General features: G+C 64.1%; 57 protein-coding genes and 1 pseudogene (1 of these 58 running past the window's edge). 32 read left to right on the top strand and 26 right to left on the bottom strand.

The genetic code is table 11. The features are described 5' to 3' along the window. Nucleotides 1–476 carry the 3' portion of a DUF1178 family protein gene (locus A3AS_RS0126420; RefSeq protein ID WP_018320547.1) on the top strand. 7 nt of this gene lie to the left of the window's left edge, so only the last 476 of its 483 coding nucleotides appear in the window; its start codon lies beyond the left edge, outside the window; its stop codon occupies nt 474–476. Here A3AS_RS0126420 and A3AS_RS0126415 read toward each other — a convergent pair. From A3AS_RS0126415 to A3AS_RS0126400, 4 genes are all read right to left on the bottom strand, one after another. Beyond that, complete coding sequence (locus tag A3AS_RS0126415; RefSeq protein ID WP_018320546.1) at nt 473–1,372, bottom strand: EamA family transporter; 900 nt, start codon at nt 1,370–1,372, stop codon at nt 473–475. The two genes, A3AS_RS0126420 and A3AS_RS0126415, sit on opposite strands and share 4 nt — an antisense overlap. Before the next feature lie 461 nt (nt 1,373–1,833). Beyond that, nucleotides 1,834–2,115 (bottom strand): GIY-YIG nuclease family protein, encoded by a 282-nt coding sequence (locus A3AS_RS0126410; protein ID WP_018320545.1) that lies wholly within the window; start codon nt 2,113–2,115, stop codon nt 1,834–1,836. A gap of 100 nt (nt 2,116–2,215) precedes the next feature. Continuing rightward, on the bottom strand, nt 2,216–2,989 hold the full coding sequence (gene ubiG, locus A3AS_RS0126405; protein WP_018320544.1) for a bifunctional 2-polyprenyl-6-hydroxyphenol methylase/3-demethylubiquinol 3-O-methyltransferase UbiG: 774 nt from the start codon (nt 2,987–2,989) through the stop codon (nt 2,216–2,218). Nucleotides 2,990–3,003: 14 nt separating this feature from the next. Beyond that, nucleotides 3,004–3,471 (bottom strand): PH domain-containing protein, encoded by a 468-nt coding sequence (locus tag A3AS_RS0126400; protein ID WP_018320543.1) that lies wholly within the window; start codon nt 3,469–3,471, stop codon nt 3,004–3,006. Between the two features lie 149 nt (nt 3,472–3,620). Here A3AS_RS0126400 and A3AS_RS0126395 point away from each other — a divergent pair, with 149 nt between their 5' ends. From A3AS_RS0126395 to prfA, 3 genes are all read left to right on the top strand, one after another. Further along, nucleotides 3,621–4,877 carry an aspartate kinase gene (locus tag A3AS_RS0126395; protein WP_018320542.1) on the top strand — a complete coding sequence of 419 codons (1,257 nt, stop codon included), beginning with the start codon at nt 3,621–3,623 and terminating at the stop codon, nt 4,875–4,877. Between the two features lie 374 nt (nt 4,878–5,251). Then, nucleotides 5,252–7,519, top strand: a complete 2,268-nt coding sequence (gene ptsP / locus A3AS_RS0126390) for a phosphoenolpyruvate--protein phosphotransferase (RefSeq protein WP_018320541.1) — start codon at nt 5,252–5,254, stop codon at nt 7,517–7,519. Nucleotides 7,520–7,576: 57 nt separating this feature from the next. Then, nucleotides 7,577–8,662, top strand: coding sequence for a peptide chain release factor 1 (gene prfA / locus A3AS_RS0126385; RefSeq protein WP_018320540.1), 1,086 nt, complete (start codon nt 7,577–7,579; stop codon nt 8,660–8,662). Nucleotides 8,663–8,670: 8 nt separating this feature from the next. Here the strand turns inward: prfA and A3AS_RS0126380 are convergent, their stop codons facing one another. After that, a complete protein-coding gene (locus A3AS_RS0126380) occupies nt 8,671–9,141 on the bottom strand; it encodes a MarR family winged helix-turn-helix transcriptional regulator (protein ID WP_018320539.1) in 471 nt (156 codons plus the stop codon). A 122-nt stretch (nt 9,142–9,263) separates the two neighbouring features. Continuing rightward, nucleotides 9,264–9,743, bottom strand: coding sequence for a hypothetical protein (locus tag A3AS_RS0126375; RefSeq protein ID WP_049814993.1), 480 nt, complete (start codon nt 9,741–9,743; stop codon nt 9,264–9,266). A gap of 390 nt (nt 9,744–10,133) precedes the next feature. Between A3AS_RS0126375 and A3AS_RS0126370 the strand changes: the two genes are divergently transcribed. From A3AS_RS0126370 to A3AS_RS0126355, 4 genes are all read left to right on the top strand, one after another. Next, entirely contained in the window at nt 10,134–11,468 is a 1,335-nt protein-coding gene (locus A3AS_RS0126370) for a substrate-binding protein (protein WP_018320537.1), read from the top strand. 104 nt (nt 11,469–11,572) lie between these two features. Further along, nucleotides 11,573–12,448: a branched-chain amino acid ABC transporter permease gene (locus A3AS_RS0126365; RefSeq protein ID WP_026202378.1), complete on the top strand. Its 876-nt coding sequence runs from the start codon at nt 11,573–11,575 to the stop codon at nt 12,446–12,448. Between the two features lie 11 nt (nt 12,449–12,459). Continuing rightward, nucleotides 12,460–14,298 carry an ATP-binding cassette domain-containing protein gene (locus A3AS_RS0126360; RefSeq protein WP_018320535.1) on the top strand — a complete coding sequence of 613 codons (1,839 nt, stop codon included), beginning with the start codon at nt 12,460–12,462 and terminating at the stop codon, nt 14,296–14,298. After that, a complete protein-coding gene (locus A3AS_RS0126355; RefSeq protein WP_018320534.1) occupies nt 14,295–14,993 on the top strand; it encodes an ABC transporter ATP-binding protein in 699 nt (232 codons plus the stop codon). The genes A3AS_RS0126360 and A3AS_RS0126355 overlap by 4 nt, the downstream gene beginning before the upstream one ends. Before the next feature lie 26 nt (nt 14,994–15,019). On the opposite strand, the gene A3AS_RS0126350 is transcribed toward A3AS_RS0126355, so the two are convergent. Next, on the bottom strand, nt 15,020–15,445 hold the full coding sequence (locus A3AS_RS0126350) for an HIT domain-containing protein (RefSeq protein WP_018320533.1): 426 nt from the start codon (nt 15,443–15,445) through the stop codon (nt 15,020–15,022). 90 nt (nt 15,446–15,535) lie between these two features. Between A3AS_RS0126350 and prmC the strand changes: the two genes are divergently transcribed. Both prmC and A3AS_RS0126340 read left to right on the top strand, forming a co-directional pair. Then, nucleotides 15,536–16,432 carry a peptide chain release factor N(5)-glutamine methyltransferase gene (gene prmC / locus A3AS_RS0126345; RefSeq protein ID WP_026202377.1) on the top strand — a complete coding sequence of 299 codons (897 nt, stop codon included), beginning with the start codon at nt 15,536–15,538 and terminating at the stop codon, nt 16,430–16,432. A gap of 462 nt (nt 16,433–16,894) precedes the next feature. After that, on the top strand, nt 16,895–17,683 hold the full coding sequence (locus A3AS_RS0126340; RefSeq protein ID WP_018320531.1) for a DUF4167 domain-containing protein: 789 nt from the start codon (nt 16,895–16,897) through the stop codon (nt 17,681–17,683). A 90-nt stretch (nt 17,684–17,773) separates the two neighbouring features. Here A3AS_RS0126340 and A3AS_RS0126335 read toward each other — a convergent pair whose 3' ends face one another. Then, nucleotides 17,774–18,520 carry a methyltransferase domain-containing protein gene (locus A3AS_RS0126335; RefSeq protein ID WP_018320530.1) on the bottom strand — a complete coding sequence of 249 codons (747 nt, stop codon included), beginning with the start codon at nt 18,518–18,520 and terminating at the stop codon, nt 17,774–17,776. 108 nt (nt 18,521–18,628) lie between these two features. Between A3AS_RS0126335 and gloB the strand changes: the two genes are divergently transcribed. Then, nucleotides 18,629–19,396: a hydroxyacylglutathione hydrolase gene (gloB, locus tag A3AS_RS0126330; protein ID WP_018320529.1), complete on the top strand. Its 768-nt coding sequence runs from the start codon at nt 18,629–18,631 to the stop codon at nt 19,394–19,396. A gap of 51 nt (nt 19,397–19,447) precedes the next feature. Beyond that, on the top strand, nt 19,448–19,870 hold the full coding sequence (locus A3AS_RS0126325) for a cupin domain-containing protein (RefSeq protein WP_018320528.1): 423 nt from the start codon (nt 19,448–19,450) through the stop codon (nt 19,868–19,870). A 48-nt stretch (nt 19,871–19,918) separates the two neighbouring features. Here the strand turns inward: A3AS_RS0126325 and A3AS_RS0126320 are convergent, their stop codons facing one another. From A3AS_RS0126320 to A3AS_RS0126310, 3 genes are all read right to left on the bottom strand, one after another. Then, on the bottom strand, nt 19,919–20,788 hold the full coding sequence (locus A3AS_RS0126320) for a DMT family transporter (RefSeq protein WP_018320527.1): 870 nt from the start codon (nt 20,786–20,788) through the stop codon (nt 19,919–19,921). 114 nt (nt 20,789–20,902) lie between these two features. After that, on the bottom strand, nt 20,903–21,628 hold the full coding sequence (gene phbB, locus A3AS_RS0126315; RefSeq protein WP_018320526.1) for an acetoacetyl-CoA reductase: 726 nt from the start codon (nt 21,626–21,628) through the stop codon (nt 20,903–20,905). Nucleotides 21,629–21,881: 253 nt separating this feature from the next. Beyond that, nucleotides 21,882–23,060, bottom strand: coding sequence for an acetyl-CoA C-acetyltransferase (locus tag A3AS_RS0126310; RefSeq protein WP_026202376.1), 1,179 nt, complete (start codon nt 23,058–23,060; stop codon nt 21,882–21,884). 320 nt (nt 23,061–23,380) lie between these two features. Here A3AS_RS0126310 and phaR point away from each other — a divergent pair, with 320 nt between their 5' ends. Then, a complete protein-coding gene (gene phaR / locus A3AS_RS0126305; RefSeq protein ID WP_018320524.1) occupies nt 23,381–23,977 on the top strand; it encodes a polyhydroxyalkanoate synthesis repressor PhaR in 597 nt (198 codons plus the stop codon). Between the two features lie 188 nt (nt 23,978–24,165). Continuing rightward, nucleotides 24,166–24,783: a trans-aconitate 2-methyltransferase gene (locus tag A3AS_RS0126300; RefSeq protein ID WP_018320523.1), complete on the top strand. Its 618-nt coding sequence runs from the start codon at nt 24,166–24,168 to the stop codon at nt 24,781–24,783. A 127-nt stretch (nt 24,784–24,910) separates the two neighbouring features. Here A3AS_RS0126300 and A3AS_RS0126295 read toward each other — a convergent pair whose 3' ends face one another. Continuing rightward, complete coding sequence (locus A3AS_RS0126295) at nt 24,911–25,798, bottom strand: branched-chain amino acid aminotransferase (protein ID WP_018320522.1); 888 nt, start codon at nt 25,796–25,798, stop codon at nt 24,911–24,913. Between the two features lie 219 nt (nt 25,799–26,017). Here A3AS_RS0126295 and A3AS_RS0126290 point away from each other — a divergent pair, with 219 nt between their 5' ends. After that, nucleotides 26,018–26,953, top strand: a complete 936-nt coding sequence (locus tag A3AS_RS0126290; RefSeq protein WP_018320521.1) for an alpha/beta hydrolase — start codon at nt 26,018–26,020, stop codon at nt 26,951–26,953. A gap of 9 nt (nt 26,954–26,962) precedes the next feature. On the opposite strand, the gene A3AS_RS0126285 is transcribed toward A3AS_RS0126290, so the two are convergent. Next, nucleotides 26,963–27,208, bottom strand: a complete 246-nt coding sequence (locus tag A3AS_RS0126285; protein ID WP_018320520.1) for a hypothetical protein — start codon at nt 27,206–27,208, stop codon at nt 26,963–26,965. Between the two features lie 213 nt (nt 27,209–27,421). On the opposite strand from A3AS_RS0126285, the gene A3AS_RS0126280 reads away from it, so the two are divergent. Then, entirely contained in the window at nt 27,422–28,294 is an 873-nt protein-coding gene (locus tag A3AS_RS0126280; protein ID WP_018320519.1) for a hypothetical protein, read from the top strand. Between the two features lie 233 nt (nt 28,295–28,527). Beyond that, the gene (locus A3AS_RS0126275; RefSeq protein ID WP_049814992.1) at nt 28,528–30,111 is read left to right on the top strand and encodes a sensor domain-containing diguanylate cyclase; all 1,584 of its coding nucleotides are present in this window, start codon (nt 28,528–28,530) and stop codon (nt 30,109–30,111) included. Between the two features lie 16 nt (nt 30,112–30,127). Here the strand turns inward: A3AS_RS0126275 and A3AS_RS0126270 are convergent, their stop codons facing one another. The 3 genes from A3AS_RS0126270 to A3AS_RS0126260 all read right to left on the bottom strand — a co-directional run bounded on the left by A3AS_RS0126270 (nt 30,128) and on the right by A3AS_RS0126260 (nt 32,466). Further along, the gene (locus A3AS_RS0126270; protein WP_018320517.1) at nt 30,128–30,688 is read right to left on the bottom strand and encodes a carboxymuconolactone decarboxylase family protein; all 561 of its coding nucleotides are present in this window, start codon (nt 30,686–30,688) and stop codon (nt 30,128–30,130) included. A gap of 106 nt (nt 30,689–30,794) precedes the next feature. Beyond that, nucleotides 30,795–31,958: a PLP-dependent cysteine synthase family protein gene (locus A3AS_RS0126265; protein ID WP_018320516.1), complete on the bottom strand. Its 1,164-nt coding sequence runs from the start codon at nt 31,956–31,958 to the stop codon at nt 30,795–30,797. Nucleotides 31,959–32,001: 43 nt separating this feature from the next. Beyond that, on the bottom strand, nt 32,002–32,466 hold the full coding sequence (locus A3AS_RS0126260; protein WP_026202375.1) for an Lrp/AsnC family transcriptional regulator: 465 nt from the start codon (nt 32,464–32,466) through the stop codon (nt 32,002–32,004). A gap of 158 nt (nt 32,467–32,624) precedes the next feature. On the opposite strand from A3AS_RS0126260, the gene A3AS_RS0126255 reads away from it, so the two are divergent. Continuing rightward, nucleotides 32,625–33,641, top strand: coding sequence for a 1-aminocyclopropane-1-carboxylate deaminase (locus A3AS_RS0126255; protein ID WP_018320514.1), 1,017 nt, complete (start codon nt 32,625–32,627; stop codon nt 33,639–33,641). Between the two features lie 126 nt (nt 33,642–33,767). On the opposite strand, the gene recQ is transcribed toward A3AS_RS0126255, so the two are convergent. The 6 genes from recQ to A3AS_RS0126225 form a co-directional block, all read right to left on the bottom strand. After that, entirely contained in the window at nt 33,768–35,633 is a 1,866-nt protein-coding gene (gene recQ, locus A3AS_RS0126250) for a DNA helicase RecQ (protein ID WP_018320513.1), read from the bottom strand. 118 nt (nt 35,634–35,751) lie between these two features. Continuing rightward, the gene (locus tag A3AS_RS0126245; protein WP_018320512.1) at nt 35,752–36,495 is read right to left on the bottom strand and encodes a polysaccharide deacetylase family protein; all 744 of its coding nucleotides are present in this window, start codon (nt 36,493–36,495) and stop codon (nt 35,752–35,754) included. Nucleotides 36,496–36,597: 102 nt separating this feature from the next. After that, entirely contained in the window at nt 36,598–37,596 is a 999-nt protein-coding gene (locus A3AS_RS0126240) for a homoserine O-succinyltransferase (RefSeq protein ID WP_018320511.1), read from the bottom strand. 12 nt (nt 37,597–37,608) lie between these two features. Further along, nucleotides 37,609–38,910 (bottom strand): O-acetylhomoserine aminocarboxypropyltransferase/cysteine synthase family protein, encoded by a 1,302-nt coding sequence (locus A3AS_RS0126235; protein WP_018320510.1) that lies wholly within the window; start codon nt 38,908–38,910, stop codon nt 37,609–37,611. 369 nt (nt 38,911–39,279) lie between these two features. Continuing rightward, the gene (locus tag A3AS_RS0126230; protein WP_018320509.1) at nt 39,280–40,842 is read right to left on the bottom strand and encodes an amidase family protein; all 1,563 of its coding nucleotides are present in this window, start codon (nt 40,840–40,842) and stop codon (nt 39,280–39,282) included. Nucleotides 40,843–40,962: 120 nt separating this feature from the next. Beyond that, nucleotides 40,963–42,144 (bottom strand): MFS transporter, encoded by a 1,182-nt coding sequence (locus A3AS_RS0126225; RefSeq protein ID WP_026202374.1) that lies wholly within the window; start codon nt 42,142–42,144, stop codon nt 40,963–40,965. Nucleotides 42,145–42,242: 98 nt separating this feature from the next. Between A3AS_RS0126225 and A3AS_RS0126220 the strand changes: the two genes are divergently transcribed. From A3AS_RS0126220 to A3AS_RS0126190, 7 genes are all read left to right on the top strand, one after another. Then, on the top strand, nt 42,243–43,196 hold the full coding sequence (locus A3AS_RS0126220; RefSeq protein WP_018320507.1) for a LysR family transcriptional regulator: 954 nt from the start codon (nt 42,243–42,245) through the stop codon (nt 43,194–43,196). Nucleotides 43,197–43,352: 156 nt separating this feature from the next. Then, entirely contained in the window at nt 43,353–44,030 is a 678-nt protein-coding gene (locus tag A3AS_RS0126215) for a nitroreductase (RefSeq protein WP_018320506.1), read from the top strand. A 45-nt stretch (nt 44,031–44,075) separates the two neighbouring features. Then, entirely contained in the window at nt 44,076–45,179 is a 1,104-nt protein-coding gene (locus A3AS_RS0126210) for a murein L,D-transpeptidase family protein (protein ID WP_018320505.1), read from the top strand. Nucleotides 45,180–46,041: 862 nt separating this feature from the next. Continuing rightward, nucleotides 46,042–46,494: an Hsp20 family protein gene (locus A3AS_RS0126205; protein WP_018320504.1), complete on the top strand. Its 453-nt coding sequence runs from the start codon at nt 46,042–46,044 to the stop codon at nt 46,492–46,494. An 84-nt stretch (nt 46,495–46,578) separates the two neighbouring features. Then, nucleotides 46,579–46,908, top strand: coding sequence for a hypothetical protein (locus A3AS_RS0126200; RefSeq protein WP_018320503.1), 330 nt, complete (start codon nt 46,579–46,581; stop codon nt 46,906–46,908). 22 nt (nt 46,909–46,930) lie between these two features. Beyond that, nucleotides 46,931–47,374 carry a Lar family restriction alleviation protein gene (locus A3AS_RS50130; RefSeq protein ID WP_371260718.1) on the top strand — a complete coding sequence of 148 codons (444 nt, stop codon included), beginning with the start codon at nt 46,931–46,933 and terminating at the stop codon, nt 47,372–47,374. A gap of 731 nt (nt 47,375–48,105) precedes the next feature. After that, nucleotides 48,106–48,336 carry a hypothetical protein gene (locus tag A3AS_RS0126190; protein ID WP_018320501.1) on the top strand — a complete coding sequence of 77 codons (231 nt, stop codon included), beginning with the start codon at nt 48,106–48,108 and terminating at the stop codon, nt 48,334–48,336. Nucleotides 48,337–48,686: 350 nt separating this feature from the next. On the opposite strand, the gene A3AS_RS0126185 is transcribed toward A3AS_RS0126190, so the two are convergent. Next, nucleotides 48,687–48,836: a hypothetical protein gene (locus tag A3AS_RS0126185; RefSeq protein WP_020508742.1), complete on the bottom strand. Its 150-nt coding sequence runs from the start codon at nt 48,834–48,836 to the stop codon at nt 48,687–48,689. A gap of 372 nt (nt 48,837–49,208) precedes the next feature. Here A3AS_RS0126185 and A3AS_RS47620 point away from each other — a divergent pair, with 372 nt between their 5' ends. Further along, a complete protein-coding gene (locus A3AS_RS47620) occupies nt 49,209–49,430 on the top strand; it encodes a hypothetical protein (RefSeq protein ID WP_157644389.1) in 222 nt (73 codons plus the stop codon). Between the two features lie 365 nt (nt 49,431–49,795). Further along, nucleotides 49,796–49,933 (top strand): hypothetical protein, encoded by a 138-nt coding sequence (locus A3AS_RS47615; RefSeq protein ID WP_018320497.1) that lies wholly within the window; start codon nt 49,796–49,798, stop codon nt 49,931–49,933. A gap of 291 nt (nt 49,934–50,224) precedes the next feature. On the opposite strand, the gene A3AS_RS0126165 is transcribed toward A3AS_RS47615, so the two are convergent. The 3 genes from A3AS_RS0126165 to A3AS_RS43840 form a co-directional block, all read right to left on the bottom strand. Further along, entirely contained in the window at nt 50,225–50,503 is a 279-nt protein-coding gene (locus A3AS_RS0126165; RefSeq protein WP_026202373.1) for a DUF1488 family protein, read from the bottom strand. Nucleotides 50,504–50,693: 190 nt separating this feature from the next. Then, nucleotides 50,694–50,990, bottom strand: coding sequence for a hypothetical protein (locus tag A3AS_RS0126160; protein WP_018320495.1), 297 nt, complete (start codon nt 50,988–50,990; stop codon nt 50,694–50,696). Further along, nucleotides 50,990–51,247, bottom strand: a complete 258-nt coding sequence (locus A3AS_RS43840) for a hypothetical protein (RefSeq protein WP_049814991.1) — start codon at nt 51,245–51,247, stop codon at nt 50,990–50,992. Before A3AS_RS43840 ends, A3AS_RS0126160 begins: the two co-directional genes overlap by 1 nt. Before the next feature lie 346 nt (nt 51,248–51,593). Here A3AS_RS43840 and A3AS_RS0126145 point away from each other — a divergent pair, with 346 nt between their 5' ends. The 5 genes and pseudogenes from A3AS_RS0126145 to A3AS_RS43830 form a co-directional block, all read left to right on the top strand. Next, nucleotides 51,594–51,860 carry a hypothetical protein gene (locus A3AS_RS0126145; protein ID WP_245283288.1) on the top strand — a complete coding sequence of 89 codons (267 nt, stop codon included), beginning with the start codon at nt 51,594–51,596 and terminating at the stop codon, nt 51,858–51,860. A 964-nt stretch (nt 51,861–52,824) separates the two neighbouring features. After that, nucleotides 52,825–53,079, top strand: a complete 255-nt coding sequence (locus tag A3AS_RS43835) for a hypothetical protein (RefSeq protein WP_157644388.1) — start codon at nt 52,825–52,827, stop codon at nt 53,077–53,079. A gap of 53 nt (nt 53,080–53,132) precedes the next feature. Continuing rightward, a complete protein-coding gene (locus tag A3AS_RS0126135; protein ID WP_018320492.1) occupies nt 53,133–53,318 on the top strand; it encodes a hypothetical protein in 186 nt (61 codons plus the stop codon). Between the two features lie 2 nt (nt 53,319–53,320). Then, entirely contained in the window at nt 53,321–53,557 is a 237-nt protein-coding gene (locus tag A3AS_RS0126130; RefSeq protein WP_018320491.1) for a hypothetical protein, read from the top strand. Between the two features lie 144 nt (nt 53,558–53,701). Beyond that, nucleotides 53,702–53,966 (top strand): annotated as a pseudogene (locus A3AS_RS43830) (integrase core domain-containing protein); the annotation flags it as partial.

Genomic DNA, 53,966 nt, shown 5'->3' with positions numbered 1-53,966 from the left:
GCTACGCGCTCCATTGCGATCGAAACCACGCGTTCGAGAGCTGGTTCCAGAGCTCGTCGGCCTATGATTCGCAAGTGAAGCGCAAGCTCGTGACCTGCCCGATCTGCGGATCCGCCAAGGTCGACAAGGCGATCATGGCCCCGCGCATCGTCGGCAAGAAGGGCCGCGGGCGCGCGACGCCGCCGCCGGAGGCGACCACTACTCCCACGCCCGAGGCCGCGCCATCAGGTCCGACCTCGCTGTTGATGGCGCAGGAGAAAGAGCTGCGCACCAAGTTGAAGGAGCTGCGCGATCACATCGTGAAGAACGCCGACAATGTCGGCGAGCGCTTCGCCAACGAAGCCCGCGCGATGCATTACGGCGACAAGGAGCACCGTCCGATCTACGGCGAGGCCTCGCCGGAGGAGGCGAAGTCGCTGATCGACGAGGGCATCGAGGTGTCGCCGCTGCCGACATTGCCGGAAGACCGGAACTAGGCCCCCACCAGCACCGCCACACCGATGATGATCAGCGCGATACCTGCAAGCTCGCGTGGTGCGATCGGCTGCTTGAACGAATAATACGCCACCGCTTGCGCGAACAGCACCTCGATCAGAGCGAGCGTGCGGACATTGGCGGCGGCCGTCAGTGCGAACGCCAGGAACCAGAATTGTGAGGCGAAGGCGCCCATGAAGCCGGCCAGCATCGACGGCTTCCACAGGCCGAGGATCGCCTGCAGCACCTTTGGCGCGCGCCAGAGCAGATAGATCGTCAGCACCAGCGTCTGCACGAACAGGCCGAGCACCAGCGTGAACGAGGCCGAGGTCACGAAGGAGACGCCGGGCACGTTGATGATCGCGCCGCGAAAGCCAACCGCAGACAGCGCGAACGCGGCAGCCGCAACGAGGCCGGTGATGGTCGGCTTCAATTCGGCAAAACTCTTCTCGCCGCCGGGCCTCAGCGCGGTGATGACGACGCCGACGGTCGCGATCACGATCGCCAGCACCTTCAGCCAGGTCAGGTGATCGCCAAGGAAGACGAAACCGAAGATCGCGGTCTGGATCGCCTCGGTCTTCAGATACGCCGTCGTCACCACGAAGGAGCGGTCGTTCATGGCAAGCAGCATCAGGCCGGTGGCGACGATCTGGCTGAGCGCGCCGAGCAGGAGCCACGGCCAGAACACGGTCGGCGGCATGCCCAGATGATCGCCGGTGGCGACCAGCACCACGCCGAGGAACAGCACCGAAAACGGGAAGCCGAACAGGAAGCGGATATTGGTCGCGCCCCAGGTCCCCAGCGGCTTCGTCAACGACCGCTGCATCGCATTGCGCGCGACTTGGCCGAGCGCAGCAACGAGGGTGAAGGGAATCCAGAGGCTGGCGATGGTGAGCATGGGGTGGGGCGGGCATTAGCGGGAAATAACTGCGGCCAACCTGCAAGTTGAGGCCAGCGCGGTCAACCGCACGGACGTCATGGGAGCGATGCTCTCGCCACAAACTCGGTGTCGTCCCTGCGCACGCAGGGACCCATAACCCCAGGGAGAAGTCCTGCGACGACTGCCAGCCCGCGCATCTCGCACCGTCCGCCACCGATAGATTCCTCGGTATGGGTCCCTGCGTTCGCAGGGACGACAGCGTTCGCTTGGCGGCGTCACACGGTCAAACCAAGAGATCGCTGAGGTCACGTCACAAACTCCGCCGTCGTCCCTGCGCACGCAGGGACCCATAACCCCAGGGAGAAGTTTTGTGAGAGCTGCTAACCCGCCCACCCAACACCGCTCGCTACCGATAGATCACGCGGTATGGGTCCCTGCGTTCGCAGGGACGACAGCATTTTCTAGGCCGCGTCACACCGTCAAACCAACAGATCACTTAGATCCCGCCACTCGGGGTTCTCCCGCTCGATCAGCTCGATCTTCCAGTCGCGCTTCCAGCGCTTGAGCTGTTTTTCGCGGGCAATCGCTTCTTCCGCTCGCTCGAAGGATTCGGTGTAGACGAGGCGGTGCACGCCGTAGCGCTTGACGAACTCCGAGCCCTTGCCGGCGCGGTGCTGCTCCAGGCGTTTCTGGAGAGAGTTGGTTACGCCGATGTAGAGCGTCCCATGATGGCGGCTGGCGAGGATGTAGACGTAGTACATGCTCGGGGCGCCTGATTGGGCTAACTAGACGGGCCTGTGGCTATGGGTCCCTGCTTTCGCAGGGACGACACCGGCAGAGGACTCGCAACTCGCATCTCACTCACACCATCCCTTCCGCCACCACCATGTAGTTCACGTCCATGTCCGACGAGAGCGTCCATTTGTCGGCGAAGGGTGAGTAGACCACGCCGGTCTGCTCGGTGATGACGAGGCGGTTGTCGAGCAGGTATTTTGTCAGCTCGTCGGGGGTGACGAACTTATTCCATTCGTGGGTGCCGCGCGGCAGCCAGCGCAGGACGTATTCGGCGCCGACAATGGCGAGCGCGAAGCTCTTCCAGTTGCGGTTCAGCGTCGAGACCACCATGAGGCCGTTCGGCTTCAGCATCGCGGCGCAACGCTTCAGGAAGACGCCGACATCGACGACGTGCTCGACCACTTCCATCGCCAGCACGATGTCGAAGCGCTCGCGCGGGTCGATCTCCTCCACCGTGGTGCAGCGGTAGTCGATCGCAAGATGGCCCTTGTCGGCGTGCAGCTTGGCCGCGGCGATGTTGCTCTGGGAAGGATCGACGCCGATGACCTGCGCTCCGAGCCGCGACAGCGGCTCGCACAACAGGCCGGCGCCGCAGCCGATGTCGAGCACGCGAAGCCCGCCGAGGCAGTTGAGGCTGCGCACGTTGCGCTCGAATTTACGGCAGGCGGCGTCGCGGATGTAGCCGAGCCGCAGCGGGTTGATCCGGTGCAGCGGCGCCATCTTGCCGTTGGGGTCCCACCACTCCGCCGAGAGTTTCGAGAACTTTGCGATCTCGGCGGCGTCGACGGTCGAGCCCGGCTGCGGGCTGACGGAGAGGGAAGTATTTTGCTGCATGCTCATCGTTACGCGCGGTCCTACCGCGTGGTGATCGAACTACGGAAGGCGAGCGGCGAGGCGATGGTCCGGATGGTTTCGCGACCTTCGCCGACGCCGTTGATGGTCACGTCGCCGTAGTTGAGAATACGTCCAAGAATCGTCTGATTGACATCGACGCTCTCGACCTTGTCCAGCGCCATCTCGAAGGTGCGGCGCTTGATGAAGCCGGTCTTGTGCACAATCCTGAGATTGGTGACGTCGGTCTCGGTGGTGAAGCGATGGAACCAGCCCTTCACGGTCCAGAACAGGGCCGCCAGAGCCACCACGCCCGAGGCGATGAGACAGAGAATCAGGAGCCCGTTGACCGTGGTCTGCCCCGACAGGACGAACAGGGCGAAAGCCGCGATCCAGGCCAGGATGGCCGGAAAATAGAAAATCCAGTGCGCATTGGTCGAATACAGCACCCGCTCGCCGGGCTGCAGGATTTCGTCAATATAGCGCGCCATAACCTCTGATAACCCATTGCCCGGATTGGCCGCAGCAGGAACCCGCTTGCCCCCGGCCCCGCCCCTCTGTATACGCGCGGTCGGGTGCCCGCAGCATCGTCTCGCGCGGGCCACCATACTGATCCCTTTGAAGGAATGCACGCGTCGTCATGAGCCGCCTCGTGATGAAATTCGGCGGCACATCCGTCGCCAACATCGAACGTATCCGCAACGTCGCACGCCATGTGAAGCGTGAGGTCGACGCGGGCCACGAAGTGGCCGTGGTCGTCTCGGCGATGTCCGGGAAAACCAACGAGCTGGTGGCCTGGTGCACCGAGGCCTCGCCGATGCACGACGCGCGCGAATACGACGCCGTCGTCGCCTCCGGCGAACAGGTCACATCCGGCCTGCTTGCCATCGCGCTCCAGGGCATGGGCATCCAGGCCCGCTCCTGGCAAGGCTGGCAGATCCCGATCAAGACCAGCGATGCTCACGCCTCGGCCCGGATCGAGGACATCGACGGCAGCGAGATCATCAGCCGTTTCAAGGATCGCAAGGAAGTCGCGGTCATCGCCGGCTTCCAGGGCATCAATCCGGAGACGGGTCGCATCACCACGCTCGGCCGCGGCGGCTCGGACACCTCGGCCGTGGCGATCGCCGCCGCCGTCAAGGCCGACCGCTGCGACATCTACACCGATGTCGATGGCGTCTACACAACCGACCCGCGAATCGTGCCGAAGGCCAAGAGGCTCGACAAGATCGCATTCGAAGACATGCTGGAACTGGCCTCCCAGGGCGCAAAAGTGCTCCAGGTCCGCTCGGTGGAACTCGGCATGGTCCACAACATGCCGATCTTCGTCCGCTCGAGCTTCGACAAGCCCGAGGATATCGACCCGCATGCCAACCAGCCGCCCGGCACGCTGATCTGCAGCGAGGAGGAGATCATGGAAAGCCACGTCGTCACTGGTATCGCCTTCTCCAAGGACGAGGCCCAGATCTCGGTGCGCCAGATCGAGGACAAGCCGGGCGTTGCGGCGTCGATCTTCGGCCCGCTGGCGGATGCCAACATCAATGTCGACATGATCGTGCAGAACGTCTCCGAGGACGGCAAGACCACCGACCTCACCTTCACGGTGCCGGCGGCCGACTATACCCGCGCCAAGGACACGATTACCGCCGCCAAGGGCAAGATCGGCTATGCGCGGCTCGATACCGCCACCGATGTCGCCAAGATCTCGGTGATCGGCAGCGGCATGCGCAGCCATGCCGGCGTCGCTGCCCAGGCGTTCTCAGCCCTCGCCGGACGGAATATCAACATCCGGGCCATTACAACCTCCGAGATCAAATTCTCGGTTTTGATCGACACCGCCTATACCGAGCTTGCGGTGCGCACCCTGCACACGCTCTACGGTCTCGATCAGGCCTGAAACGCGACCATCGTCGCGCTTCAGGCTGTTGTTTGAGCATGGTCTTTCCGGAAAACAGCTTCGCACTTTCCGGACCATGCCCGGACCAATTTTCTCTTAGCGGTCGCAGCAAACGCGAAGGTGTACACACCTTCGCGTTTGGCAGGCGTTTTGCTTGGCAAAACAAGCCTCAATTCGCTATACGGCGAACAGGGTGGGCTGCCGCAGACTGTGTCCCAGTTCGGGGCGGCGCTGATTCGGTGCAGGCGCTAAATCTCAAGGGGATTTTGGGCTTGTGCCGGCGCCGGACAAACAATTTGGTTGTTTTTCTGGAATTTTAGGCCAGCCGCCGGCCGATACCGCCGGGCCGGGCAGACGGAGGAGATTGACGGGACATGCGGAGCGCGTCGGGAGGTCCCCGCGTCTTGTTGAGACGGCTCCGCGAAACCATGGCGGAGCAGGTCTCGGCCCAGGAGCGGCTGGACAAGATCGTGGTGCTGATCGCCGCCAACATGGTGGCCGAGGTGTGCTCGGTCTACGTGCTGCGCATTGACAACACGCTGGAGCTCTACGCCACCGAAGGCCTCAACCGCGAGGCGGTGCACCACACCGTGCTGAGCGCCCATGAGGGCCTGGTCGGCCTCGTCGCCAGCGAGGCGACGCCGCTCAATTTGAGCGATGCGCAGAGCCACCCGGCCTTCTCGTTCCGCCCGGAGACCGGCGAGGAAATCTACCACTCCTTCCTCGGTGTGCCGATCCTGCGAGCCGGCAACACGCTCGGCGTGCTGGTGGTGCAGAACCGCGCCAAGCGCAATTATGTCGAGGAAGAGCTCGAGGCGCTGCAGACCACCGCCATGGTGCTGGCCGAGCTGATCGCCTCCGGCGAGCTCTCCGCGCTGGCCCAGCCGGGCCAGGAGCCCGCGGCGCGCCATTCCGCGCAGAAGGTCGGCGCCATCCTGTCGGAGGGCATCGCGCTCGGCCATGTCGTGCTGCATGAGCCGCGCGTCGTCATCAAGGACTACATCGCCGAGGACCTGCCCAAGGAAATCAAGCGGCTCGACACCGCGCTGGCCAAGCTCCGGGCCGATCTCGACCGCATGCTGGAGCGCGGCGACGTCGCCGAGGGCGGCGAGCATCGCGAGGTGCTGGAAGCCTATCGCATGTTCGCCAACGACCAGGGCTGGTCGCACAAGCTGCATGAGGCGGTCGCCACCGGCCTTACCGCGGAAGCCGCCGTCGAGCGCGTGCAGTCCGACACCCGCGCGCGCATGCTGCGCTCGACCGACCCCTACTTGCGCGACCGGCTGCACGACCTCGAGGATCTCGGCTACCGCCTGATGCGGCAGCTGGTCGGCCAGGACCACGCGCCCTCGCGCGAGCAGCTGCCCGACAACGCGATCGTCATCGCGCGCGCGATGGGCCCGGCGGCGCTGCTCGACTATGACCGCAAGCGCCTGCGCGGCATCGTGCTGGAGGAAGGCACCGCCAACTCCCACGTCTCGATCGTGGCGCGCGCGCTCGGCATTCCTGCCGTTGGCGAGGTGCCGAACGCGCCCGGCATCGCCGATCCCGGCGACGCCATCATCGTCGACGGCACCTCCGGTTCGATCTATGTGCGTCCCTCGCAGGAAGTCGAGGCGGCCTTCGCCGAGCGCGTGCGCTTCCGCGCCCGCCGCCAGGCGCAATATCTGGCGCTGCGCGACCTGCCCTGCGTCACCAGGGACGGCCAGAAGGTCGAGCTGATGATCAACGCAGGTCTTGCCATCGACCTGCCGCATATCGAGGACACCGGCAGCGCCGGCATCGGCCTGTTCCGCACCGAGCTGCAATTCATGGTCGGCCAGAGCCTGCCGCGCACCAGCGACCAGCTGGCGCTGTATCGTACCGTGCTCGATGCGGCCGGCACCAAGCCCGTCACCTTCCGCACCCTCGACATCGGTGGCGACAAGGCGCTGCCCTATATGGAAGCGGTGATCGAGGAAAATCCCGCGCTCGGCTGGCGCGCGATCCGGCTCGGGCTCGATCGTCCCGGCCTGCTGCGCGGCCAGATCCGTGCGCTGCTGCGCGCCGGTGGCGGCCGCGCGCTGCGCATCATGTTCCCGATGATCTCGGAGGTCGCCGAATTCGATTCGGCGAAGGCGCTGGTCGAACGCGAGCTCACCTATCTGCGCCAGCACGGCCATACGCTGCCGGAGCGTATCGACATCGGCACCATGGTCGAGGTGCCCGCTTTGCTCTACCAGCTCGACGAGCTCCTGAAGAAGGTCGACTTCATCTCGGTCGGCTCCAACGATCTGTTCCAGTTCCTGTTCGCGGTCGACCGCGGCAATGCAAAAGTCTCCGAGCGCTTCGACACCATGTCGGCGCCGATCCTGCGCGCGCTGCGCGAGATCGCACGCAAGTCACAGGCGGCGAAGAAGTCGCTCTCGCTCTGCGGCGAGATGGCGTCCAAGCCGCTTGGCGCACTGGCACTGATTGCGCTGGGCTACCGCTCGCTGTCGCTGTCGGCAACCGCACTCGGCCCCGTCAAGGCCATGGTCATCGACCTCGATGCCAAGAAGGCCGAAGCCGTGCTCGGCCCGCTCCTGGACGCGCCGGCGGGCAGCGTCTCGATCCGGCAGAAACTGACGGAATTTGCCGAGGCCGAAGGCCTGGCATTGTAGCGGGCCTGTCGCCGCTCCCTGCCGCCTCGCCTCCTTCCGCCATTTGAGACTGAACCGATGTCGTCACTCCCCGAAGCCAAACTGGACGTCCTCCTTGCACATCATGCCTCTCTTGAGGCCGAATCGCTGGGGCAGCTCGCCTCCGAGCGCTATGTGCAGATCACGCGCGAGCTCGCCGAGATCACCCCGCTGATCGAGGCGGTGAAGGCCTATCGTGCCGCGGTCAAGGAGCTCGCCGACACCGAGGCGCTGATCGCCGATCCCGCGACCGATGCCGAGATGCGCAGCATGGCGGAAGCCGAACGCGACGAGCTGACGCCGAAAATCGAGGAGCTGGTCCAGAAGATCCGGGTCGCTCTGCTGCCCAAGGACGCCATGGACGACCGCAACGTGGTGCTGGAAATCCGCGCCGGCACCGGCGGCGACGAGGCCTCGCTGTTTGCTGGCGACCTGTTCCGGATGTACGAGCGCTTCGCTGCCTTGCAGGGCTGGAAGGTCGAGGTGATCTCGGCCAGCGAAGGCACCGTCGGCGGCTACAAGGAAATCATCGCGGAGGTGCAGGGCCGCGGCGCGTTCTCGAAGCTGAAGTTCGAATCCGGCGTGCATCGCGTGCAGCGCGTGCCGGACACCGAGACGCAGGGGCGCATCCACACTTCGGCCGCGACGGTGGCCGTGCTGCCGGAGGTCGAGGACGTCGACGTCGACATCAAGAACGACGATTTGCGCATCGAGACCATGCGCGCGCAAGGAGCCGGCGGTCAGCACGTCAACAAGACCGAATCGGCGATCCGCATCACCCACATTCCGACCGGCATCGTGGTGATGATGCAGGACAGCCGCTCGCAGCACAAGAATCGTGCCTCGGCCATGAACATCCTGCGCTCGCGCATCTACGACGCCGAACGCCAGCGCGTCGATGCGGCACGGTCGGCCGAGCGCAAGGAGAAGGTCGGCTCAGGCGACCGCTCCGAGCGCATCCGCACCTACAATTTTCCGCAAGGGCGCGTCACCGACCATCGCATCAACCTGACGCTCTACAAGCTGCCGCAGGTGATCGCAGGCGAAGCGCTCGGCGAGTTGACCGACGCGCTGACCACCGAGCACCAGGCCGCGCAGCTCGCCGCACAGGGCGCGGCGGCCTGATCCCTGCCTCAGCGCACCTTTGCCAGGAACGATCGCAGGATCTTGCCCAACGCGGGTGCAGCGGCGCTCAGCTCGTCCAGGTGAATGCGCGAAAGCGAGCGCAGCTTCTGCTCGCCCTTGGCCGTCAGCTTGACCAGGACGCGCCTTGCATCCTCGGGATCGGCCTCCCGAGCGATCAGCTTCAGCTTCGCCATGCGGTCCACCAGCTCCACCGCTGTATGGTGCCGGATCAGGAGGAAGCCGGCGATGTCGCCGACGCTGGCGCCGTTGGGGTCGGCCAGCCCCTTGATCGCCAGCAGTGCCTGGTGCTGCTGCGGCGTCAACCCGGCGTTCTGGGCCGCCGCTTCGCTGAAGGCGAGGAAGGTGCGCAGCTGGTAGCGGAATTGGGCGAGCGCCGCATAGTCAGCCTCGCGCATCGCGCCGCCCCTCGAGGGCGCAGCGCGCGCCGTGCGTCCAGTCTTCCGCTTCGCGTCAGCCATTCCGTGCCTTTCGAACTCCGCCCGCCGGCGGAGCGGGCGCTGCCGAGACTAGCAAGGAAGGCCGGGCGGAACCACCGACGGGCCTGGCAGATGCACAAGTATAGGAGGGGCTTGCAGCCCTTCTATTCGAAGTGGGAGAGCAGGATCTTCACCAGGATGACCTGAAATGCGATCGGAATACGAACGCTCTTCCGCCTGATCGAGCGCTGGAGCGCACTGACGATCTCGGCGCTGGTCAAGGCGCCTTCGGATGCATTCGTGATCAACTCGCCCCACATCTGCGACAGCGAGCCGCCGGGCGGGATCACCGGCTTGATGGTCACGCCGCAACCCTGCGCCCAGTCGACGATCTCCCGCATGGTGTGAGGACCGCAATTGCGCGTCGTCGCAAGCCGCTCCGCCGTCAGCGCGAGCAGCAACTCGCGCGAGGGCGACCAGGTCCCCTTGCGCGGCTGCTCGCCGGTGAGCTCGACCGCGAGCTCCTTCAGGACATTCTGGGCCCGCACGCTCAGTCTCTGCATCGGCACCGGCGTGCGCTTGGCCTGAACGGAGCCGACGGCCGGCCCTCGCTGACCGGCGGACCGGCCACGCGGCTCCGGCATGCGCGAGGCATCGCCGGACTGCGGCGATGCGCGCTGGTCGCTCCCCTCCCCGGCAGGCCACGCCGCCTCCTGCAGCTCCGCCTCTTGCGGCCAGGATCGTCGCTTCCGGGTACCCGCTACTGTCGTCTGCCGCGGCATCTCTCTCGCCGAACCCGCCAATCTCGTACTCACAAAGACTAATATATATCGTGATCCGATATGTTTTCACGCGATAATTTTCATCGTTCGACCAAAGGCGAAATTGACAGAAGGTGTTCACGAGCAATGTTTACGTCCAGGAGCTACACGCGGATGTGACGTGCCCGGTGCAGGCAGGCCCTTCGAGGCCGGTTGCCGCCGGACAGGTCGTCTTTTGCCTGCAAACAAGAACGATATCCGGAGGAAACGATCATGACGGACCATCTCATTCGCCGTGGCCTCTCGCGCCGCGGCCTGCTCCAGACCACGGCAGGCCTCATCGGCGGCTCGGTGCTGCCTGCGATGCCGGCCTTCGCCGAGGACAAGCCGGCGATCGGCTCCTATCCCGCGGGCGTTTCGGGTTCCACCGCCTTCATCGGCATCTCGGTGCCGCGCACCGGCACCTATGCCGTGCAGGGCGAGGACGAGCTCAAGGGCTATCAACTCGCGATCGAGCACATCAACGGCGGTCACGACCTGATCAAGAAGATCTCGCCGAAGACCAGCAAGGGCGTGCTCGGCAAGGAGCTGAAATTCGGCGTCGCGGATTCCGCGGCCAAGCCCAACGAGGCGGTGCAGGCGCAGCAGCGCTTCATCAGCGAGAACAAGGCGATCATGATCACCGGCGGCACCTCGAGCGCCGTTGCGGTCGCGCTGAACAAGCTCGCCCAGCGCGAGAAGGTGATCTTCGTCTGCGGCATCTCCGGCTCGAACGACACCACCGGCAAGGACTGCGTCCGCTACGGCTTCCGCCAGAACTTCTTCGGCCAGACCGCCGCGGCGGCGATCGGCCCCGTCATGGTCAAGGAGTTCGGCAAGGGCAAGAAGGCTGCGTATCTCACGCCTGATTACACCTACGGTCACACCGTCACCAAGTCGATGCAGGACTTTCTTGCGACCGCCGGCTGGACCACCGTCACCAACCAGGTCGCGCCGCTCGGCGCGCCCGATTATTCCTCCTACCTGCTGAACGTCGCGAATTCCGGCGCCGACGTGCTGATCAACGTCAACTGGGGCCACGACGCGGTGCTGTCGACGCAGCAGGCCAAGCAGTTCGGCGTGCTCGACAAGATGAAGCTGGTCGTCCCCTACCAGGTACCCTTCATCGCGCGCGAGACCGGCGGGTTGATGCAGGGCGTCTACGCCGCCACCGACTATTGGTGGACGCTCGAGGACAAATTCCCGCTCGCCAAGATGTTCAACGAGGCCTTCGAGAAGAAGTACGGCTACAAGCCGGAATGGGGCGCGGAGAACGCCTATGTCAGCTTCGCGCACTGGGCCCGCATGTGCGAGCAGGCCGGCAGCTTCAGCCCGCCCGACGTGATCAAGGCCTATGAGAAGGGCGAGACGCTGCCGTCCCTGGTCGGCGACGTGCATTACCGCCCCGAGGACCATCAGTGCGTCCGCCCGGTGATCATCGTCAAGGGCAAGCAGCAGAAGGACATGAAGACGAAGGAAGATTGGTACGATGTGGTCGAGGTCGTCCCGGGCGAAGGCTTGATGCAGAAGCCGGACGCCTTCGGCTGCCATCCCGGCGACTACAGCTGAGCTCGCGCTAACCCCCTGTGACGCCGTAGGTCGCTTCCGGCTCCTGCGGCGTCACCCATTTTTTGCGCATCGCCGGAACGCGCCGCCACAACCGTGATCCCTGCATGATTAGTTGGCCCAACCTCGTCTCGCAGCTCTTCAACGGGCTCGCGCTTGGCGCGCTGCTCGCGCTGATCAGCTCCGGCCTGACCATTATCTACGGCACGCTCGGCGTGCTCAACCTCGCGCATGGCGCGATGTTCATGATCGGCGGCTATGCCGGATTCGTCGCCTACCAGTACACGGAATCGTTCATCCTCGCCGTGATCGCCGGCTCGCTGTTCGTGATGCTGCTCGGCGTAGCGATGGAACGCGTCATCATCCGCCATTTCTATCATCGGCCGCACGAGGATCAGTTGCTCGTGACTTTCGGGCTCGGCATCTGCTTCGTCGAGATCATCCGGCTGATCTTCTCCAGCCAGTCGCAGCTGGTCCCGCCGCCGGCGATATTCCAGGGCATCACCAATCTCGGCTTCATGTTCTATCCGACCTACCGCCTCGCGGTGGTCGGCATCGTCGCGATCGCGCTCGGCGCGCTGTTCATCATCCTCTACCGGACAAGGCTCGGCATGATCGTGCGGGCCGGCATCGAGGACTCCGTGATGGTGGATTCGCTCGGCATCAATGTCTACCGGGTCTTCATGGTGGTGTTCGGCATCGGCGCGATGGCCGCCGGCTTTGCCGGCATCGTCAACGCGCCGGTAGTGTCGCTGACACCGGGCATCGGTGACGACATCCTGGTCCAGACCTTCGTGGTGGTGGTGATCGGCGGCGTCGGCTCGTTCCCAGGCGCCATCCTGGGCGGCCTGATCGCCGGCGAGATCATCAGCGTCACCTCCATGTTCAACCCCGGCTACGCCTATGTGATGCTGTTTGCGGCAATGACGCTCGTGCTCGTGGTGCGACCGCATGGCCTGCTCGGCGTCCAGGGCCGCGAGTAAGTGATCTCCTGATGCTCAAGCAACGCCCCTTCCTGATCGAAACACTGACGGCGATCGGCCTGATCGTGGCTCCCTTCGTGCTGCCCCATCTCGGCTTCGCGCCCAACACCGTGAACCGGATCCTGGTCTGGGGCCTGTTCGGTCTCGGCTTCGACATCCTGTTCGGCTTCACCGGCCTGCTGTCGTTCGGCCAGTCCGCTTTCTACGGCACCGGCGGCTTCGTCGCGGCGTACCTCCTGACCCGCGCCGGCTTCGGCAATGTGCTGGGCGCGCTGATCATCGGCATGATCGCGGCGGCCGCGACCGGCTATCTGATCGGCCTGATCGCGCTCCGCCGCACCGGCATCTACTTCGCCATGATCACGGTCGCGATCGCGGAAGTGTTTTTCTTCGTCGAGTTCAATCCGCTCTCCGACTTCACCGGCGGCGAGAACGGTCTGCCGGGCGTGCCAACGCCGAGCTTCAATCTCGGCTTCACCACCCTCCACTTCACCAATGGCTGGTCACTCTATCAATTCATCGCGCTGTGCTACTTCGTCGGCGTCATCATTGCGCTGAGGATCGTGCGCTCCCCGGTCGGCGCCATTTTCAGCGCGATCCGCGACAATCCGCTGCGCGCCACCGCGGTCGGCCACAACATCCATGGCTACAAGCTAACTGCTTTCGTGATCGCAGCGGCCTATGCGGGGTTTGCCGGCGGCCTGCTCGGCGTGCTCCAGGCCTTCATGCCACCCGACGCCTTCACCTTCGACACGTCCGGCCAGCTCGTGATGCAGACCGCCATTGGCGGCCGAGGCACATTGTTCGGGCCTCTGGTTGGCGCGACCGTCTGGCTGTTCCTCCAGGATTTCCTGCAATCCGCGCTGGGCTTGGGTGCCGCCTGGAAGCTGGTGCTTGGCGTCGTGTTCGTGCTGCTGGTCTGCTTCCTGCGCGGCGGCATCATCGGCGGTCTTGCGGACCTTTATCGCCTCCTCTCCGGCAGGCGTAAGCGGAGCGATCCCGAGGCCGAGCCGGACACTGACACGACACTGCACCTAGCGCCCGCGCCGATGCAGGCCAAGGAGGTCGCGCACCCCGCTTATTCCGGGCCGATCCTGAAAGCCACCGGCCTCACCAAGCGCTATGGCGGCCTCGTCGCCAACAGCGACATCGATTTCAGCGTCAATCAAGGCGAGCTGCGCGGCATCATCGGCCCCAACGGCGCCGGCAAATCGACCTTCTTCAAGATGCTGACCTGCGAGATCGCGCCGACCTCCGGCCAGATCGTATTCGAGGGACGCGACATCACGGGGTTGAAGGTCGCCGAGGTTTGCCAGCTCGGGCTCACCAAGAGCTATCAGGTCAATCAGCTCTTCACCGGGCTGACGGTGCGGCAGAACCTGACGATCGCCGCGCTCGCCGAGCTGCGCGGCAAGTTCCGACTCGATCTCTTCCGCAAGCTCTCCGGCGTCAAGGGCCTGACCGAGCAGGTGGAGCATACGCTGGCGCTGGTCAACCTGACCCGCCGCGCCGACACGCCGGTCTCCGAGCTCGCCTATGGCGAGAAGCGCAGGCTCGAGATCGGGCTTGCGCTCGCGACCTCGCCGCGCCTGCTGCTGCTCGACGAGCCGCTCGCAGGCATGAGCCCGCGCGAGCGGGTCGAGACCGTCAAGCTGCTCAAATCGATCGCGCGCGGCCGCACCATGATCATCATCGACCACGACATGGATTCGCTGTTCGAGCTGGTCGAGCGCGTCACGGTGCTTCAGGAGGGCAAGGTGCTGCTCGACGGCACGCCGGAGGAAATCCGGACCAACGCCGCGGTGCAGGAAGCCTATCTCGGCGGCGTGAATGGGGAGATCGCCGCATGAGCCTGATCGAGGTCAACGGCCTGAACAGCTATTACGGGGATTCCCACATCCTGTTCGACGTCGCCATGCACGTCGAACGTCACGAGGTGGTGGCGCTGCTCGGCCGCAACGGCGCCGGCAAGAGCACGACTCTGAAGAGCCTGATGGGCGTCGTGACGCCGCACAGCGGCAGCGTGAAATTCGACGGTATCGATATCGCCGGACGCAGGAGCCACAGAATCGCGCAGGCGGGCATGCAGCTCGTGCACGAGGAGCGGCGCATCTTCGGCAGCCTGTCGGTGGAGGAAAATATCGTCCTTGCCGGGTTCACCGCGCCGAAACGCTGGCCGCTCGACCGCATCTACGAGATGTTTCCGCGGCTGAAGGAGCGACGCAACAACCGCGGCACCGAGCTCTCCGGCGGCGAGCAGCAGATGCTCGCGATTGCGCGGGCGCTGGTGCGCGATCCCAAGATCGTGCTGCTGGACGAGCCGTTCGAGGGGCTCGCGCCCGTCATCGTCCACGATCTCGTCAAGGCCTGCCGGGAGCTGGCGGCGGCCGGCCAGACCATCGTGCTGGTCGAGCAGAATTTGGCGGCGACGCTGGCGCTGGCGAGCCGGATCTACATCATCAACAACGGCCACATCGTGCACGAAGGTCCGGCGCAGGAGCTCAAGGCCCAGCCGGAGCTGCTGCAGCGCTACCTCGGCGTTTAGTCGGCCGCCGAGCTCGGCTGTCGGGTTCAGCCGCCGAGCGCTGCGATCATCCGTTTGGCATGATCGGCGAGCACAGCCATATCTTCCTTGCGCGTCTGCGCCGGCAAGAGGTCGACGCCGGCCCTGACAGGCATGACGTGCATGTGCAGGTGAAGCACCACCTGCCCGCTGGCCGGCTCGCTGAACTGCTGGAGGATGATACCCTCCGCGTCAAACGCCTTCATCGCCGCAATCGCGATTCGCTTGGCCGTCCGGGCGACGGCGGCAAGATCGTCCTCCGCAATATCCAGGATGCCGCGCGCCGGCGCCCGCGGAATCACCAGCGTGTGCCCGGGCGCGCGCGGCATGATGTCGAGGAAGGCCAGGCTGCGCTCGTCCCTGAAAACCTCGAAGCAGGGAATCTCGCCGCGCAGGACCTTTGCGAAGACGTTCTGATCGTCATAGGCCGTCATAGACCCCTCCACGCTTGCGAGGCGCGATCAAACGCGCTCCTTTCCGTTGACGCAAGCGAGCCGGCCGATCTATCCACGATGCCAGGCAGGATGGCTCCATTGGCGACAAATAACGTTCCCGGACATAATGTCGAGAGTGCGCGGCGCGCGCTCGCGGCACGGCTGCAAGCGGCCGGCATCGAGGAGGCGGCCCTCGATGCGCGCCTGCTCGTCGGGGCCGCGCTGGAGCTCGATTTGACCGGCATGGTGACGCAGGCATCGCGACAACTCACGCCTGAGGAGACCACGCAGCTCGAACGATACGCGCAACGCCGGCTCGCGCATGAGCCGGTCGCCCGCATTCTCGGCGTGCGAGACTTCTGGGGCATGCCGTTGCGGTTGTCCGAGGCGACGCTGGTACCGCGGCCGGATACCGAGACCGTCGTCGAACTGGCGCTCGAGATCTTCCGCGAGCTGGCGATATCGGGCCGTCGCCCGCGAATCGCCGATATCGGCGTCGGATCGGGCGCCATTCTGCTCGCATTGCTGTGGGAGATTCCCGACGCGTTCGGCGTCGGTACCGATGTCAGCCCGACGGCGCTCGATACGGCGCGCGACAATGCGGCCGCCCTCGGCCTCGCCGGCCGCGCCGGCTTCGTCGCCTGCTCCTATCTGACGGCGCTGCGCGGCCCGTTTGACCTCATCGTCTCGAACCCGCCCTACATTCCCTCCGCCGAAATTCCGAGACTGAGCATCGAGGTGCGCGACCACGATCCGCATCTGGCGCTCGACGGCGGCAATGACGGATATGACGCCTATCGCGCTCTCATCCCGCAGGCGGCCGAGCGTCTCGCCCCCGGTGGAGCGCTGATCGTCGAGGCCGGACAGGGGCAGGCCAGAAATATTGAAACCTTGATGATAGCTGGCGCGTTAACGGTGGACAGGCCACCCAAGGCCGACCTGGCGGGCATTCCGCGGGCCGTTTCGGCCCGAAAAATGCCCCCATAAAAGCCGGATTGGCTTGCAAAAAGCTCTTGGAATATCCCTTGGGAACGACTACGTTCCGATCAACACATCGGTGCCGGCCCCGTAGACCTACGGGCGAAAGCCGGGCTCTCGGGCGAGAGCTTTACTGATAAAGGTTCCAAGCCGCAGGTCCTGTGAAGCGCGATAGCCAGTGGAGCTGCGCTGCTCTCCGACCGCAAAAGTGAACGAAAGCCTGATATTGCGCTTGAAGACTTACGCAACACAGCTGGGCTTGTTTCGGCAGGCAAAATGAATGGGTTCGCTGGCGATCAGTGCTGGCGGGTGGGGAACGCGTCCTTGTTGAACGCGACGGTCGACGAACATCGGCAGGGTTCGATCCGCTCTTGCGCGCGGTGCGCGCGAGCGATGTGAACCGCTGTCACCAGGTCACTCCTGGCAATGAGTAATGCGTGCAACGTTTAGGGCTGGAATTAAAGGCAGGACATGAGAAACGGTCAGAACAAGCAGCGGATGCGCAACCGCAACAATAACAATAACAACAACAACCGGCGCAGCCAGAACCCGATGACCCGGGTCTACGAGTCCAACGGACCCGACATCAAGATCCGCGGCACCGCCTCGCACATCGCTGAAAAGTATCTCCAGCTCGCACGCGACGCGCGCTCCTCCGGCGACCCCGTTGCAGCCGAGAACTACTACCAGCACGCCGAGCATTATTTCCGCCTGATCGCCGCGGCCCAGGAACAGTTCCGCCAGAACCAGCAGCCGCGCGGTGACGAGCCGATCAGCAGCAATAGCGACGACGGCGACGACGACGGCGAGAATTTCTCGAATTTCGGCCAGGAGCCGGGCTTCGTCCCGCAGCCGCAACAGCAGCAGCCCTTCGCGCGCGACCGCGACGGCCAGCGCGATCATCATCAGCGTGATCATCAGCAGCGCGACAACCAGCCCTATCAGCGCGATCAGCAGCAGCCGCGCGAGCATCGCGAGCGCGACCATCGCCCGCAGCCGCAATATCAGCCCCAGCCGCAACCGCAGAATCAGCCGCAGCCCGTCGTCACCGACGCCGGCAGCGTCGATCGCCTGCCCTCCTTCATCACCGGCGCGCAGCCGCAGGTGAACGGCGGCGCGAATGGCGGCCAGGCCGGTTTCGAGGGCGGAGCCGGCGGTGGCGAACGCTATCCGCGCCGGCGGCGCCGGCCGCATGGCCCGCGTCCCGAGCGCGAAGCAGCTCCGGCCGCATCCGGCGATGACCTTGCGCCCAGCGAGTAAGTCTCTTCTGATCGACTGATCTGGAATCGTCCCGGCCTCGCCGGGACGATTTTGTTTTTAACGACCACCGGTCGCGGCAACGCTTGTGACCTAACTGCGCGTCGCCGTCGTCGAAGACGGGACCAGCACGGGCTTCGCGAGCGACGGAATCAGCCGTGCCCGCTCGCGCTTGGCGGGGATCGCGCGGTAGACCTGCTTGGTCGCCTCCACGATATGGACGCCGGCAAAGGGCAGCGACAATGCCGCACCGGCGCGCTCCCACATCTGCGCCGATTTCAGCACCCAGCCGCCGGCATAGGGCGGCATGAACAGCGCCTCGCCCCAGGCGGTCGGCGTGAACCAGGTCTGGCGCAGCAGGTCGGTGATCTGCGAGCGCGAATACGGCCGGCCGTGACCGAACGGCGTGCTGTCGGTGCGGGTCCACACCCCGCGCCGGTTCGGGATCACCGCGATCACGCGCCCGGACGGCGACAGCACGCGCCATACCTCGCGCAGCAGCGCGGCCGGATCGTCCGACATCTCCAGAGCGTGGACCAGCAGGATGCGGTCGACCGCGGCGTCGGGGAGCGGCAGCGAGAATTCGTCGACCAGCGAGGCCAGCGCCGGCCGTCCCGTCGGCCATTTCAGGACGCCCTGGGCCGCCGGCATGAAGGCGAGGCAGCGCTCGGCGTCTTCGCGGAACAGCCCCAGATAGGGCGTGGGATAGCCGAGGCCGAGCACGCGCTGGCCTTCCGCCCTCGGCCAGCGTTCCCTGATGCCGCGATTGATCATTTGCCGCGCCACGATCCCGAGGCGGCGGGAATAGAACTCGCGGAGGTCGACGACGTCGATGGTCATGACGGCAATGTAACATGCGCGAGACCGCCGCCGCGCGCGGAATATTGCATTGCCTGCGCAACGTTAACGCCATATTTGTCTGGCGGGGCTGAGCCCGATGGAGATGACATGGCCGCCGAAATTCGTACTTTCACCTGTTTAAACGACAATTTCGGCTATCTGATCCACGATGTGGAAACCAAGGCGACGGCGTCGATCGACGCGCCTGAGGCCGGCCCCATCCTGGCGGCGCTGGAGCGCGAGGGCTGGCAGCTCACCGACATCCTGATCACCCATCATCACGGCGATCATGTCGGCGGGGTCGCCGAACTCAAGCAGAAATACAACTGCCGCGTCGTCGCGCCTCACGACAAGACCACCAAAATTGCGGACGTCGATCTGCGTGTCGCCAATGCCGACGTGGTCAAGATCGGCAATTTGCTGGCGCGCGTGCTGGAGACGCCGGGTCACACGCTCGACCACATCTCCTACGTGTTCGACACCGAGAAGACGGTGTTCGCCGCCGACACGCTGTTCTCGATCGGCTGCGGCCGCGTGTTCGAGGGCACCTATCCGATGATGTGGGATTCGCTTCTGAAGCTGCGTGCCCTGCCCGACGACTTCAAGCTCTATTGCGGCCACGAATACACGGCCTCCAACGTCAAGTTTGCGCTCACCGTCGATCCCGACAATGCAGCGCTCCAGGCGCGCGCGGCGGAGGTGACGAGGCTCCGGGCCGAGAACAAGCCGACCATTCCCACGCTGCTTGGCGACGAGAAGCGGGCCAACGTGTTCCTGCGTGCCGATGAGCCACAGGTCGCGGCGAGGCTGCACATGAAGGGCGCGGATGCCGCCGCGGTGTTCGGCGAGCTGCGCGAGCGCAAGAACAAGTCCTGAAGAGCAAATCCTGAAGACCAAGTCCTGCAGAAGAAAGTCCTGACTGGATCGATGCCGACTGCAGCCGAGATCATCGCGCGCCTCGAACTCCGTCCGCATCCCGAGGGCGGCCATTATCGCGAGACATTTCGCGACCAGACCACGGATGCCAACGGGCGTTCGCGCTCGACCCTGATTTACTTCCTGCTGGCACGCGGCGAGCGTTCGCACTGGCATCGCGTCGATGCGGTCGAGACGTGGCACTATTACGCCGGCAGCCCCTTGATGCTGCGCATCGCCCATGACGGCTGCTCGCAGCACCAGGTGCGGCTCGGCACTGACCTTGCGAATGGAGACCGGCCGCAGGCGATCGTGCCGGCACAGGCCTGGCAATCCGCGGAGACGACGGGCGAGTGGACGCTGGTCGGCTGCACCGTGGCCCCGGCATTCGAATTCGCAGGCTTCGAGCTCGCACCACAGGGCTGGGAGCCGTAGGCCCGCACCGTCATTCCGGGTTCGCGCTTCGCACGCCCGGAATGACAATCATCGCTTCCGCAGCACCATATCCTTCGCCGCGATCAAGCCGCCGCCGGCGATCAGGATCGCAGCAATCGCGATGTTGGCGCTGGCCTTGGCAAAACCGGCGGCGATGAGGAAGCCGGTCGAGAGCAGCGGCGTCGCGTAGGAGGCAGCGCCGAGCACGCGGATGTCACCGCGCTTCATGCCGATATCCCAGGCGTAGAACGCGGCACCGACGGGACCGATGCCGAGCGCGATCACCGAGAGCCATTGCAGCGTGGTCTCCGGCCAGACGGTGGTCTCGAGCAGGCCGTGCATCAGCGCGGCAAGCACGGCGGTGGCCAGGCAGAATCCAGCGACCGCATCGGTCGGAACGGCCTTGAGCCGGCGCGACAGCACCGAATAGGCCGCCCAGACGAACGCAGCGATGAAGGCCGCGGCCAATCCCGGCACCTGCCCGGCCGCGAAGCCGGAGGTGTTGCCGGCGAACAGCAGCACGGTGCCGACGAGGCCGAGCATCGCGCCAACGATGTGATGGAGGGCGAGCCGCTCGCCCGGCAGGAAGGACGAGAACAGCACGATCAGCAGCGGCCACAGATAATTCAGCAGGCCGGCTTCGGCCGGCGGCGCGAAGCGCAGCGCGAGAAAATACAGTGCGTGATAGCCGAACAGGCCGCCGACGCCGACGGCCCAGACGACCAGCGGCTGACGCAGGCTCTTCGCCGCCTCGCCGCGGCCGATCCAGGTGAGCAGACCGACCAGGCCGCCGATCGCGAAGGTCATCGCGGCGAGCTGGAACGCCGGGATCGTTCCGGTGGCCACCGTCATTACCGACAGCAGCGACCACATCAGGATCGCGGTCAATCCGATCAGCGTGGCTGTGCGCGAGGTCATTGACGAAGGCTCTGAGGACAACGATGCCCGGCACGAGGCCGGGCATTGTCGTCTTCACTATCGCCTTGTCGCGCCTGAAGCTACAGGCTTTTGACCTGAAGATGTGGCGCCCTATCAGGCCTGATACTGGCCGCCATTGATGGTCATCGTCGAGCCCGTGATGAAACCGGCCTCGTCAGCCGCCAGGAACACGACCGCGCGGGCAATCTCTTCGGGCTCGCCGAGCCGGCTGACCGGGATCTGCGGGATCACGTTCTTCTCCAGGACGTCCTTCGGCACCGCCTGCACCATTTCGGTGTTGATGTAGCCGGGGCAGATCGCATTGACGGTGATGCCGCCCTTGGCATTCTCCAGCGCGAGCGCCTTGGTGAAGCCGATGTCGCCGGCCTTCGCCGCGGAATAATTGACCTGACCGAACTGCCCCTTCTGGCCGTTGATCGACGAGATCGAGATGATGCGGCCGAACTTGCGCGAACGCATGCCCTCGATGACCTGGCGCGTCATGTTGAAGAGCGAGCCAAGATTGGTGTTGATGACCGCGTTCCACTGCTCCAGCGTCATCTTGTGGAAGGCGGTGTCGCGGGTGATGCCGGCATTGTTGACGAGCACCTCGATCGGCCCGAGATCGGCCTCGACCTTCTTCACGCCCTCGGCGCAGGCATCGAAACTACTGACGTCCCATTTGTAGACGGCGATGCCGGTATCGGCCTTGAACTTCTCCGCCGCCGTATCGTTGCCGGCATAGCTCGCCGCAACCTTGTATCCCGCCGCCTTCAGTGCCTTGCTGATCGCAGCACCGATGCCCCGCGTACCACCCGTGACCAATGCAACACGTGCCATGTCGTATTCCTTCCCTTGGACTCTTCGGACGTTTCTGAAGCGATTGTTTTTTAACGTTGGATTATGCGGTTGGTTTGACGGACATCAAGAACAAAACGCCCGGCGTTGAGCCGGGCGTTTGTATTTAGTCGAGGCATGCAAGATTGCGAAGAATATTTGATTTGCAACCGCTGCCTTTTTAGTCGCGTGCAACGCACTCACTGACGTGTGCAGCGCACGCGCAAACCGCGCGTAAGCTACGCGTCAGCTATCTTCAGTCGCGCGCGATGCACATTGCGATGCCCATGCCGCCGCCGATGCACAGCGTGGCGAGGCCCTTCTTCGAATCGCGCTTTTGCATCTCGTGCAGCAGCGTCACCAGCACGCGTGCGCCGGACGCGCCGACCGGATGACCGATCGCGATCGCGCCGCCGTTGACGTTGACCTTGGAGGTGTCCCAGCCGAGATCCTTGTTGACGGCGCAGGCTTGCGCCGCGAAGGCCTCGTTGGCCTCGATCAGGTCGAGATCGCCGACATTCCAGCCGGCCTTCTTCAGCGCGGCGCGCGAGGCCGGGATCGGGCCGGAGCCCATGATCTTCGGATCGACGCCGGCCTGCGCCCAGGACACGATCCGCGCGAGCGGCTTCTTGCCTTCCTTGGCGGCCTGTTTGGCGGTCATCAGCACCACGGCGGCGGCGCCGTCATTGATGCCGGATGCCGAGCCCGCGGTGACCGTGCCGTCCTTCTCGAAGGCGGGCTTGAGCTTGGCCATGCCGTCGAGCGTGGCGCCATGACGCGGATATTCGTCGGCGCTGACGACGATGTCGCCCTTGCGGGTCTTGATGGTGACGGGGACGATCTCGTCGTTGAACTTGCCGGCCTTCTGCGCCGCTTCGGCCTTCTGCTGCGAGGCGACCGCGAACTCGTCCTGCTGGGCGCGGGTGATCTGCCACTGCCGTGCGACGTTCTCGGCGGTGTTGCCCATGTGGTAGCCGTTGAAGGCATCCCACAGGCCGTCCTTGATCATGGTGTCGACGAACTCGACGGCACCCATCTTGACGCCGCCACGCAGATACTGGGCGTGCGGGGCCATGCTCATGGATTCCTGGCCACCGGCGACGACGATTTCGGAATCGCCGTTGAGCAGCGCCTGGTAACCGAGCGCGACCGTGCGCAGGCCCGAGCCGCAAAGCTGGTTGACGCCCCAGGCCGGGCTCTCCACCGGAATACCGGCGGCGATGGAGGCCTGGCGGGCCGGGTTCTGGCCCTGGGCGGCGGTCAGGATCTGCCCCATGATGACTTCCGAGACCCGGCCGGGCTCGATGCCACCGCGCTCCAGCGCGGCCTTGATGGCGACGGCGCCGAGATCGTGGGCGGGAAGGGTCGCGAACGCTCCGTTGAAGCTTCCGACCGGGGTGCGGGCGGCGCTGACGATGACGACATCGTCTGACATGGGCATCTCCTGAGGCTTGAGGTTTCTTGAAAGGGGGCAGGCGGGGCTTTGAGAAAACGGCTCGCCAGTCTCGTCAGCCATCCTGTTAACGTCGTTGAGGCATGTCAATCGGCCGGCGACCGAATTCATGCCGCAGCGCATTCAAAATAGCGTTCTTGGCGCTTTCGCAAGCAAGATTTTGCTCCGCGATTAACCGTGCCGCACAAAACGGTAGCGTGAGCCCTTTGAAAATGCTTATTTTGTTGCGTTGCGTACTCTTCCCGCCCTGCGGCATAGCCCGCCGGGTTCCCGTTCTCCGCGTTCCTTGCAAGTGAGAGCCCATGGCGAAATCAGACCAACCCACAACCATCAAGAAATACGCGAACCGCCGGCTCTATAACACCGGGACGAGTACCTACGTCACGCTGGAAGACCTTGCCGCGATGGTCAAGGATGGCGAAGATTTCCTGGTCTATGACGCGAAGACCGGCGACGACATCACCCGCTCCGTGCTCGCCCAGATCATCTTCGAGCAGGAGAACAAGGCCGGCCAGAACCTGCTCCCGACCACCTTCCTGCGCCAGCTGATCCGCTTCTACGGCGACAGCATGCAGATGGTGGTGCCGAAATATCTGGAGCAGTCGATCGCGACCCTGACCCAGGAGCAAGAGAAGTTCCGCAAGCAGATCGCCAACACCCTGTCCGGCACTCCTTTTGCTCCTCTGGAAGAACAAGTCCGCCGTAACATGGAGCTGTTCCAGCAGACCTTCTCGATGTTCAAGCCGTTTGCTCCCAATGCGGGCCGTCCGGCGACCAGCCCGGAGCCGGAGCCCGACGCGAACGCCGAGGCGCCGAAGGACACCAACATCGACGATTTGCGCCAGCAGATGAAGGACATGCAGGAGCGTCTCGAGCGCATGTCGAAGAAGGACGAGTAGGACCTTTCGCGCCGACCAGCGCGTCCGCAGCGACGGACGCGCGATTGGCAATTTCGCGCGCGCCTACCATTTCTTCCTCATCGGCTTTAGCCCAGTCATCCCCGCGCAACGGCGAAGCCGTTGTCGCTGGAGGCCGCCGCTCCGCTCCGGCGCCTCAGGGTGACGGCTTGACACGCACGGAGCGCGCCATGTCCGATCGCACCATGCATTGGGACAACGTCTACGCCACCAAGGGCGAGACCGAGGTCAGCTGGTTTCAGGACAGCCCGACGATCTCGCACGACATGATCCGCGCGGCCAATCCGGATCACGACGCGGCGATTATCGATATCGGCGGGGGCGCTTCGCGGCTGGTCGACGCTCTTCTTCAAGACGGATATCGCGATCTCACCGTACTGGACCTCTCCGCCAAAGCGCTCGACGCGGTGAAGACGCGAATCGGTCAGGCCTCTTCCGCGGTCGACTGGATCATCGCCGATGCCACGGCTTGGCGGCCGGCCAGGATTTACGATGTGTGGCACGACCGCGCGGCCTTTCACTTCCTGACCGAGCCCCGCGACAGGGCGGCTTATGTCGAGCGGCTGCGATCCGCGATTGCGCCCGGCGGCCAGATCATCATTGCGACCTTTGCGCCCGATGGTCCGGAGAGATGCAGCGGCTTGCCGGTGCAACGCCATGACAGCGCCAGCCTTGCTGCAGAGCTCGGGCCGGAGTTCGAGCTGGTCGAGACGCGACGCGAGACGCATCACACGCCGTGGAATTCGGCGCAGGCGTTTCAGTTCAGCCGGTTTAAGCGAAGCCTTTAGAAACGGGTGTCATGCCCCGGCTTGACCGGGGCATCCAGTACGTCGCGGCTTATCGAGAAATCACAACTGGCTCTGGCGTACTGGATCNCCCGATCAAGTCGGGCGATGACAGCGGAGTCAATGGCAGCTACGCCGCCAGCTTCACCGCATGCGCGAAATCCCAATAGAGTTTCCGCGCTTTGGCGTAGAACGGGCCCGGCTTCAGCTCGCGCTCGTCGATGCGGATCACCGGGGCGACCTTGGCGAAATTGCCGGTCGAGAAGATCTCGTCGGCAGCCACGAAGTCGGCATAGCGCAGCGTCTTCTCGACCACGGTGACGCCGTCGCCGCGAAGCAGGGTGATGACGCGCTGGCGCGTGATGCCGTTGAGGAACGTGCCGTTCGGCACCGGCGTATAGACCACGCCGTCCTTGGCCATGAACACGTTGGAATTGCCGAACTCGGCGACGTTGCCGAGCATGTCGAGCATCAGCGCGTTCTGGAAGCCGCGGGACGCAGCTTCCGCGAGCGCGCGCGAATTGTTCGGGTAGAGGCAGGCCGCCTTCGCCTCGACCGGCGCACATTCGGCGGTGGGCCTGCGGAACGGCGACAGGGTGATGGCGTTGCCGACGGGTTTGGGCATCGGCGCCTCGTAGATGCACAGGCACCAATTGGTGGTCTCGGGGTCGAACAGCACGCCGCCGCCCGAGCCGTTCTCCGCCCAATACATCGGACGGACGTAGAGCTCGGCATTGGCCGCAAAGCGCGCAATGCCCTCATTCGCAAGCGTGAGCCAGGTGCCGGTGTCGACCACCGGCTTCAGGCCAAAATTGATCGCGGATTGATTGGCACGGGCGACATGACGGTCGAGATCGGGCGCAACACCCTCGAACGCGCGTGCACCGTCGAACACGATCGAGCCGAGCCAGGCTGCATGCGTGCGCGGGCCCATGATCGGCACATTGCCGTCGTGCCATTTGCCCTCGAAGAAGGTCCAGCTCGGCGAATATTCGATCGGCTTCCTGATCTCGGCCATATCAGGCCTCCCCTTGCATATCCCCGCACTATTGTCCCAATTCCTAAACGATTTGCTGCGGGGATGAGGTGAGTTACCCTCTCCCCTTGTGGGAGAGGGTGGCTCGCCGCGTAGCGGCGAGACGGGTGAGGGGTATCTATCCGCGATCTCATCTGCGGAGAAAACCCCTCATCCGGCGCTACGCGCCACCTTCTCCCACAAGGGGAGAAGGGAAGATCCATGTCGCTCGATCCGCTCGCAAAGCGCTTGTTGACCATGATGGCTGCGGCCGGGCCGCGGGCGGGGGCCCGGCCGAGCGTGGAGGCGCGGCGGCAATCGCTGGCGAAGCTGATGCAGTTCGCACGCACCGATGCGCCGGATGTGACGACGCGCGACGGCATGCTGCCCGGCCGCGCCAGCGAACTGCCCTATCGGCTCTACACGCCTGCAAATGCCGATGAGCGCGCGCCGGGCTTCGTGTTCTTCCATGGCGGCGGCCTCGTCGCCGGCGGCATTGCCACGCATGATCGCATCGCGGCGGCGCTGGCGCATGCCACCGGCTGCCGCCTCGTCTCGGTCGACTACCGGCTTGCGCCGGAGCACAAATTCCCTGCCGCCGTCGACGACGCGATTGCCGCCACCGAATGGGTTGCGCGCGAGGCCACATCGCTCGGCATCGATGCGGACCGTCTGGTGGTGGGCGGCGATTCCGCCGGTGCAACGCTCGCTGCGATCGTATGCCAGGAGGCGGCGCAGACCGCCGGCCTCGCCATCGCCGCGCAATGCCTGATCTGCCCGGTGCTGGATTTCGAGGAAACCTCGCCCTCACGCGAGGCCTTTGCCGAGGGCCATCTGATCGACCGCGTCACGATCGAGGCCGATCTTGCCGACTATCTGCCTGACGGCATCGACACCGCCGATCCCCGCGTGTCTCCCTTGCGGGCAACACGGCTGACGGGTCTGCCGACCGCGATCATCCACACGGCCGAGTACGACCCGATGCGCGATGAAGGCAATGCCTATGCCCGCAAGCTGCTCGCCGCGGGCGTCGCTGTCGAGCATGTCTGCCACGACGGCATGGTTCACAATTTCCACGCCATGGGCGCGATCCTGCCGCAGGCGCAGCTGGTGCTGTCGCAGATCGGCGAGCAGGTGCGGCGCGCGGTTGCGAGATAAGAGCGCGGATCAGGCGCGCGCATCGATAACGGCCCTGGCTGCCACAACATAGTCAGGCCAATGGGCGTCCGCATAACGTTCGGCCTGCCGGGCGCAGGTGACGTCGGGCGCATGCGCCGCGGCGATCATGCGCGCGAAGCGCTCTTCGGCAACCGTCGTGTCATCGGGCACTGGCGAAGATGCGGCCGCGACAGCGGTCGGAGCGACGGCGAGCCCCGCCATTCCGGCGAGCAGGATGCGGCGTGACGTGGTCATGGCTGTCGTCCTCCATTGTCCGGCCTCCTCCGGCCGCCGAGCGAGTCGGTGCAATCGCGACAAGGTAACCGCGCCTATCGATGCAGTCCATGGTTTGCGGATAGCGCTTGACCATTGGAACGATCACGTTCCATCTAGCGCACGATTTCGCCATACAGTCCCCGCGCGCCGGATTGTCACGTGTCCCATCGCAGCCCATCGTATCGCCCGACCTTGCGCGCTGTCGCGATGGGACTGGCCTGCCTGATGGTTTCGGCCAGCGCCGTCTTCGCCGCCGAAGATGAAGAGGACGGGCCGGCGAAGCCAGCGGTCCCGAACCTTTATCTGGATCTGCGCACGACCTATGCGTCGATCCCGGCAGGCACGCTCGGGCTCGGCTTCGGCACCACGTCATTGTCGGCTGCGCTCGAAGCCCTGGCGGTGCGCAGCGGCGCAACGCTGCCGAACGGCCTGCCGGCCACCAAATCGATGGCTGTCGATCTGCCGCTGACCGTCGACGTCAACGACCGCGTCTCGCTTTATGGCGGCGTGTCGGGCTCGACGACCGACATTGGCGGCGGCTGGTCGACGTTCGACGTCACGAGCTGGAACATCGGCGTGCAGGCCGACCTCTATCAGCAGAATGGCGGAACGATCCCGACCATCACGCTGCAATCGACCCTGACGCAGTCGGTGCCGAACGATCAGGGCATGACGAATTCATTGAACAACATCCTGGAATTCGACTACGCGCTCGACGAGGACGAGACGCGGGGCTGGCTCGCCGGCATGCAATACACTTACACCACCATCGCCAGCCCGTTCGCCAGCATCCGGCCCAACACGATCCTCTATGCCGGCGGCTATTACCAATGGCCGAGCAATTGGAAGTTCACCGGACGCCTCGGCATGCAATCGTTCGGAGGCGCGCAGCTCGCGGGCCGGACGCTGGCGGAGCCCTTCACGCAACCGTTCCTGCGGCTCGACCTCGATCGCATGGACGACAACGACAACCGCCTGTTCGGCATCACCGCGCAGATCGCCTGGACGCCGAAGCCGTCCTATCAGGTGACGTTGCGAACGCCGCTCTATGCGGTCCGGAACTGACTGGGATCATGGTGGATAGGAGGTAAACCGAATCTCCCGTTTTCCCGACATCGGTACAGCGGTCGCAATAGCCCGGCATTGACGATGAAGGACTTTCGCATTCGCCGCGGGGCCGCCCGCGGTCCTCCCGGGCCATGGGCTACACGTCGGTCCTCTCGTCAGAGTGCCCATCCAGTTACCTCTCGGCAATATGCTTGCGACAGACTGGGCCGGAGTCACGCGGGAGGCTGCGAGTGTCCCATTTGGTCCCGGAACGGACGTTGCTTGCTGGAAAGATCTTCTTCAATTTCGGCCAGTCGTCGATCGATTGCGTCGTGCGCCGGCTGACCGAGGAGGCGGCGACGCTCGAAATGGAGAGCGGCCTCGGGGTGCCCGAGCGCTTCCAGCTCAGGCTCGCGGGGCGCGAGATCCTGACCTGCCGCGTGATCTGGCGATCGGACCGTAAGGTCGGCGTCGCCTTCGAGCAATCGGGCAGCGTCGAGCGCATCGCCGGCGAGGAGCGCGGGCGCTCGTCCGATGCGCTGATGCGCAGCCAGATGCTGGCGCTGCGTGCCGCGCTCGATCATGTGCCGACCGGCATCGTGTTGCTGGATTCCAGCCTCAGGGCGCGCCTCATCAACCGGTCGTTTCGCCAGATGTGGCGCCTGCCTGACGAGGTCGCCGACAGCAATCCATCCATCCTCACGCTGCTCCATCACGGTCGTGACACCGGCGCCTATGAGGTGCCCGACCCCGAGCTTGATGCCCTGGTGGCGGAACGCGTCCGTGTGATCGAGGCGGGCGATCCAACGCCGATCGATCTGCGCCGGACCAATGGCGATGTCGTGCGCGTCCAGGTCACGCCCCTGCCCGATGGCGGACGCATGCTGACCTATACCCCCGTCACCGACATCGTTCGCGCTTCGGACGAACTGAAGCTGCTGCGGGACGCGCTGGAGAATGTTCAGGACGGGGTGCTGCTTCTCGACCCCGAACTGCACGCCACCTTCATGAACCGGCGCATGCGGCGCTTCTGGGAGGTCAGTGAAGCCGAGGCGACGGACCGGCCGGCCTATTCGTCGCTCGTGCGACGCCTGCACCGTGCCAGCGCGCCCAATCTTCCGACCAACGAGCTCGCGAGATTTCCAGCGCGGCGCGTCGCAGAGGTCATGGCCGGCGACCATGTGCGCGATTTGCAGACGCCGGACGGAAGGCGCATCAGGGCCCATTGCACCACGATGTCGAACGGCGGCCGCATGCTGACCTATGTCGACATCACCGACCTGACGGAAAAGGCTGCGATGCTGGAGACGCTCGCGACCACCGACCCGCTCACCGGCCTCTACAACCGCCGCCACTTCCTCGAGAATCTCGATGCGGAATGGAGTCGGTTTCAGCGCTATTATCGCTCCGTCTCGGTGTTGATGCTCGACATCGACCACTTCAAGTCGGTCAACGATCGCTACGGCCATGCCGTAGGCGACGCCGCGATCAGGGCTGTCGCGGCGGCGTGCCTCGACGGCAAGCGCAAGTCGGACATCGTCGGCCGCCTCGGCGGTGAAGAGTTTGCCGTTCTGCTGCCCGAGACCAGCCTGTCGCGCGCGAGGACTGTCGCCGATCGCATCCGCAAGCGCGTGATGAGCGCGCAGATCGTCGCCGGCCAGATTCAGTTCGGTCTCACCGTGAGCGTCGGCATCGCGGAGGCGACCGTCAGCATGTCCGGCATCGACGCGCTGATGGGCGCGGCCGATCAGGCGCTCTACCAGGCCAAGGCCGACGGCCGCAACCGCTGCATCGCCTTCGCGCCTCCGCCGCCCGCAAGCAAGGCGGCGGAATGATCGAAGGACGCAGCTTTTAGTCCGGCACCGGCACGTCGAAGGTGTTGAGCGTGACCGAGACCATGCAATAGACGCCGACGAGATAGGACAGCTCGGCCGCGCCGTGCTCGCCGAACTCCTTCACCGCGGCGCGCCAGGTCAATTCCGGCAGCACGCCACCCCCGACCAGCGCGGACGCCACGTCATATGCGATGGCCTCCTGTCTGGTGAGATCCACCGGCCGCTGGCCGGCGACGATGGTCGCGAGCTTTTCGTCGGACAGGCCGCGCTGCTCGGCGACCAGCACATGGGCATAGAGCTCGTAGCCGGAGCGGAAATGCGAGCCGGTGACGAGGATGGCGACCTCGCGCACCGGTGCCGGCAGCAGCGGGTTCGACGCGATCGCCTTGACCAGCTCCCACACCGGCTTGCCGAAGCGCGGCTCGCGGATCCAGGGATTCCAGGGCCCGAGCAGCGCGCCGTCGTCGCGCATGTTCACAAAACCCTTGAAGTGGTCCTTGATGCCCGCTCGCATGTCGTCATAGAGCAGCTTCTGCTCGTCTGTCAGATCTTTGAGATCGAGAATGGGAAGGCGCACGGGAGATCTCCTCGTTGAGAAGGGGTGAGGCTTGCCCGCAGGTGCGCGCAACGCAAGTGAAGTTGCCGTGACATCGCACGCCGAGCGGGCGTTCCGGCAAATTCGACTATGTCGCCTCGGGGCTTCGGGCGCTCTGGGGATTTGCGAAATCGTCGACGGCGAGCGTCAGCGGCTCACCTGTCTCGAGAAACGACGACAAACTGGCCTCGAACGGCGCCGGATCGAGCCCGCGCGCCTTCAGCCAAGCGGGCTCGTAATAGGTCTGGCGATAGCGCTCGCCGGAATCGCAGATCAGCGTCACTAGCGACCCTGTCGCGTTCGCCTGCCGCATCTCCGAGGCGAGCCGGCACAGCGCCAGGAAATTGGTGCCGGTGGACCCGCCCACCGGGCGGCGCAGCCGACGCGACAGCACGTTCATCGCCGCGATCGTGGCCGCATCCGGGATCTTCATCATCCGGTCGACCACACCCGGCACGAAGGAGGGCTCGCAACGCGGACGGCCGACGCCCTCGATCAGCGACGGGCGATCGCACACACGGGAGCGGTCCTGCGAACGGAAGCAATCGAAGAAGGCGGAATGCTCGACATCGGCGACGCAGAGCCGCGTCGGATACTGTCGGTAGCGCAGATAGCGTCCGATGGTGGCCGAGGTGCCGCCGGTGCCCGCGCCCATCACGATCCAGTCCGGCAACGGCCGCGGCTCGCCCTGCAATTGCGTGAAGATCGATTCGGCGATGTTGTTGTTGCCGCGCCAGTCCGTTGCACGCTCGGCGAAGGTGAACTGATCCATGTAGTGGCCGTTCAGGCGCGCGGCGAGCGCGGCGGCCTCCGCATAGAGCGCGCGGCCGTCGTCGATCAGATGGCAATTGCCGCCATAATGCTCGATCGCGGCGATCTTCTCGGCCGAGGTCGTGCGCGGCATCACGGCGTAGAAAGGCACGCCGATCATCTGCGCGAAATAGGCCTCCGAGACCGCGGTCGATCCCGACGACGCCTCGACGACCGGCGTGCCTTCGCGGATGTGGCCATTGCAGAGCGCGTAGAGGAACAGCGAGCGCGCCAGCCGGTGCTTCAGGCTGCCGGTCGGATGGGTGGATTCATCCTTGAGATAGATGTCGATGCCCGATAGCGCCGGCACGATCAGCCGGATCAGATGCGTGTCGGCGGTGCGGCACTGGTCGGCCTCGATCGCGGCTATGGCCTCATCGACCCAGCCGCGCCGATAGGCCGGCCCGGCCGGATTGTGCTGGCGGAAGGGAAATGTCTGCATCGAGCGAATCTCTCACGACACGCATTGCGCATCAAGGGCGCGCTCAAAATTCCAGCGGCGCGTTGTCGACCACTTCCTTCATCACGAAGAAGGTGCGGGTCTGGCGCACGCCGGGCAGCGCGATCAGCTGCTCGCCATGGATGCGGTTGAAATCCTCCATGTCGCCGACGCGGATCTTGAGGAAATAGTCGAAGTCGCCGGCGACGAGGTGGCAATCGAGCACGAATTTCAGCCTGGCGATCGCCTGCTCGAAGATCGCAAAGCTCTCGGGCGTCGAGCGGTCGAGCACGACGCCGACCATCACCAGGGTGCCCTTGGCCACCTTCTTCGGCGCGACCATGGCGCGCACCGTGGCAATGAAGCCGTCCTCGAACAGGCGCTGGGTGCGGCGATGGCATGTGGCAGGGCTGATCGCGACGGTTTCTGCCAGCTCTGCGTTGCTGAGCCGACCGTTATTCTGCAGTAATCTCAATATCTTAAGGTCGGTGCGGTCGAGCCTGGCAGCCATGAAAGGAGCTTCCATTAACGGATGATATTCTGGAAGAATTCTTAGCACTTGGCCCTCTTTCCGCAAGAAGTCGCGCAATATTGGCGCAATATTCGAGAGCACATTTTTCCGGCGCGATGCTAGGGAGCTGCCGACGCCAACGCCAATCGGGATGACCCATGAAGCTGGACAAATTTCCGCGCTATCCTTTGACCTTCGGCCCGACGCCCATCGAGAAGCTGGAGCGGCTGTCCAAACATCTCGGCGGCAATGTCGAGGTCTATGCCAAGCGCGAGGACTGCAATTCCGGCCTTGCCTATGGTGGCAACAAGCTGCGCAAGCTCGAATACATCATCCCCGATGCGATCGCCTCCAACGCCGACACACTGGTCTCGATCGGCGGCGTGCAGTCGAACCACACCCGCATGATCGCCGCCGTCGCCGCCAAGATCGGCATGAAGTGCCGCCTGGTGCAGGAAGCCTGGGTGCCGCACGAGGACGCCGTCTATGACCGCGTCGGCAACATCATGCTCTCGCGCATCATGGGCGCCGACGTACGCCTGGTCGACGACGGTTTCGACATCGGCATCCGCAAGAGCTGGGAACAGGCGATCGAGGAAGTGAAGGCGGCGGGCGGCAAGCCTTACGCGATTCCGGCCGGCGCCTCCGTGCACAAGTTCGGCGGCCTTGGCTATGTCGGCTTCGCCGAAGAGGTGCGCAAGCAGGAGAAGGAGCTCGGCTTCACGTTCGACTACATCGTCGTCTGCACCGTCACCGGATCCACCCATGCCGGCATGCTGGTCGGCTTCGCCGCCGATGGCCGCGCCCGCAAGGTGATCGGCATCGATGCCTCGTTCACGCCGGCGCAGACGAAAGCGCAGGTGCTCGAGATCGCGCAGAACACCGCAAAACTCGTCGAGCTCGGCCAGGAGCTCGTCGCTGACGACGTCGTGCTGATCGAGGACTACGCCTATCCCGCCTACGGCGTGCCGTCGGAAGAGACCAAGGAAGCGATCCGCCTGACCGCGCGTCTCGAAGGCATGATCACCGACCCCGTTTACGAGGGCAAGTCGATGCAGGGCCTGATCGACCTCGCGCAGAAGGGCTATTTCGAGAAGGGCGCGAAGATTCTGTACGCCCATCTCGGCGGCGCGCCGGCGCTGAACGGATACGCTTACGCGTTCAGGAACGGGTGAGTGAGGACATAGCTCTCGCCCGCTATCTTCGTAGCCCGGATGGAGCGCAGCGTAATCCGGGACTCGCGAATGCGGAAAGACTGCCCCGGATTGCGCTACGCTCCATCCGGGCTACGTCATCTATTCCTACCGCGTCCTGACGATCTGCAGCAGCTCGTCGCCGTAATGCTCGAGCTTCTTGTCGCCGATGCCGGGCACGTTGCGGAGCTCGTCGAGTGTCGTCGGCCAGGCCCGGACGATGCCGTCGATGGTGGCATCGTGCAGCACCACATAGGCCGGCACGCCGCGCTCGCGCGCGACCTCCGAGCGCCATGAGCGCAGCCGCGCGCGCAGTTCAGGATCGACATCACCTTCCGGGGCGCCGGTCGCAGGCGCAAGGTCGCCGCGGCGGGATTTGCCGCGGCTTGCGCGAATGCGCGTGCCGGGCGCTTCCTCGCGCAGCCACACTTCGGTCTCACCGCGCAGCACGCCGCGCGCGGTCTCGGTCAGCTTCAGCGCGCCAAAGGCTTCGCTGTCGCTCTGCAAATGGCCCATCGCCACCAGCCGCCGCAGCACGGTGCGCCACTGCTTTTCGTTGAGCTCGCGCCCGATGCCGAACACGGACAATTTGTCATGGCCGAACTGCGTCACCTTCTCGGTCAGGCGCCCCACCAGCACATCGATCAGGTGCATCGCGCCGAAACGTTGCCCGGTGCGATAGACGCAGGACAACAGCTTCTGCGCCAGCACCTTGCCGTCGCGCATCTTCGGCGGCGTCAGGCAGTTGTCGCAATTGCCGCAGCTCTCGCCCATCACGATCTCGCCGAAATAGGCGAGCAGCCGCCGGCGCCGGCAGTGCGGCGTTTCGGCAAGGCCGACCAGCGCATCAAGCTTGCCGATCGAGACTCGCTTGAATTCGTCGGAGGCGCTGGATTCGTCGATCATGCGGCGCTGCTGCACGATGTCGGAGAGCCCGTAGGCCATCCAGGCCGCCGACGGCTTGCCGTCGCGGCCGGCGCGGCCGGTCTCCTGGTAATAGGCCTCGATGCTCTTGGGCAGGTCGAGATGGGCGACGAAGCGCACATCGGGCTTGTCGATGCCCATGCCGAACGCGACGGTCGCGACGATGACGATGCCGTCCTCGTTGAGGAAGCGGTCCTGGTTGCGCGATCGCACGCCGCTGTCGAGCCCGGCGTGATAGGGCAGCGCGGCAATGCCGGCCTCGTCGAGCGCAGCGGCGACCTCCTCGACACGGTTGCGGGACAGGCAATAGACCACGCCGGCGTCGCCGGCATGGCGCTCCCGGATGAACTCCTTCAGCTGCGACACCGCACTGCGCTTGTCGACGATCTCGTAGCGGATGTTGGGCCGATCGAAGCTGGAGACGAATTGCGGCGAGTCCGCGAGCTGAAGCCGCGCCACGATCTCCTTGCGCGTCAACTCGTCGGCGGTCGCGGTCAGCGCGATGCGCGGCACGTCCGGGAAGCGCTCGGCGATGATGGAGAGGCCGACATATTCGGGACGGAAGTCATGGCCCCATTGCGAGACGCAATGCGCCTCGTCGATCGCGAACAGCGCCACCTTGGCCTGCGCCAGCAGCGAGAGGCAGCGCGGCGTCACCAGGCGTTCCGGCGCAACATAGAGCAGATCGAGATCGCCCGCGAGCAGGCGCCGCTCGATGTCGGAGGCTTCCTGGAAGCTCAGCGACGAGTTCAACGCAGCGGCGTTGACGCCGGCCTCGATCAGGCCCGCGACCTGGTCGCGCATCAAGGCGATCAACGGCGACACCACGATGCCGCAGCCCTCGCGCAGCAGCGACGGCAGCTGATAGCACAGCGACTTGCCGCCGCCGGTCGGCATCAGCACCAGGCAATTGCCGCCGTCGGTGACGTGCCGGATGATCTCGCCCTGCGCGCCACGAAAACCCGGCAGGCCGAATACCGAATGCAGCACCGACAGCGCGTCACGGCCGTTGGGCGGCGCAGGTCGCGGAGCGGTGGAAGGGGCTGACATGAGAGGGCTGGAACCAAGGCCGTGAGATTCGTCACAAGGCCAGTCGCATGGCGGCGCGGGCGTGGCAAGCCCATCTTCTACCGACCTCTCCCCGCAAGCGGGGAGAGGTGAAAAAAAGCTACGCCCCGATCCTGCGCAGCGCTTCCGCGACCGTCACGATCGGCATGTTGCGCTGTCCGGCCGCCTCCAGCGCGTGGCGCATCAGGTCCGGGGTGCAGCCATAGGGGCTCGGCGCGTCCGCGACGTCATGGCCGTAGAAGATCAGCCATCCACCGCTCGCGACCGCCTCGTCGAAATAGCGATCGACGCCTGCCTTGTCGATCTCGCAATTGACCAAAGGCGACGCACGCAGGAACTGGAGATCGATGACGTCGCTGTTGACGCCGGGAAGGATGCCGCGCGCAGAACGGAAAGCCTTGGCGAGCTGTGGCTTGCGCCAGACCGAGGCGATCCCATAGGGATAGGCGAAGTTCTCCAGATTGATCGAGGAGTCGATACTGCGAAAATAGGTGCGGTTCCGCTCGATCTCGCGCGCCATCGCGGCCTCGTCGAGCTTGGACGAGCTCTGGTGCGAGAAGGTGTGGCAGGCAATCTCGTGACCGGCGCGGTGAAGCCGCACGATCGCGTCATCCGACAGGCCGTGCCAATGATCTGACGGCTGGCCGATCAGGCTGCCGGCGAGATAGAACGTACCGCGGCCGCCATGCTCTTCCAGGAGCGCGGCGCCTTCGCCTGCAGCGCTATCCGGGGCATCATCGAAGGTGAAGCTCACGATCGGCGCATGCGCGGGCAGCCGATGCGGCGCGGCGCGGAAATGCCGGGCCAGCCGATTGCTCACGCGTCCCTGGAGTGCCGACCACACGACTGCGTTTCCCGTGATTGACGTATGTCTGTACTGAAACATTCGCGCGCTGGTCGAGGCAAGCCTAACGCTTGGGTAATCCTAACGCGGCACCAATATCGGCTAACGCGCAAGGACCGGCGCTTCGGCTTCCATGCTGAGATATTGCAGCCAATTGCGAAAAAGCACCTCGGCGGCGCTGCCGGCGCCGATGTCGGCGCGCAAACTCAGCCGGGGTAACTCGTTGGTGAGTGCCGGGTGGCGCTGGTGCGCCGCCTTCTTCTCGAAGCGGATCAATTTCTCTTCCGTCGCTGCGTCAAAATAGCTCACGGGCAGGCGCGGATAGCTCTCACGCTCCCGCGCAAGGTAGCGACCGATGTCGCGCAGGTATTCGCGCTGGAGCGACAGCGCGTCATATTCCGGATGCCCCTGGAAGAACACGAACCGGCTGGCATATTGGCGCACGAAAACGTCGACGCCGGCCTCAGCCGAGCGTGTCAGCACCTGATAACCGGCCTGCACCAGATCGCTCTCCGCGATCTCGTTCAGGCGCGAATGCGACACCTTCAAAGGCGCCGGCGCGGCGCGCGTCAGCGCATCGCTCGTCACGGCGTCGCAATCGAAGATACCGTGACATTTGGCTGGCAGGCGCCGCCGCCCGATGCCGTCGAGGTGCAGCACCGCCGCATGCGCGGCAAGACACGACCAGATCGTCGAACGCGTGTTGGCCTTGGCCCAGTCAATGAGGTCGGCGAGGTCGCGCCAGTACGGCTCCTGGTCGAGTTCGGGCGCGACCGGCTCGGCGCCCGTCACGATCAGCCCGTCGAATTTCTGGCGCTTGAGATCGGACAAGTCTGAATATTCGCTCTCGACATGCCACTTCGCTTCCGGCGAGCGCTTCACGCTGGGCAGCGAGAAGCAGTGGAAGCGGATGCGGCGCGGACCGGCCGCAGCCTGAAGCAGCTTCAAGAACTGACGCTCGGTCGCCTTCAGCGCCGGATCCGGCATGTTGTTGACGAGCCCGATCGTGAGCTCGCCGCCGTGATCGCGCGCAAGATCGCGCTCGGCCGGCACCAGCGCCGGGCTCGAGATGACTTGATCCCTGTCGATCAAGATCGTCATTGGCGCCGTCGCCTACTCCGCGGCCTCGAGGCGCGCTGACCGGCAGGCCTTGTCCAGCGCCTGGTCGATGTCCTCGATGATGTCAGAGACATGCTCGATGCCGATCGACAGACGGATCGTCTCCGGCAGCACGCCGGCGACGCGCTGCTGCTCTGCCGACATCTGCCGATGGGTGGTCGAGGCCGGATGGCAGGCCAGCGACTTGGCATCGCCGATATTGACGAGGCGCGTGATCAGCTTCAGCGCATCATAGAAGGACTTGCCCGCCTCCATCCCGCCTTTGATGCCGAAGGTGAACAGCGAGGAGGCGTTGCCATCGAGATATTTCTGCACCAGCGGATAATACGGGCTGTCGGGAAAGCCGGTGTAATTGACCCAGGCGACGCGCGGATCCTTGCGGAGGAATTCGGCGACCTTGCGCGCGTTCTCGACATGGCGCTCCATGCGCAGCGCCACGGTCTCGATGCCCTGCAGCAGCAGGAAGGCGTTGAACGGCGACAGCACCGAGCCCATGGTGCGCTGATAGACGCTGCGCGCCCGCTCGATATAGGCGGTGCGACCGAAGCGCTCGGCATAGACGAGGCCGTGATAGGAGGCATCCGGCTTGTTGTAGGCCGGGAAACGGTCGGCGTATTTCGCCCACGGGAAGTTGCCGGAATCGACGATGGCGCCGCCGAGCGTGGTGCCGTGACCACCGAGGAACTTGGTCAGCGAATGCACGGCGATGTCGGCGCCGTAGTCGAACGGCCTCAGCAGGATCGGGGTTGCGACGGTGTTGTCGACGATCAGCGGCACGCCATGCGCATGCGCGACCTTGGCCAGCGCCTCGATGTCGCAGACATTGCCGGCGGGATTGCCGATGGTCTCGGCGAACACCGCGCGGGTGTTCTCGTCGATTAGCTTCTCGACCGCCTCGGGCTTGTCGCTCTCGGCGAAGCGGCCGGTGATGCCCTGCCGCGGCAGGATGTGCGAGAGCAGCGTATGCGTGGTGCCGTAAAGCTGCGGCATGGAAACGATGTTGCCGCCGTGATCGGCGACGTTGACGAAGGCGAAGTGCAGCGCCGCCTGGCCGGTCGCGACCGCGAGTGCACCGACGCCGCCTTCGAGCTGCGCGATGCGCTTCTCCAGCACCGCGCTGGTGGGGTTGGCGATGCGGCTGTAGCGAAAACCCTCGGCCTCGAGATTGAAGAGCGCCGCGCCGTGATCGGCGCTGTCGAAAGCGTAGGCCGCGGTCTGGTAGATCGGCACTGCGACCGCGTGCGTGGTCGCTTCGGGTTCGTAGCCGGCGTGAATAGCGATCGTCTCGTTGCGCATCGTGCCACCTCCGCGTGGGGCGGGCCGCACTTATTGGCCTGTATGAGGCATGTGCGTTGTCCGCCGCCCCCGTGTTAGAGCCGGGTGGTAAAGCGGACAATAATTCGCTTAGAGATCGAGGAAGTAACCCTAATGCTTGTCGGCGAATTGGCCGGAATCCGGGTTAAAGCCGATTAACGAAGTGCTGCTTTGGTGCGCCTCGCGAGGTCCTGTGGCGCGAAGCGCCGGATGAGGGGTCTCTCTCCGCGAAGTAATTTCCATAGAGTTCGCGGAGAGAGACCCCTCACCCGTCTCGCCGCTATGCGGCGAGCCACCCTCTCCCACAAGAGGAGAGGGTGAGACTGTCAATGCGGCGATAACCGGCTTGGACTAGGCCATGCTCTCCCACAGCCGATGCGCGAGCACGCCGGCGCGCTTCTCGATCGCGGCCGCTGCGTCGAGCGCGAGGTCCTCGCGATAGCGCCCGGCAATGAGCTGCACGCCGATCGGCTTGCCGTCGTGGAGGGCCACCGGCACCACGGCGCCGGGCAGGCCCAGCACGTTGATCGCGGAGATGAAGCGGATCTCGCCCCAGAAGATCTCGCGCACGCGCTCGGGGCTGACGGTATCCTCGCGCGGGCCCGGCGTCGGCTTCACCGTGGTCGGCGCCAGCACGACCGGATACTCCTCGAAGAATAATTGCCAGGCGCGAATGTGGCCGTTGCGCGCGGCGGTCGCCTGCATCCAGGCCTTGAGATCGAGCACGTTGGCCTTGGCCTTCATGCCGCCCCAGGCCTTGTGGAAATCCTCGGAGGTGACCTTCAGCATGCCGGCCTCCTGCATCACCACGGTCTCGTTGGTGATGATGTCGCACCAGGTCTGCCAGACGCCGTTGATGTCGGGCACCTCGACCTCGCTGACGCGGTAGCCGGAACGTTCGAGATGATCGGCGGCCTGGCGCAGCGCCGCGCGGACGGAGGGATCGACCTCCATGTCTTCGGGGATCTTGGCCAGCGCCACCTTGATCGGCCCCTTCGGCCTCTCGCCGACCAGCGGCGCCGGCACCCACCAGGGATCGCGCGGATCGCGCCGGCTCATCACCTCGAGCGCAAGGCGAACGTCGCCGACATGGCGGGCGAGTGGCCCCTGCGCCGACATCAGATGCGCCAGCATCGGCCGCTCGGCCGTTGCGCTCGCGTTGAACGCGGGGATGCGTCCCTGCGTCGGCTTGATGGTGGCAACGCCATTGCAATGCGCGGGCCAGCGCAGCGAGCCGCCGATGTCATTGCCATGGGCGATGGTGCCAATGCCGGCGGCGACCGCCGAACCCGCACCGCCCGACGACCCGCCGCAGGTGATGTCAGGATCCCAGGGATTGAGCGTCAGCCCGTGCAGGGGATTGTCGGTAAAACCGCGAAAGGAGAATTCCGGTGTGTTGGTCAGCCCGATGACGATCGCACCGGCCTTCTTCAGGTTGCGCACCACGGGCGCATCCGACGGCGCGACCAGGTCCTTGTTGGCGGGCACGCCGTTGAAGTTCGGCCGGCCCTCGTAGTCGACGTTTTCCTTGATGGTGATCGGCACGCCGTGCAGAAGGCCGAGCTCGCCGCCCTTTGCGCGCTGCTTGTCCGCGGCATGCGCGGCCTTCAACGCCTCTTCCGAGAGATCGACGACGACCGCGTTCAGTTTCGGATTGACGGCGCGCATCCGTTCGAGATGCGCCTCGACGGTCTCGACGGCGGAGATTGCGCCGGAGCGGATTGCAGCCGCGGTCTCCACCGCCGACCATTGCCAGGCCGGTCCCTTGGGGCGGCGCGATGAAGCCAGCTTGAGCCCCGCGGCCTTCTTCGCAACGACGGCCTTGCGGCTTGCGCTGGTCTTGCTCAAGGTTTTCGCCGGTTTCTTCGAAGCAGTCTTCTTCTTGGCTGTCTTCTTGGCCGTCTTCTTCGCCACGTCGCATCTCCTGGAATTGCGCCGAGGAAGTTACGGATGGCGAAAGGAAGTGTACAGGTGCGTTTTATGCATGGGCCAACGGCGCGACGCGGCGAATTGTCCGCGGTCGCGCCGCTTGCGTTATTCCGCGGGGCAGGCCGCGACGGCCGCCGGAGCGCGGTCGAGCCGCAGGCTCCACAGCGCCAGCACGAGACCGACAGCGGTGATGCCGGCTGCGACCAGAGGCAGCGCCGAGAGGCCGAGCCCGCGGTCGATGGCGACGCCACCCGCCCAGGCACCGAGCGCGTTACCGAGATTGAACGCGGCGATGTTGAGGCTCGAGGCGAGCGTGCGACCGCTGGGACCGGCCGCTTCCAGCACGCGAAGCTGGAGCGGGGCGACAGTCCCAAAGGCCGCGATGCCCAGCAGCAGGATCAGCACGATCGCCGGGATCTTGACCGGCAGCACGGCGGCGAGGCCAAGCAACACGATGGCGAGCGCGGCGAGCGTTCCGATCAACGCGCCGGCGAGGCCACGGTCGGCGAGCTTGCCGCCGGCAACGTTGCCGATCGCGAGCCCGACGCCGAACACCAGCAGGATCGGCGAGACCGCGGCTTCCGAAAACCCGGTGAAGCGCGTCAGGATTGGCTGGATGTAAGTGAAGACGACGAACAGCCCGGCAAAGCCGAACACGGTCATGGCAAGACCCAGCAGCACTTGCGGGCGGCCGAGCACCGATAGTTCCTCGGCAAGCGAGACCGGCTTGTCGCCGTTGCCGACATGGCCGGGCACGAGGGCTGCGACCACGGCAAAGGCGATCACGCCGATGACCGTCACGGCCCAGAACGCCGCGCGCCAGCCGAGCATCAGGCCGAACCAGGCACCGAAGGGCACGCCCAGCAGCGTCGCGACGGTGAGACCGATGAACATGGTGGAAATCGCGGAGGCCCGCTTGTCCTCGGCGACGAGGCTCGTCGCCACCACCGACCCGACGCCGAAGAAAGTGCCGTGGGCGAGCGAGGTCAGCACGCGCGCCGCCATCAGCAATTCGTAGTTCGGCGCCAGCGCACAGGCCGCATTGCCGAGCGTGAAGATCGCCATCAGCGCGAGCAGCACGGTTTTGCGCGGCATCCGCCGCGTCGCCAGCGTCAGGACGGGCGCACCGACGAACACGCCGAGCGCATAACCGGAGATGAGCAGGCCCGCGACCGGTACCGACACATGCATGTCGGCCGCGACCTGCAGCAAGAGGCCCATGATGATGAATTCAGTGGTGCCGATGCCGAAGGCACCGGCGGTGAGCGCGAGGACGGCAGGAGGCATGCGTAGCTCCGATGGATGAGACGAGCCACGCAGATAGCCGTGCCCGTGCAAAACCGATAGGATGTCCGCAATCCAATCATTTGTGACGTGAATTCAACATGGCCCGCTTCGACACCAACCGTTCCGCCGAGATGGAGGTCTTCGTCCGCGTCGTCGATCTCGGCGGGTTCACCCAGGCCGCGCGAAAGCTGCGCCTGACGCCGTCCGGCGTGAGCAAGCTGATGTCGCGGCTGGAAGCTCGGCTCGGCTCGCGCCTCGTCAACCGCACCACGCGCAAGCTGACCCTGACCGAGGAAGGCCAAGCGTTCTACCAGCGGGCCGTGCGGATCCTCGCAGAGATGGAGGAGGCCGAACGCGAGGCCGCGTCAGGCGCGGCGCCGCGCGGCCGCCTCACGGTGAACAGCAACATCCCGTTCGGCATGCTGCATCTGATGCCGCTGATCCCGCGCTTTCTGAAAGAGCATCCCGACGTGACGCTCGATCTCGTGCTGACGGACACGACGATCGACCTGATGCAGGAGCGCGCCGACGTTGCGATCCGGGTAGGACCTCTGAAAGCGTCCCGCCTGATCGCCCGCAAGCTCGGCAGCAGCCGCATGGTGGTCGTCGGCACCCCCAACTATCTGGCGCGCTTTGGCACGCCCAGAACGCCGGCGGATCTCGCCGATCACCGCGGCATCGGCTGGACCTTTCCGCGCATCCGCGGCGGCTGGCCGTTCAAGCGCGGCGACCGCACCGAGGAAGCCGTACCGCCGCCGGTCGCGCGCGCCAGCGACGGCGAAGCCGCCCGACGCCTCTGCCTCGGCGGCGTCGGCCTCGCGCGCCTCGCCCTCTTCCATATCGGCCCCGACATCGAATCCGGCCGCCTCGTGCCGGTGCTGCAGAACTACAATCCCGGTGACCGAGAAGACATCCACGCCGTCTATGTCGGCCACACCGCCCCCCTGCCCGCGCGCGTCCGCGCCTTCATCGACTTTCTCGCCGAGCACGTGCGGGTGAGCGATCCCGCGCTGAAGCGGGCGGCGGATGGGAGGTGGAAATTGGTGGGGTGAGGCGTGATGGCAGAGAGAGCGTCAGTCAATCCAGACTGATGCGATCGTGTTCCGCGTGGCTGGACCGTTGAGGACACGCCGCCGGCGCTTGCGCGAGGGTGCCGAAACCGCGAAAGTCCTAAGTGTTTCAGAACTTGTCAGGGGAATTCCACACACATGCAGTTCGATGACGTCATCCTCGGTCGCCGGAGTATCCGAGGCTACAAACCCGATCCAGTCCCCAAGGAGCTTATTGCGGAAATCATTGGCTTGGCGATGCGCGCTCCGTCGTCGATGAACACCCAGCCCTGGAATTTCTATGTCATCACCGGCGAACCGCTCGATCGGATCCGCGCCGGCAACACCGAACGGATGGTGGCGGGCATCCCGCAGTCGCGCGAGTTCCGCACGGGCCAGGCCTTTGCAGGCAAGCACCGCGACAGGCAGGTCGGCGTCGCCAAGCAATTATTCTCTGCAATGGGAATCGAGCGCGACAACATGGAAAAACGCCAGGACTGGGTGCTGCGCGGCTTCCGCCAGTTCGACGCTCCCGTCTGCGTGATCATCACCTATGATCGCGTGCTTGACGGTAGCGACGATACGCCCTTCGACTGCGGCGCCGTGGCGACCGCCCTGGTCAATGCCGCGTGGTCCCGCGGGCTCGGCGCCGTGATCAACAGCCAGGGCATCATGCAATCCCCCGTGGTGCGCGAGCACGCAGGCATAGCCGACGATCAAGTCATCATGAAAAGCATCGCGCTGGGCTGGCCGGATGAAACTTTTCCGGCGAATGCGGTGGTGTCGGAGCGGAAGTCCATCGAGGAAGCGACGGTGTTCGTCGGGTTCGAGACGTAGCGGCGCGCGGTCGGAAGGGCTGGAGGCACAGCAGTGATCCGCGCCATGGTCCGACGTGTATTCGTGCTGGCGGCGGCTTTTGCCACTGCCTTGACGCCGGTCATTTGTCTCGGCGAAAGCAGCAAGCCGTTGCCGGCCAAGGCAACGAGGGAACTACCCGCCGAGCTGCTCTCGCTGCTCGAACAGAAGAAGATGCCGAAATATTCACCTATCGTCGTGCGCCTGTTCAAGGAGGAGGCCGAGCTCGAGGTCTGGAAGCAGGACGCGACCGGCCTTTTCCAGATCCTCAAGACCTATCCGATCTGTCGGTGGTCGGGCGATCTCGGGCCGAAATTGTACGAGGGCGACCGACAGGCTCCGGAAGGGCTCTATACGATTACACCCGAGCTGATGAATCCGAACTCCAACTTCCATCTTTCGATCAACCTCGGCTTCCCCAACACGTTCGACAAGGCGAACAAGCGCAACGGCAGCTTCCTCATGATCCACGGCGACTGCTGGTCGAGCGGTTGCTATGCCATGACCGACGAACAGATCAGCGAAATCTATTCGCTGGCACGCGACTCATTCCTCGGCGGCCGGCCGTCGTTCCAGGTCCAGGCCTATCCGTTCCGCCTGACGCCGGCAAACCTGGCGCGGCATCGAAATAGTCCCAACCTGGCCTTCTGGAAAATGCTCAAGATCGGCAACGATCATTTCGAGACGACGCGACTCGAACCAAGGGTGGATGTGTGCGACCGCCGCTATGTGTTCGATGCGCAACCTCCCCCGAATTCGCCGTCGCCTCCAGTGTTCAACCCTGCCGAAAAATGTCCCCCCTTCGTCGTCAACCCGCAAATCGCGCGGCGGGCGCTGGAGAAGAGGCGCTCCGACGAGCTCGAATACGCGCGATTGCTCGAAGACAATTTGCCGGCTGCCCCGATATACAGCGGACTGGACGGCGGAATGAACAAGGCATTTCTCACACAATTTCCGGGCAGAGTGACGCTTGCGAAAGTCATGCCGTATGCATCCTACCTGCCGCAATTGCCACCGATCCCCTGGATCGACAATGACGGCTCGTTGACGAGTAGATGGTTTGGCAGCTCACTGGACAAGCCGCCGGAGTGTAATCCGACGCGTGTCGGCTTCCCGTCAGGTCGGTGCTGAACGCTCGTGCGGCGCCCGATGGATCATCAGAAGAGGATGGCATCGGCATTCCGTCCAGGGAATGCTGGCGCGTCGGAGCGGAGACCTTGAAAAAAGTTCGTCCCGGCTTGCTGAACCAAAGCAAACGACGAGCCCGCCTCCGCCCCGCGGGCTTCGGCGCGACAGCCTTGCGCAAACTTTGTTTGTGAAGGCTGGCGGAGGGAGAGAATTTAGAAGAAAACTTGCTCGACCGCTGCGCGTCAGGTGCTCTCGCTCGGATGGGACGCCCCGAGCTAAACGGCTCTCCGTTAACGAGAATTCGATACGCAAAGCCCAAAGAAAATCACAAATCCGCGCCCAAGAGCCCTTGCCGTCTGACAAGGGCGCCGGTTCCGGAGCCATCATAGCGACAGCGAGCAAGACCGCGCAGGCCAGTCGCACCTCTCGGCGAGGACCGCTTTGTAGGCCATCTCCCCCTCTCGGCCGATCCTCATATCGACCGGAGTTCAACTATCGTGATCCACCTGACTCCTACAAGCCGTTGCCGCGATTGGCCCATCTGCAAAGTTGCGCCGCATCGGACAGGAGTCCGCTCATGGCGGCAGAGCGAACAAGATTTGCTCAACCTGAGTTCTTCGCATTTTGACCCCCAAGCGGTCATCGAGCGGAGCGAAGCGGAATTAACTTGCACGACAACAGCGCTTAACCAGACCGCGGCGCTAAAATTTTTCGTCACCCCCCTGAAACTTTTTTGCTCGTGGCAAATTTTTTGATCGCCGCAGACATGGCGGCCGGGGCGCCTTCGGGGCCCCGCAATCAAGGCGGGCGCCGGAAGGTGTCCGGGGCCAGCTCGTACCCAACTTGCTCTTTGGAGGATTTGGCTATGAGGTATGATTGGACTCCCCTGTGGAGGTCGACCATTGGGTTCGACCACCTGTTTGACGTTCTCGACGAGGTCCAGCGGACCGCCGAAGAGACCTATCCCCCCTATAACATCGAGCGGCTCGACGAGAACCGCTTCCAAATCTCGGTGGCGCTCGCCGGCTTCTCACCGGACGAGGTGGGCCTTACGATGGAGCAGAATGTCCTGACGTTGGAAGGCCATAAGGCCGAGAAGGACGAGAAGACCTTTCTGCATCGCGGAATGTCGACACGGTCGTTCAAGCGCCAGTTCACCCTGGCTGACCACGTCGAGGTCAAAGGCGCGCACTTCGAGAACGGTCTGTTGGTAATCGAGCTTCAACGCGAGATTCCCGAGGCCATGAAGCCGCGGCGCATCGCCATCGCTGGCGCAAGCGCCGGGCAGGTCAAGCAGATCGAGGGCAAGGCCGCCTGACCTACCCGCGGCTGGGTTCCGATCGCCGCCGCGCGGGTGCTCCCGCGCGGCCACCTTAATGCGTCTTATGATGGGAGGTTAGCCATGCGGACGACGCCCGCACGCGACAACGTCTTCGATTTCAATGCTCTTCTTCACCCCGGCACGGTGTTCTCGCATCCGCGCGAGGTCGTCGCTGACCCGGATTTGAGTCTGGCCGAGAAGCGCGCCATCCTTGCGTCATGGGCCTCTGATGCCTCGGCGATCGCGTCCTGTCCAGCGTTACGCTCGCCGGACGGACTAAAGGCGCCGGTTCATATCGACGAGATTCTGGAAGCGCTACGCGCGCTAGACGGAAACGGACCGCGCAACCCAAACCCGCCGGGCGGCAAGCCGATGCGTCTGCGCTCGACCGAGCGTTGCGCGGCGGCGTGAGCGAGGGTCTGCAAATGATTCCATGATTGACGTCACACAGTTGATTCCAGGTCGCTTCTATTGGGTCCTTGCGCTCAAGCACGAAAACTCTCGAGTGGCAGCCGGCACGCTTCACCGGCGCTACTTGCCAAGGCGACGGCGCGAAGTGGGACTTCATCGGCTTCAATCGCGACGTCGGTCATCATTTCATCGAGGTCGTCGACATCGGCCCAGAACTACCGTCCTAAACGCTCGCGTTAAGATGCCTACGAAGCCTAGCGACAGCGCAGCTATCGATCCGCTGCGCGGATTCCCTATGTCTGTACAATCGCTGCGGCCCTGTCCTTTCTGCGGCGGTTCGGAGGTTTGGATCAACGGCGACATCGATCCAAAATTCGTAGTATGTAAGGAATGTTCAGCTTTCGGGCCCAATGCGCCGACCGTTAGGCAGGCGGCCGAGCGCTGGAACAAACGCATCAGCCCCTAAGGCGAAGCCAACCCTCCGGCTATCTAGCTCTCAATCAGCGGCCGAACGACCAGGCTTGGAGCGTGGCGGTGGCCTAGATTGAAAATCTCAGTGGCTAGTTTGATTTATCTCAATGGTCCCGGCTGGTTCCGGCCCGCCCTTGAGCTGTGCCCCAGACCGATGACCCAGGTCCGAGCAAGGAGCCCCCGCCCAAGCCAACACGTCTTGAGGAGGCGCAGCGGATCATCGAGGAGTACGCCGCGGATTTGCGCGAGATCCTCAGGAAACTCCGTCGCAAGATGAATTAGGCGCGCCTCAGTTGGCGGCTGGCTTTTTAGGAACGAGTGGTACCGGACAGGCTTGGTGCTGTGCTCCGGCTCCATGCCCCCCGTGCGGGCCGGAGTAAGTCCAACGGCCCCAGTCGCCGCCAGACGGCTGGGGCCGTATTTTTTGTGTAGGAACTATAGGCCCGCGAACGAATCTAGTTTGCAGCTTTCCTCAGCTGGGGACTGCAAATGCGTTATGTTGCGTACTCGGTAGATCTATCCGGTGTTGCTCGTGCACTTTACGAGATCGATTGCCCGTCAGACAAAGACGCGCAAGACCGAGCCGAGAAATATCTAGAGGCACACCCTGTTGTAGAGCTTTGGGACGGCCCCCGTAGGGTCGCTCGCCTGGTGCGAGAGAGCTCTGACTGAATTCCGCAGTGGCCTGTTTCGGAACGCGAGCCGGCTAGTCAGCATTACTGGCGTATGCCGCGCTACTTCTTCCATGTGACCCACGAACATCATGAACCCGACCTCGAAGGCGAGGAACTGCCAGACAAACACGCCGCTTGGCGTGAAGCCACGGTGACGGCTGGGCAGATACTCCAAAGCCTCGATGGGAAGCTAACGCCAGATCGTGGATGGCGGATGGAGGTCGTGGACGAGTTCCAGAACACGCTCTACGTTCTCCACATCCACGCCGAGAAGCCGAAGTAAGGCCGCCTATGGGGACCGTGTTCTCCGGACCAGAACAACCGCAACGGGACACGCTGTACTACCGCCTATCGCTCGTCTGGCTCGCAATCGTCGCGGGCTACTTCCTGTCTGTGCTGATGCATTGAGGTCGCCTCAGTGGGCGGCCTCTTTACTTCCAATGTCAGTTGCTGGCCCTTAGCCGAACCATGATGATCCCGTGGTGATGTCGGTTATCATCGGTAGAGCAGATGTGGGGCCGCGCTCGCTGCGACAGCCGCTTGTGACACGTAGCAGACATGGCGGCCTACTACTGTGTCCTGTCGCCGCGAGCGGCCACAACCTGACCTGAGTTCGCGCCGCGCTTATCTTAATTATGAGCGCCTTCTGATCTCATTCTCGATTTGACCGATCAATTGGAGGACTTCGGCTATATCCATACCTTCGGTGGCCTCGATGATATCCCTGTGGCGCTCAACAATAGTCTTCTCCTTTTCGGAAAGAGGTTCGTCGCGATCATTCATGGCCGTCTCCCGCCCACATTTGGCGGGAGCACTGCGGCTCTCGGTCACCGGTAGATGCCAACGGACCGGGCGGTGATGCGAAGACGTTAGATCGTATGGGACGCAGTGTCTGTAATATAATTCACAGGACGGCATCGGCTGGCAGTCGTGTAAGCTTAGCCGCTTGTGACACCCGGACGCGCCGGATTTCGACCCGAAGCGGCAAGCGTCAGTTTCTTTGGTGGCAATTCTGGAACTCACGTCGCAGCGCCCTAGGAACCTCCGTTTCGTGGCGGTATTGTCCCTACATCATCGGCCGAGGCTCTGCCCGTAGGCGTCGATGGCTGAGAGACGTTGCTGCGCTCCCGCTTGCAAGACAGGGAGCGCTGCCAAATGCCGATCGACCGCCACGTCCATCATCCGCTGCCAATTGATGCTGCACATGTCAAAATGGCGCGCGATGCCATTAGCGAGGCGCTTGAGGTGCTAAGGCAGCCTCCGCCCGATAGCTTCCTCGGTCGCGAGACCTACAAGCCTTTTCCGAAAGGAAACACGGAAAATAATATAGGCGATGGCAACGGAGTTTCGCCGCAGGCATTATTGCGGGATGAATGATCCGCTGCTCGCACGTGCCCAGCTAGCCATTGAAGAGAGTAGAACGCTTCAAAAGGATAAAACTCGCTTGCGAGCAGAACAACTGCATAGCCGCGACGTACTTCGCCTCTCGGTGATGGAGAGCGCGATGTACCGGGCGGAAAGCAAGGCGTGCCGGGAAGATCGGGAATAGATGGACACTCAGCGAACGCAAAACGTTACAGCAACCAAGCCGAAGAGTTTCGGGCTAAGAGTGATCTGATGAAAGACTCCGCGACGAGCGCTCAATACAGCCGGATGGCGGACGCCTATGACAAACTAGCGGAGGGCCAGGACGACTTGGCTCGGAACTTAAGGGCCAAGTGGTGTAGCCTATGAGAACTTCCATGATCGAAAAGCGCCCGCCAAAGGAGCCGATTGCCAACAACAAGCTCTCTCTGGAAGGAGAGATGCGCAAGATGATCCGTGCGGACATCGAGGAGCAGCGCGAGCTGATCGAAAAGCTGAAATCCAAGATGAACTAGAGGACTGCCTCAGTCGGCGCCAAGGCTTCCGCTTGTGGCCCATTGCTGACCTTATGCCAGAGCGCCGCGAGGACCGCTTTGGAGAAGTAAGCCGACCAAGGTAGTGCTGCCTCACGAGGGCAGCCTTTGACCCATTGCATCGATTACTGTTTCTGGGTAACCCGAACGATCTGAACAGCGCTCTGCCATAGTCGTGATTATAACCATTACTGGTATTCTCGACGGGTGGTAGATCGGTCACCACGGTGCGGCTCGGCACCGACACGTACCCGTCGCCCGAGGCTCGTCTGCCTACCCCCGAAAATCAATGCTCCGCAGCACGATCCCTGGTGGCGTCCCTTCGAATTCGCAGGCGCGGTATTTGCTGGCGGCGCAGGCTTCGATGCGGTCGCGCAGGCGGGCGAACTGGGCTTCGCGGTGCTCGGGCGCGACCTTGGGCCCGCGTTCGAGATCGTCCATCGCGGAGGTCGAGATCGCGCAACCGATCTCGCGCGGGCCGTCCTGCATGGAGAACAGCACGATCATACGGTCGTATTCGAGGCCGATGTAGCGGCCGCTGGTGAGGGTCATGACGGGCTCCTGTGCGGTCGGTTCGCTGCCTTCTTTGTCCCCGCCTTCGCTGAAGCTACGGCGAGGCAAGCCCGCTTTCACCCACGGCCTTCGCCAAGGCTGCGGCCCGGCAAGCCGCAAGTGAGGCCGACCGCCCGCATTGCGTCCGCGTCTTCCCGCGCATGACGGGAAGCGAGCGGCCGAAATCGCCTCAGCTCTCCTCCGACAGCCGGGCGAAATCGTCAAACAGCGCGGAGACCAGCGCGCGGTGGCGCGTGTCCTCGACCGGCAGGCTGGCGGCATAGAGGTTGAGCAGATAACGCGCCTTCACCGCGGCTTGGGACCAGGACGCGGCGGGCACTGTCATCAGGCGAGTTTCGAGATCGGCCTCACGCTCGCGCAGCTGCCGGACATTGTTCTCGACGTCGGCGAGCGCGCGGCGCAAATCGGTCGCCTTCTGCGCGGCCATGCCGCGATGCTTGTCGAGATCGACGGGATGATCAGTCATTAGCAAGGCCCGCGTCGCCGACGACCGCCGCCGCAAGGTCGGCCGCGGATCGAGAGCATCTCGACCGAGCCGAGCACGCCTTCCACGGGCACGATGATGGAGGTGCCGACCCGGCGCCAGGCCGAGACGGTATCGCTGCCAATCTTCTCCTCGTCAGTAATCACCGGATAGACGCCGGCGGGTCGCATGCGCTCGATGCCGTGAATGCGGAATGGATGCCTAGACGCGATGGTTGCCCGCCGCGAACGGATGGTCATGCACGCCTGCCTTGCTGCGACAGCGGCCCCAAACCGACGCCGGTGATCGCAACCATGCGCCTCCTCAGCAGCAATAGCCAGCATTATCGTCGCGGGGCGTTTTAGTGCTCGCTATTGGTGCGCGGCAGGCGTAGGCTCTGATCCATCACCGCATCTTCCGCTACGGCCTCGACCGGTGACTGAGGGTCACGTGCGCTCCCGCCGTCAAATCAGTCGTCAGGGCGTCGCCTCGTCGTGCCCGCGCAGGAGCATGCGATGTCGCGCTTTCGCGCCTCGGAGTGGATCGTCCCGCCGGTGATCGTTCCGCTGTTTCTTTTGTTGCTGGTCTGCGCGGCGGCCCTGCTCAATGGCTAAACGCACGCGCGTGCCCTGGCTCGTCAGCGGGACGAACGAATACGGCAGCGCCAATCTCGGGCGCAGCAGCGCCACTGCCGCATTGCGGCTGGCTCGCAAACTGCTGCGCGACGGCACCATGGACGTGCGCGTCTTCACGCCGCGCGGGCGCGTGCTGCAGGCGAATGAACTCGGTGAACTCGACCCCCAGCAAAGCGACATGGCACATCAACGCGGCAACCGCGAAGCCAAGAAGCTGAAAAGAAAGCCAAGGTTATAGTGACCGCACCGACCCCCAAAGATGCTGCCTCGCAGCCGCATTACTCCAGGCGCCGCGAAGATGAATGTCGCCAGCTTGCACACGCTATCTGCGCTGACAATTGCAATCACTAAGCTGCAATCCAAACCGGAAAAGGATGAGTTGATCTGCAAATGCCGGGAATGACAAAGTTGCTCACCACAGTCCTACTCACGGCCCTCCCTTTGTTGGCACAAGCCGGGCAAACCGCCGAAAAGCTGCCGCTGTCAGACCGTGAGCAGGTTAAGTCTGACCGTGCGAAAGCGGCTGTGGAGGAGAAAAACTCGTCAGCGGCCCGGCCTTGGGATCGCGACGCTGACGGCAAGCGGCCATGGGAGCGGAAGACCCTTTTGCCTTCAGCAAATCCAAAACCATGACCGCCGCGGCGGGCCTGACCATATTTCTTGGCTATGCAAATGCACCCGTCGCGCGTGGCCAATGTGCTGCTAGCACTCTAGTCGACTGATGCTTGAGCGCAGCTTGAGGAACATGATCAAAGCCGCCGGCAGTATTTGGAGTTGGCTCGGTGCCGGGCTGATCATTTGGCTCACATACCAAATAGTCGTTGTCGGAATGCCGGCAGCAAAGCATTTCCTCGATGTGTGCCACCTCAGAGAACTGGAAGCTATTCCACGACCCCCGACCCAGCTCGACTATCACAAGACCGTTGAAACATGTGACGAGCTAATCCGAGCCACCCAGCCTCAAAAAATTCCCTGACGTCCGCGGCATGGGCCGAAACGCTGGGTGAGACCGATGTGCCTCGATTAGGGATAATTTTCCTTAGGAACGCATCGGTAGCCTAAGGTTTGTTCTTTAGCCGCGCTGACCCGGCGCGTTGCGGCAACTAATGGATTGTATGAGGAAGAACGCGAACAAGCGCCATGACGCTCGGACCGTTTGCTTTCGGCCTTCTCAACCCTTGCTAGGAGCCATCACAGCCTGGATGGCGCATCAGAACGATCTTCCGAGCTTGTCCGAAGCGATTAGCCGCCTGGTTGAGCTTGGACTTGCATCCGATACCCACCAGGATCGGCAGAAGCGGCGCGCCCGGAAAATGGCTGGCGATACGATAGATGGTATCGGCGACATGGCGACGACGGCAGACAACCGCGCAAGCCGCAAGCGCGATCTGATTGATGGCCCCGAGGAGTTCGACCGGGTGCGGCTCGATCGCCGGAGAAACAACAGCGGTATCTGAGCGGGGGTAGCCGCCAAGATCGGGCCACCCGCCACACAAGATGAGGCTACACGATGAGGCAGCAATATCGAACGGCCGCGATCGACGCGGCGAATAAGTTTTTTGAGGAACCGTCAGAGAATACCGCGACCGATTACGAGAAGGCGCAACTGGCCCTTCAGGCGTATAGAGAGCGGCTAAAGGCTGAACGTCTGGCAAGAGAGGCCGAGCGGCAAGCCCGGCGCGACTGGGCGCAATAGTCATGGCGCGATTTTACTTCGACATACGGCATGGGGAGGCGCTGGCCGTCGACGAAGAGGGCTTGGATCTGCACAGTCAGCGGGCTGCCGAGATCGAGGCAGCTCTTTCTCTCGCTGATATTGCCAGAGAACTCGATCCGCGCGCGAGCAGCGAAGACCTGGCCATCGAAGTTCGGGATACCAACAGCGTCGTTGTCCGCGCGACATTTATTCGCGAGAAAGCGCGCCTCATCAATTAGATCATCGAGAGCACGACAATTCCATCTTCGAGCTCGCCCGAAGCAAGACGTGCCCTCGCCTGACGCTAAACTCCGTTCGGTGCTTCTGGAGATAGCTGAATGCCTGCTTCTGGGTGCTGAATGTCGTGGCAAGCCGGCACAAATGCCAGCCCCAACGCTCTGTTCAACCTCTCAAAGCTGTCGGTGTGGTGGCTCAGGCTCGGCATTGCCATCGAGCGCATCAAGCCCGGCCATCCTCAGCAGAACGGCCGGCATGAGCGCATGCATCTCACCCTCAAGAAGGAAGCTACACGTCTGCCGGGGTTCAACAGCCTGCAACAGCAAGATCGCTTCGACAGCTTCCTGCACGAATTCAATGAGGAGCGACCGCATGAGGCTCTCGACATGAAGCGCCCGGCAGATCTCTACA

This window comes from Bradyrhizobium sp. WSM2793 (assembly GCF_000379585.1).
Classification (GTDB): Bacteria; Pseudomonadota; Alphaproteobacteria; order Rhizobiales; family Xanthobacteraceae; genus Bradyrhizobium.
This window is presented reverse-complemented; position numbering and strand designations above follow the sequence as displayed.

Excerpts from the sequence above, each read along its gene's own strand:
- A3AS_RS0126225 (WP_026202374.1), bottom strand. The coding sequence starts at position 42,144 with ATGCCTCCTGCCGTCCTCGCGCTCACCGCCGGTGCCTTCGGCATCGGC.
- A3AS_RS0126375 (WP_049814993.1), bottom strand. The coding sequence starts at position 9,743 with ATGCCGGAGCCGCGTGGCCGGTCCGCCGGTCAGCGAGGGCCGGCCGTC.
- A3AS_RS0126285 (WP_018320520.1), bottom strand. The coding sequence starts at position 27,208 with ATGACCACGTCACGCCGCATCCTGCTCGCCGGAATGGCGGGGCTCGCC.
- A3AS_RS0126160 (WP_018320495.1), bottom strand. The coding sequence starts at position 50,990 with ATGACTGATCATCCCGTCGATCTCGACAAGCATCGCGGCATGGCCGCG.
- A3AS_RS43840 (WP_049814991.1), bottom strand. The coding sequence starts at position 51,247 with ATGACCATCCGTTCGCGGCGGGCAACCATCGCGTCTAGGCATCCATTC.
- A3AS_RS0126185 (WP_020508742.1), bottom strand. The coding sequence starts at position 48,836 with ATGAATGATCGCGACGAACCTCTTTCCGAAAAGGAGAAGACTATTGTT.
- ubiG (WP_018320544.1), bottom strand. The coding sequence starts at position 2,989 with ATGAGCATGCAGCAAAATACTTCCCTCTCCGTCAGCCCGCAGCCGGGC.
- A3AS_RS0126145 (WP_245283288.1), top strand. The coding sequence starts at position 51,594 with ATGGCTAAACGCACGCGCGTGCCCTGGCTCGTCAGCGGGACGAACGAA.
- A3AS_RS0126415 (WP_018320546.1), bottom strand. The coding sequence starts at position 1,372 with ATGCTCACCATCGCCAGCCTCTGGATTCCCTTCACCCTCGTTGCTGCG.
- A3AS_RS0126360 (WP_018320535.1), top strand. The coding sequence starts at position 12,460 with ATGCTCAAGCAACGCCCCTTCCTGATCGAAACACTGACGGCGATCGGC.
- A3AS_RS0126340 (WP_018320531.1), top strand. The coding sequence starts at position 16,895 with ATGAGAAACGGTCAGAACAAGCAGCGGATGCGCAACCGCAACAATAAC.
- A3AS_RS0126260 (WP_026202375.1), bottom strand. The coding sequence starts at position 32,466 with ATGGCTGCCAGGCTCGACCGCACCGACCTTAAGATATTGAGATTACTG.
- A3AS_RS0126200 (WP_018320503.1), top strand. The coding sequence starts at position 46,579 with ATGCGGACGACGCCCGCACGCGACAACGTCTTCGATTTCAATGCTCTT.
- A3AS_RS0126320 (WP_018320527.1), bottom strand. The coding sequence starts at position 20,788 with ATGACCTCGCGCACAGCCACGCTGATCGGATTGACCGCGATCCTGATG.
- A3AS_RS0126210 (WP_018320505.1), top strand. The coding sequence starts at position 44,076 with ATGGTCCGACGTGTATTCGTGCTGGCGGCGGCTTTTGCCACTGCCTTG.
- A3AS_RS0126370 (WP_018320537.1), top strand. The coding sequence starts at position 10,134 with ATGACGGACCATCTCATTCGCCGTGGCCTCTCGCGCCGCGGCCTGCTC.
- A3AS_RS0126165 (WP_026202373.1), bottom strand. The coding sequence starts at position 50,503 with ATGACCCTCACCAGCGGCCGCTACATCGGCCTCGAATACGACCGTATG.
- A3AS_RS0126255 (WP_018320514.1), top strand. The coding sequence starts at position 32,625 with ATGAAGCTGGACAAATTTCCGCGCTATCCTTTGACCTTCGGCCCGACG.
- A3AS_RS0126350 (WP_018320533.1), bottom strand. The coding sequence starts at position 15,445 with ATGACGGCCTATGACGATCAGAACGTCTTCGCAAAGGTCCTGCGCGGC.
- A3AS_RS0126380 (WP_018320539.1), bottom strand. The coding sequence starts at position 9,141 with ATGGCTGACGCGAAGCGGAAGACTGGACGCACGGCGCGCGCTGCGCCC.
- A3AS_RS0126325 (WP_018320528.1), top strand. The coding sequence starts at position 19,448 with ATGCCGACTGCAGCCGAGATCATCGCGCGCCTCGAACTCCGTCCGCAT.
- A3AS_RS0126220 (WP_018320507.1), top strand. The coding sequence starts at position 42,243 with ATGGCCCGCTTCGACACCAACCGTTCCGCCGAGATGGAGGTCTTCGTC.
- A3AS_RS47620 (WP_157644389.1), top strand. The coding sequence starts at position 49,209 with ATGCCGATCGACCGCCACGTCCATCATCCGCTGCCAATTGATGCTGCA.
- A3AS_RS43835 (WP_157644388.1), top strand. The coding sequence starts at position 52,825 with ATGGCGCATCAGAACGATCTTCCGAGCTTGTCCGAAGCGATTAGCCGC.
- A3AS_RS0126355 (WP_018320534.1), top strand. The coding sequence starts at position 14,295 with ATGAGCCTGATCGAGGTCAACGGCCTGAACAGCTATTACGGGGATTCC.
- A3AS_RS0126215 (WP_018320506.1), top strand. The coding sequence starts at position 43,353 with ATGCAGTTCGATGACGTCATCCTCGGTCGCCGGAGTATCCGAGGCTAC.
- A3AS_RS0126395 (WP_018320542.1), top strand. The coding sequence starts at position 3,621 with ATGAGCCGCCTCGTGATGAAATTCGGCGGCACATCCGTCGCCAACATC.
- A3AS_RS0126290 (WP_018320521.1), top strand. The coding sequence starts at position 26,018 with ATGTCGCTCGATCCGCTCGCAAAGCGCTTGTTGACCATGATGGCTGCG.
- phaR (WP_018320524.1), top strand. The coding sequence starts at position 23,381 with ATGGCGAAATCAGACCAACCCACAACCATCAAGAAATACGCGAACCGC.
- A3AS_RS47615 (WP_018320497.1), top strand. The coding sequence starts at position 49,796 with ATGATCGAAAAGCGCCCGCCAAAGGAGCCGATTGCCAACAACAAGCTC.
- A3AS_RS0126335 (WP_018320530.1), bottom strand. The coding sequence starts at position 18,520 with ATGACCATCGACGTCGTCGACCTCCGCGAGTTCTATTCCCGCCGCCTC.
- A3AS_RS0126300 (WP_018320523.1), top strand. The coding sequence starts at position 24,166 with ATGTCCGATCGCACCATGCATTGGGACAACGTCTACGCCACCAAGGGC.
- A3AS_RS0126135 (WP_018320492.1), top strand. The coding sequence starts at position 53,133 with ATGAGGCAGCAATATCGAACGGCCGCGATCGACGCGGCGAATAAGTTT.
- ptsP (WP_018320541.1), top strand. The coding sequence starts at position 5,252 with ATGCGGAGCGCGTCGGGAGGTCCCCGCGTCTTGTTGAGACGGCTCCGC.
- A3AS_RS0126130 (WP_018320491.1), top strand. The coding sequence starts at position 53,321 with ATGGCGCGATTTTACTTCGACATACGGCATGGGGAGGCGCTGGCCGTC.
- phbB (WP_018320526.1), bottom strand. The coding sequence starts at position 21,628 with ATGGCACGTGTTGCATTGGTCACGGGTGGTACGCGGGGCATCGGTGCT.
- prfA (WP_018320540.1), top strand. The coding sequence starts at position 7,577 with ATGTCGTCACTCCCCGAAGCCAAACTGGACGTCCTCCTTGCACATCAT.
- A3AS_RS0126295 (WP_018320522.1), bottom strand. The coding sequence starts at position 25,798 with ATGGCCGAGATCAGGAAGCCGATCGAATATTCGCCGAGCTGGACCTTC.
- A3AS_RS0126240 (WP_018320511.1), bottom strand. The coding sequence starts at position 37,596 with ATGACGATCTTGATCGACAGGGATCAAGTCATCTCGAGCCCGGCGCTG.
- A3AS_RS50130 (WP_371260718.1), top strand. The coding sequence starts at position 46,931 with ATGATTGACGTCACACAGTTGATTCCAGGTCGCTTCTATTGGGTCCTT.
- A3AS_RS0126310 (WP_026202376.1), bottom strand. The coding sequence starts at position 23,060 with ATGTCAGACGATGTCGTCATCGTCAGCGCCGCCCGCACCCCGGTCGGA.
- A3AS_RS0126410 (WP_018320545.1), bottom strand. The coding sequence starts at position 2,115 with ATGTACTACGTCTACATCCTCGCCAGCCGCCATCATGGGACGCTCTAC.
- A3AS_RS0126265 (WP_018320516.1), bottom strand. The coding sequence starts at position 31,958 with ATGCAGACATTTCCCTTCCGCCAGCACAATCCGGCCGGGCCGGCCTAT.
- A3AS_RS0126235 (WP_018320510.1), bottom strand. The coding sequence starts at position 38,910 with ATGCGCAACGAGACGATCGCTATTCACGCCGGCTACGAACCCGAAGCG.
- A3AS_RS0126400 (WP_018320543.1), bottom strand. The coding sequence starts at position 3,471 with ATGGCGCGCTATATTGACGAAATCCTGCAGCCCGGCGAGCGGGTGCTG.
- A3AS_RS0126205 (WP_018320504.1), top strand. The coding sequence starts at position 46,042 with ATGAGGTATGATTGGACTCCCCTGTGGAGGTCGACCATTGGGTTCGAC.
- A3AS_RS0126365 (WP_026202378.1), top strand. The coding sequence starts at position 11,573 with ATGATTAGTTGGCCCAACCTCGTCTCGCAGCTCTTCAACGGGCTCGCG.
- recQ (WP_018320513.1), bottom strand. The coding sequence starts at position 35,633 with ATGTCAGCCCCTTCCACCGCTCCGCGACCTGCGCCGCCCAACGGCCGT.
- A3AS_RS0126190 (WP_018320501.1), top strand. The coding sequence starts at position 48,106 with ATGCCGCGCTACTTCTTCCATGTGACCCACGAACATCATGAACCCGAC.
- gloB (WP_018320529.1), top strand. The coding sequence starts at position 18,629 with ATGGCCGCCGAAATTCGTACTTTCACCTGTTTAAACGACAATTTCGGC.
- prmC (WP_026202377.1), top strand. The coding sequence starts at position 15,536 with ATGGCTCCATTGGCGACAAATAACGTTCCCGGACATAATGTCGAGAGT.